Source organism: Metabacillus bambusae (genome assembly GCF_017497975.1).
GTDB classification, from domain to species: domain Bacteria; phylum Bacillota; class Bacilli; order Bacillales; family Bacillaceae; genus Metabacillus; species Metabacillus bambusae.
In genome coordinates, this window is sequence record NZ_JAGDEL010000001.1 from 1 (window position 1) to 57,671 (window position 57,671).

Below are 57,671 nucleotides of genomic sequence, written 5' to 3' on the forward strand. Positions count from 1 at the left end.
TTCCATTTAATTTCCTCTGGATAAGGGATTCTTGTACCCATAAGAAAAACACCTCCGCTAGAATCATATTGATTAAATACGACTCAGGAGGTGTTTTTTCCTTGTCTCACTTTATGGGGTCACTTCAGATGGACCTTGCGCTTTTATTAGTTATTCAAGAATCTTACTCAAAAATCGCTGAAAAGGACACTTGGACAATGTTGTTTCATCATCTCGTAAAAAGTATTGTCTCCACTCGTAATTGTCATTCTTGCCATAGCTGTTTAGATCAGGATGAATATCAATGAAATCATAATTTTTCAACCTTTTTCGTACTTGTGATTTTATCTTTTTTGCATAGGTTTTAGACTTATTAAATTCTTGTAGAACCCATCTTGGAGTGATCGCTAGCATAAGATAGTCAAAATATCTGCTTTGTCTTTTTTGATGTGATGGGGTGGCACAATATATAAAATATTGCTCTCCATTATAGCAAAACTCCCAAATGGGATTATGCGGATCAACTGGGATATGGTTCGGCCATTCCTCTCTGTCCTTTCTACTTATCCCACTTAAATGTTCCCAAAATAGCTGTTCATATTGTTCAACACAATATGTTTCGAGCAAATTTTGTGTTGTTTCATAGAATACAATAAGTGAAGTGAATTTACCAAATTGTTTTGATAGTTGAGTGTATTCACTTAACAGCACTGCAACTTCATCGATTGTTGAAGAAGCCCTTGGATCACCTACAAATCCATAACGTAGTTGGTTTGTAGAGAATCCAATTGTAGCTGGGATACATGGAAATGGCCGTTCCTTATCTTTCATTTTCTCTTCGAATTTTTCTAAAGCTGTTCTTTTCCAGTGTTGAAGTTGGTACCGATATGAGGGATCATCTTTAAATAATCCTTTTATGTTAATCACCTCCTAATGGCACATACAGTATATTCATTCTTGGAATAGGTAGGTGATTATTTACTTTAAAATAGGCACTTAGCCTAAGCGTTATTCTGGAAATTTAAATAGGTGCTTTTGTATATGATAAAAAGAGCGGACAGTTTTTACATGCTCAGTATTTTACTGACAGATCACTAGAAGAAACCGTTTCAAAGACAGGAACGATGAAAGATTAGAAGAGGTGGGGAGTCCCCACCTTTTTTGCTTATATTAAAGTTGGTAAGTTTAAAATTTTAGCATCTAGCTAGATTTCATTTCAAAATCATCTCCATAATATTTTTGCAAGTTAGGAGAGGGATTTTGCAATCTCAGCCACTAATTTTGCAAATTGGAAGAGGGTTTTTGCAACTTGGCCAAATAATCTTGCAAATCTAAAGAGGAATTTTGCAATTTAACCAAATAATTTGCAAATGTAATAGGTTACTAAGTAACCTTTTTGTAAGTATCTTTAAATAATTTCAGTACTTTAAATGCTTGATCACTTCCAGTACAATACAACTAGAATCTATAAAACATTTTAGGAGGCTATTTTAATATGAAATATAGAAACCTAGGGAGAACAGGGTTAAAAGTAAGTGAGATTAGTTTAGGAAGCTGGTTAACCTATGGCAAATCAGTAGAAGATAATGTTGCGGAAAAGACAATACATAAGGCATATGAGCTAGGGATTAATTTCTTTGATTCTGCAAACGTTTACGAGCAGGGTGAAGGTGAGCGTGTACTTGCTGGAGCATTAAAGGAATACCCTCGAGAATCTTATGTTATAACAACAAAAGCTTTTTGGCCAATGGGCGACGGGCCGAATGATCGTGGATTATCTCGTAAACATGTGATGGAGCAAGTGAATGCGAGTTTAAAAAGAATGAATCTAGATTATGTAGACATTTTTTATTGCCACCGCTATGACCCAGAAACACCTGTTGAAGAAACACTGAAAACAATTGATGATTTAATTCGTCAGGGGAAAATTTTGTATGCTGGCGTAAGTGAGTGGAGTGCAGCACAAATTGAAGAAGCAGTTGCAACTGCTGATAAATTCTTGTTGGACCGAATTGTTGTTAACCAGCCTATTTATAACATGTTTAACCGCTATATTGAAAATGAAGTGATTCCTGTAAGTGAAAAATATGGGATCGGGCAGGTAGTATTTTCTCCATTAGCCCAGGGTGTTCTTACTGGAAAATACAAAAATGGTCAAGTGCCAGATAATAGTCGTGCATCAAATCAATCGATTAATAATTTTATTAAAGGGATGCTAAATGAGGATGTCTTTAATAAAGTTGAGCAATTAGAAGCAGTTGCAAAAGAGATGGAAATTACTTTACCGGAATTAGCATTGGCTTGGATTTTAAGACAACCTAACGTATCAAGTGCTTTAATCGGAGCGAGTAAACCAAGTCAAATCGAACAAAATGTTAAAGCAATTGAAGTCGTTCTTCCTTCTGAGATACAAGACAGAATCGAATTGATTTTATCTTAAATAACTCCAAAAAAACAATTAAAATAAATAAAGTAAGGAGTGTTCTCTTTGATTAAAGGGATTGGACATTTGGCATTAACTGTAGAAAACATGGATAAATCACTTGAATTCTACTGTGATATTTTAGGTTTTGAAAGGGCATTCGAAATCCGCGACGATGAGAATCAGCCTTGGATTGAATATATTAAAGTGGCTCCAGGACAATTTATCGAATTATTTTATGGTGGATTAATTAAACAGCAAGAGGAAAGAAACCAAATAGGTTTTAATCATATTTGCTTAGAGGTGAACGATATTAACGAAATAGCCAATCACCTAAAGATGAAAGGGCTTACCCTAGATGTCGAACCAACTAAAGGGAAAGACAATAATTATCAATGTTGGATTAAAGACCCCGACGGAAACAGGATTGAATTTATGCAAATAGAACCTACTTCACCACATATGAACTGTTAATCGCTAATACACAATGGTTCCTAACTTCTTTTTATAAGCCTCGACTCAAAAAGTAAGTATACTATAAAATATGTATACGGTAGCATACAAACAAAGCTTATGACTTACCCAATTGGTAGGTCTTTTTTTATTTCATTTAAGTTAAACAAATGTATGTTTCTTCTCAAATTTATGACATGTAAAACTCAAACAAAAAGACATGTATTAAATTATATGGTACAATATGAAACCCAGCATAAAAAATGCTTTTTAATTTGTTATGTTGTTTCCTAGGCGTAGTTAATCACATAGTTTTAATTATTCCATTATAGTATAATTCGACAATAATGATAAAAATACCGGGTTATGACAGCCAAAAAGATTTTCTAATATAATGAAGTATCGAATCTTAATATTTTTCAAATAAATCACTAATTATTGTAAATTATATAAGTAGAAGTTAATGATTTATTTTTTACATATAACACCATTTACAAATTAGAAGAAAAAGGACGTGCTAATTTATGATAAAAATTGATATCCCTAAAGCAGACATCTCAATCACAGAGAGAATACAATCACGGAATGATAATGAGCCGGTCATAAAATCGATCGAGGGGTTCATTGATCTTCATGAGATTCCAAGAGATAAGGGCGGAATTATCTTGTTTTATAACAAAAACGATGAACTGCTTTTTGTAGGTAAGGCAAGAAAACTAAGGCAGAGAGTCAAAAAGCATCTTGAAGACACAGTATCACCAATTAAAAATCATAGAAATGAAGTATACAAAATTGATGTATGTGTGATCGAAGATCCGATGGAGAGAGACATTTACGAAACCTACATTATTAATAAACTTCAAGCGAAATACAATGTGGATAAAGTGTATTACAAATAGAATTAGAATAGGTGCTAAGAACCAAATGTTTACATAAACATGTTCACGGCACCTTTTTATTCCTTTCAATAAATTTCACCATAAATTCTTCCCCTAGAACTTCTATTTAACCTCTAATCAATGGCTTCAAGCTAAAATAATCCAAAGCTTGATTAACATGATACATATCATATATTTTTTTCTCTAGACAGAATTGAATGACTAAATCAAATGTATCATTATCAGACAAAGAGAAACCTGCAGAACTTAAGAGTTTTTCGGTTTCTTTTTTATTTAGTTCAAGGGCTAGAGCCAGTGCGATTGTGGTTTTTTTCCCAATTTGGTAATCATGCATTGAACGTATTTTCGAAAAGTGTCTACGGTCAATTCCAGCTTTTTTGTAGATATCTGAATCGCTATATCCTTTTGTATCGATAAAGCTAAACAATACTTGGGCAAATGTTGGTTTTCGGTTATTCTTTATAAAATCTTCTATTTCGTTATGTTGTATCTCTTTAGTAATAATTCTCTCTGATTCACAAACATCAAATACTATTATGTTTAGATGTCTTTCAATATACTCCTGTAAATCTATTAAAGTCTTTTCTTCAAGCATATTTTCTCCTCCCATAAATGTCGCTTAATAGGCGACCAAATCAAGGATGAACCCAGCTATTATTATATCATGAACCATTTTGAAAGGATGATAATCATATGAATCGTAGTGGGTCAATGGGAGGGCTTGAAAACGATACAGTTGGTGGATTTAATGCCTTTATTGATAAACAGAGACAATTAGCGGGAGAAACAATTGTTACAGCTGTCCTATTTGATGACAAATATGAGATTTTATGGAATGGCATAACTACTAATAATGTTAGACTAACAGATAAGGATTATTTTGTAAGAGGGGGTACAGCACTGCTTGATGCAGTTGGAAAGACAATTCTTGATGTAGGTTATAGATTATCAAATGCAAATGAAGATGAAAGACCTGGGAAAGTAATATTTGTCATCACAACGGACGGTTTAGAAAATGCTAGCCGTGAATTTACCTATAACAAAATAAAAGATCTTATCAAACACCAACAGGAGAAATATCATTGGGAGTTCATTTTCCTTGGTGCAAACATAGATGCCATAAAAGTGGCGGATAACATTGGTATTGATCTGAATAATACCTTTAAATTTGAAGCCTCAAAAACAGGTGTTGAAATTATGTACCAAATGGCATGTGATGCAGTATTAGAAAAAAGGCAAAATATAAAGAACTAGTTTTGAAAAGAAAAAACTTCATTGTTTAACTATGACTCGAGCTTTCAAAAAATTTTCTTATTATGTATTGACTATTAGTAAATATTTCTATATATTAATTAATAATTTAAAATTAGCCGATGCGATGATAAGGACATGAGTATTTCTTGACGGTTTACAGAGAGGGAAGGCTTGGCTGGGAACTTCCTAATACAAGAGAATTACTTACCACCTTTGAGCAGTATTGATGAACCAATAGTAATTAATACCGTAGCTGCTACGATACAGCAAAACGAGCCATCACTTATTACAAAAGTGGTGGGAAGTTGGGTGGAACCACGAGATCAAACACACTCGTCCCTTTTTTATTAGGGATTTGAGTGTGTTTTTTTATGTTTAATTAAATACTAAAAGCAATGATAAGGACATGAGTATTTCTTAACGGTTTACAGAGAGGGAAGGCTTGGCTGGGAACTTCCTAATACGAAAGAATTGCTTACCACCTTGGAGCAGTATTGGTGAAATACTAGTATTCAATACCGTGCAAGCTACGATACAGCTTAAACGAAGCCATCATTATGGAAAGCAATCTGATGGAAAGTTGGGTGGAACCACGGGTATAGACACACTCGTCCCTTTTTTGAGGGATGGGTGTGTTTTTTTATTTGAAGGTTACTATAAGGAGTGGTTAATCATGAGTCAAAATGAGGTTGTTATTAAGTTTCCAAATGGAAATGAAAAGAAGTATGTTAAAGGTATATCCTTAGAAGAAATCGCACAGTCAATTAGTTCTAGCTTAAAAAAGAAATCTGTGGCTGGATTGGTAAATGGATCTTTGTATGACTTTAGGCGTAGCATCAATGAGAATGCAAATATTGAGTTATATGATCTCAATTCATCAGCTGGTATTGAAATTATGAGACATTCAACTGCACATGTATTAGCTCAAGCCATCAAGCGTCTTTATGGAGATGTTGTGCGATTAGGAATTGGCCCAGTTATTGAAAATGGTTTTTATTATGATCTTGATTTAGAAAATAACCTAACTGTTAATGACCTAGCTAAGATTGAGAATGAGATGAATAAAATCATCTCTGAAAATCTTGAGATTAACCGTGAGGAAATATCACGTGACAAGGCAAAGGAGATCTTTGCAGATGATCCTTTAAAGCTAGAACTGTTAGAGGATATTCCACTAGGAGCGGTTATAACAGTCTATCGACAAGGTGAGTTTGTTGATTTATGCCGAGGGCCACATTTACCAGCAACTCAGTATATTAAAGCATTTAAATTAACTCATGTATCAGGAGCTTATTGGCGTGGAGACAGCAATAATAAAGTTCTTCAGCGTATATATGGTGTAGCTTTTGCTTCAAAAGAAGCTTTAGATGATTATTTTCATTTTGTTGATGAAGCACAAAAAAGAAATCACCGTAAATTAGGAAATGAATTAGAGTTATTTATGTTTTCTGAGGAAGCACCTGGTATGCCATTTTATTTAGCAAATGGGCAGCTAATCCGAAATGAATTAGAGGTGTTTTTAAGGAAGCTGCAATATTCATATGATTATAAAGAAGTCCGTACACCGATTATGATGAACCAACGGCTATGGGAACGCTCTGGCCATTGGGATCATTATAAAGAAAATATGTACTTTTCTGAGGTGGATGATCAGAGTTTTGCATTAAAACCAATGAATTGCCCTGGGCATATGCTTATTTTTAAAGATAAACTTCATTCCTATCGAGATCTTCCAATTCGGATGGCAGAGTTTGGGCAGGTTCATCGCCATGAATTTAGTGGTGCGCTAAATGGCATGCTTAGGGTTCGTACATTTTGCCAGGACGATGCTCATATCTTTGTAACACCTGCTCAAATTGAGGATGAAATTACATCCGTATTAAAATTAATTAATTATGTTTACAGTACATTTGGCTTTAAATATGAAATCGAGCTCTCAACAAGACCAGATGATTACATGGGTGATGAAGCTTTATGGGATAAAGCGGAAGCTGCTTTAATAAATGTTTTAAACAAACTAAACTATGAATTTCATATTAACGAGGGTGATGGAGCTTTTTATGGACCAAAAATTGATATCCATATTAAAGATGCACTCAAACGAAGTCATCAATGTGCGACAGTTCAACTCGATTTTCAAATGCCAGAAAAATTTGATTTAACTTATATCGATGAACAAAATAAAAAAGTGCGCCCAGTTGTTATTCATCGGGCTGTCTTTGGCTCAATCGATCGTTTTCTCGGTATTTTAATTGAACATTTTGCAGGAGCATTCCCAGCTTGGCTTGCACCAGTCCAAGTAAAGGTAATACCTGTATCAAATAAAGTGCATAAAGAGTACGTAGAAAAAATAACACAACAATTAAAACAAGCGGAAATACGTGTTGAATTTGATTTACGTGAAGAGAAGCTTGGGCTTAAAATGAGAGAGGCTCAAATGAAAAAGGTTCCATATATTCTAGTTGTAGGAGATCGTGAACGTGACCTTCAAACTGTTAATGTTAGGCAATATGGGAAAGATGATTCGAGTGAAGTGAAACTAGATGAGTTTATCAATGATCTAAAACAGAAAATTGTCAGTAGATGTCTTAACTAGAAAGTGAAAAGCAGTGTAACTAGTTCTACTTTACTGTAGAACTAGTTACAACCTGAACAATAGCTTTTATTAAATACCATTTGCAATACCAAAATTTATCTGTTAAGATAAAAAAGAATTATTTTTGTTCGGTATGTAAGGAAAGAATAAGTTTTTAAAACTTTCGCCTTTGATATCTAATTGAGCAACTATAGTAATAATTGTGGATTGAATCCACCCAGGAGGAAACAAACATGCAACAAGGTACAGTAAAATGGTTTAACGCAGAAAAAGGTTTCGGTTTCATCGAAATCGAAGGTGGAGAAGATGTATTCGTACATTTCTCAGCTATCCAAGGCGAAGGATTTAAATCTTTAGATGAAGGCCAAAAAGTTACATTTGACACAGAACAAGGTCAACGTGGACTTCAAGCTACTAACGTAAACAAAGCGTAATGATGAAGGACTCTTTATAAGAGTCCTTTTTTGTTTGCTTAAAAATAACGTTAAAAAGAGGCTGACTAATTAATGCCTGATCCATAAATCCGGAAATATGACTGTAAAAAACATATTTCCGGATTTATGGATTGACATTTAACTTTTAGTCAGCCTCAAAAGACAACATGCTACAAGTGTTAAAATGGTTAATTTAAACATAACACATAATTCTTAGAATACCTAAGTAAATTTAAAAATAATGCTTTCTCGACGAATATGGCTGAATTCAGAGTTTTTAGTTTTTAAGGTAAGATATAAAGTGTTATAAAGAATTCCTTCTGATAGAATGAATTTAAAGGCAGGTGTTTGCTAATGGAAATGTGGGAAATTGCTCTTCATAAGTTTATAAATGAGTGGAAAAACAGAAGCAATGTAACAGCAGCACTCGTATGCGGAAGTTATGTGACAGGTAATCCATCTAAACGATCAGACATAGACGTACATATCATTTTATCTGATGATGTTGGCTGGAGGGAAAGAGGAAATAAAATTATTGACCATTTTCTCATCGAATATTTTGCAAACCCAACAAAACAAATTCGCAAGTATTTTCAAGATGATTACCGGGATCGTAGGACAATGTCTATGGTTCAGTTTATTACTGGTAAGGTATTATTTGATAAGTCTGGTGCCATTCAAAAGTTAAAAATAGAAGCGCAAGAATGGATGAACAAGAAATATGAAAACACTAATCAAGTATTATTAGAAGTCAAAAAATATGAAATTTGGGACACTTGGGATAATCTACAAAATTGTTATGAACAACAGAGCCCAGATTTTCACCTCGTATACTATAATTCTCTATCTAATTTATTTGTTCAGTATTGTACTTATCTAGGAGTAGAACTCATTCCTCATTATCAAATCCATTCATATCTAACGGATCCGAAGTATAAGAAAAAATATCTAAAAGAAACTTTCCCCGACACAATATTCAGTACTATGTTTATTGAAGCAATAGAAAAGAATGCAAAAATAGAGATGATAAACAGCTATAAGCAAATCGTTCAATATATTACAAACAAAATGGGTGGCTTTGAAATAGACGGATGGAAAATAAATAGCCCCATAGATATCTAATACTTGGTTAAGAGAGTACAGGAATAGAGTGTAGACGATTCGGTTACAAATTCAAGAGAGGAGAGACGTAATGAAGTTTGTATTAATATTTGGTGCCCAGGCAGTCGGTAAGATGACTGTTGGCCATGAATTAGAAAAAATAACAGACTTGAAGCTATTTCATAATCATATGACGATTGAGTTAGTCCATCCCTTTTTTGACTTTGGGACTAAACCATTCCATCGATTGGTGAATCTGTTTCGGCAGGAAATATTTGAAGAAGTGGCAAAAAGTGATCTATACGGAATAATATTTACATATGTATGGGCATTTGACCAGAAAGCAGATTGGGATTTTGTCAATCATATTTGTTCTATTTTCAAGTCAAGAGGTGGAGAAATTTATTTTATAGAGATTATAGCTGATTTTGAAGAACGTTTAATTCGAAACAAAACACCACATAGGTTAGAACATAAGCCTACGAAAAGAAATATAGAGCATTCAGAACATAATTTGAGAGTTACTATGGACCAACATCGGTTAACTTCTCTTGAAGGAGAAATCACAAGAAATAATTATATTAAAATTGACAATACAAATTTAAGTGCGGAAGAGGTAGCTCGAATCATTAAAGAAAAATTTGAATTGTAACTGAAGAATTACTTATTCCATAACCTGGCGCTTTTCTTAAATAAAAGGCGTCCTTTTTTAATTTGAGCAGATTGTTGAACAAACATTAATTTATTCTCAATGTGAAAAGTTCTTATAAATACATTTTTGATCACACTCAGTTAGTGAACAGGTAAGTGGGAAGACTTGAATAAAGATCACCTCCTAATAATTGTATACTAGTAATGTTTCCGAATAATTAAATAATTGCTACTTATTGCTGACCAAAAATAACAATATTAGCATATGTCGATAAAAGGCTAAATTTAACCTACTGTAAAAGTACTGGTACTAAAGGTTAATTGTTTGAATCACATCCTTTTAATATGATAGATTATATGATTGCAAGCAAGTAGATGAAAAAAAAGACAGCAATTAAAGTTAATTTTCCACTATAAATTCCGCAAGAACAGAAAAGAAGAGTATCATGAATTTAAATATAATTAGGCTAAATATAAAAGTTAGGGGGAGAAAGGATAGCCATTATGCTAGTTTCTACATATATTGAAAAAAACGCTAGCAAACTTTGAAAGCGCTTTAATTAACGAATTATTCATTTACTAATTACAATATGACGGTGTGCTCTAGTTTGAAGAAGGACAAGTTTTAATAAAAAAGGGAGGTTTTCTAATGATGAAATCATTTTCTAAATTTATTTCATTTATGATAATTCTCGTTTTACTGTTAGGACTAGCAGCAGGATGTAGTTCAGAAAAAACAGCTGAAGGTGAAGATGGAGATAAAATCACTTTACGTGTTGCTTGGTGGGGTTCTCAGGATCGACATGATAAAACAAAAAAAGTAATCAAGTTATTTGAGGAAAAAAATCCAAATATAAAGATAACTCCTGAGTTTACAGGCTGGGATGGATATTGGGAGAAAATGGCGACGGCTGCAGCTGGAAAGAATTTAGCTGATGTAATTCAAATGGATTACCGATATTTAATGGAATATGTAGATCGTGGACTTATTGAGGATTTAAATTCTTTTGTGGATTCAGGTGCTCTAAATCTTGATGATGTTGGTGAAGCGTATATTGAAGGGGGATATGTCGACGACAAGCTTTACGCTGTTAATTTAGGAACGAATGCTTTAGCGATGGCATATGACCCTGCAATGTTTAAAAAGGCAGGTGTTGAACCTTTTGAACCTGGTTATACATGGGAAGAGTATGCTGAGGCAGCTAAGATACTAAAGGACCAATTCGGTGAAGGTGTGTATGGAGTCGAAGGAGCTAAAAACTTTCTATGGAATTTTCAATATTTTTTAAGGCAACATGATATTGAATTGTATAACGAGGAAGGAACAGCACTTGGATATGAAGATGATAAGCTATTAGTTGAGTTCCTAAACTATTGGGATGAATTATTAAAGGATGGTGTAGCAGCACCACCAGATGTAACAGCTGCCGTTCAAGGTAGATTGGAAGAAGAGCTAATTGTTCATGAAAAAGCACCTTCATTATGGTTTAACAGTAACCAAATTGTTGCTCTGCAAGGTGCAGCAGGACGTGAATTAAAGCTAACACTTTTACCATCACTTCCTGGTGGGAAAGAAGGACTGTATTTAAAACCATCACAGTTCTTCTCAGTCTCAAAGGAATCAAAACATAAAGAGGCAGCTGCAAAGTTCATTGATTTTATTACAAACGATCTTGAAGCAAATGAGATTCTAGCGGCCGAGCGAGGAGTTCCAATTGCTACGAAAGTTCGTGACCACTTGAAATCTAAAGTCGATGATGCGGCAAGGGAAATGTTTGACTATGTTGAACTTGCAGAACAACATTCAAGCCCAATTTATCCGCCAGAGCCATCAGGAGCAGGTGAATTAGACGCATTATTTACAAGGCTTGCAGAACAATTGAATTTTGGAGAATTTACAACAGAAGAAATGGCAAAAACATTCCGAGCTGAAGCAAACAAAATTTTAGCGAAAAATAAGTAAATTTCCTAATAAAGATTTACACAAAACAAAAGAGTAAACCCCCTCAAATTATTTTTATATGGCTTAGTCTTAAAAATAGACATTATATAGAAATCGTTAGAGGGGTAACCCTATTAGGTCAATCTTATTTACAGTGGAGGTGCCAAATGCAATCAGAAACAAGTGTGTTAACGGACAAAAAGATCACAAAACGAAGTAAAGCACTTCATAAGGGCTGGAAAAAGGAATTAATCGCATATGCTTTTATTTCTCCGTGGTTAATAGGCTTTCTTGGATTTATTATTGGACCAATGATTGCATCTTTATATCTATCTTTTACAGATTATGACATGTTATCAAGCCCATCATGGATTGGGTTACAAAATTATATCACCATGTTTACAGATGATTCCCGATTCTGGACGTCTTTAAAGGTAACATTTACATTTGTATTTATATCTGTCCCTTTAAAGCTAGCTTTTGCATTATTTGTGGCTATGCTTTTTGTAAAAGCTCGACGTGGTGTTGGTTTATATCGATCGGTGTACTACATACCATCTATTGTTGGTGGAAGCGTTGCGGTAGCTGTCATGTGGAAGCAGCTGTTTGGTAGAGAAGGTGCTATTAATGGAATCCTAAGCTATTTTGGGATTGAAGGACAAAACTGGATTGCAAGTCCCGATTATGCATTATCAACGCTCATCATTTTAGTTGTATGGCAGTTCGGTTCCCCAATGTTAATATTCTTAGCAGGCTTAAAACAAATACCAACTGAATTATATGAAGCAGCAGCAGTTGATGGTGCTTCAAAGTTTAGTCAGTTTTTTAAGATTACGATTCCAATGTTAACACCAGTTATCTTTTTTAATTTAGTCATGCAGATGATAAGTGGATTTATGACATTTACACAAAGTTTTCTCATTACAGCAGGTGGTCCACTTGATCGTACATTATTTTATGCCGTTTATTTATATGAAAAAGGATTTACTCATTTTCAGATGGGATATGCATCCGCAATGGCATGGATTTTATTGATTATTGTAGCCGTTTTCACCGCACTTATTTTTAAATCCTCATCTGCATGGGTGTATTACGAATCAGAGGGAGGGAAATAAAATGAAGAAAACAAAAAGTGACATTTTTTTTCACGTTTTTGTAATTGGATTTGGGTTACTGATGATTTATCCGATATTTTGGACATTAGCAAGTTCGCTTAAGCCTGAATCTGATATCTTTAAAAACGCTGCCTCCTTGTTTCCCTCGGAATTCAAATGGGACAACTATGCACTAGGCTGGGCGGGATTTGGTGATATTACATTTGGAACATTCTTTTTAAATTCAAGTATTGTCACAGTATTAGTTGTTATCGGTACCCTGATTTCATCAACATTAGTCGCTTTTGGATTTGCTCGTCTCCAATTTAAATTTAAACGTGTATTATTTGTTTGCCTACTTGCAACAATCATGCTTCCACATCAAGTTACCCTCATTCCACAATATATTATGTTTCACAAAATAGGCTGGGTAAATACATTTTATCCGTTAGTTGTTCCTGCATTCATAGGAGGAGTGCCATTTTTTATCTTTTTAATGGTTCAATTTATAAGAGGGATTCCTCGAGAATTAGATGAAGCAGCCATTATTGATGGTTGTAGCACATTCGGTATTTTCTGGAATATTATTCTTCCATTAACAAAGCCTGCACTAGCGACTGTTGCGATTTTCTCATTCTACTGGACATGGGATGATTTTATGACACCATTAATTTATTTAAATGATACTAAGCTATTCACAGTTTCTCTTGGACTAAGATTGTTTTCTGATCCGTCAGCTGTAACAGCATGGGGGCCTTTGTTTGCCATGTCGATTGCTTCATTGATACCAACATTTCTTATTTTTCTCTTCTTTCAAAAGCATCTTGTTGAAGGTGTTGCCACAACAGGGATTAAATAGAGGAAAATAGAATTGCTGTCGCTTCTTAAAAGCCCTGGTATGTTACACATCAGGGCTTTGCTCAAGAAGGCTCAGCACCAAACATATCATATCGATAGGGGTGGAATCGTGAACATCTGTAAATATTCGATTTATCGGAAGAATTGTGATCCAGAATTGGATTGGGACATGCATGATTTCCACACACATAATGAGTTTGAAATTTATCTTTTTCATAGTGGTAATTGTCATTATTTAATAAAAAACAAGGTTTATCATTTACAACCAAATGATTTAATATTATTAAACGGTTTAACCCTTCACAGAGCAAACCCACTTCCGACAGAAATGTATGAAAGAAGTGTTGTTCATTTTTCATCAGAGGTAATGGAGCCAATTATCACGACCTTGAAATTTCCAGAGTTATTAAAGCCATTTTCAACGTTCAATAATTGCTTATTCCGTGATATTGACCAGAAATTATTGAATCAAATAGAGCAATCAATTCAAGCAATATCTGAACTTTCGCAAGGTGAAGGGATTAAAGCCGATAAATGTGAGGACTCCACACTTAATTGTCGTTTTTATATAGCCAAAATGCAGACCTTAGTGATTCAGCTTTTGTTTCAAATTTATGAGCTAAGTCAAACACATCAAAATAAACACATACATGTGGAAACTGAAAAAGAATTGCATGTTAGAAGAATTACGGCATGGATTGATAAGCATTACCAAGAAGACATTACATTAGATCATATTTCTAAAAGTCTTAATGTTAGTAAGTATTATATGTCACATATCTTTAAGGAAGTAACTGGTGGAACGATCATGAAATTTTTAATGAGCTGTCGTCTTAATCACTCGAAAAGATTGCTAGAAACAGAGCCTAATTTATCTGTATTAGATGTAGCATTAGAATCCGGCTTTAAGCATGGCTCCCATTTTAGCAGGTATTTTCTTGAAAAAGTAGGATTTACGCCATTAGAGTATCGAAAAAAATATTGTAATATAAGGGATTTTTCTACTTTATCTTTTAATGACCAAACGAATTACATCAAAAAATAATCCGACATTCACTATACAGACATTCAAATGAATGTCTGCTTTGGTATGAATTTAAAATCGTTTCATAGGTCTAAAAGAACAAAAGCGCAAGCCCCTTGAACAGCCTCGGGCAAATAAGACGCTCAAGAAATGATGCAAAATCTAACGAGTCTTTCTAGTGATTTAAAATCAATAAATAAATAGATCACAAGAAACCCCTTATCTTTAGATGTGACAAGGGGTTTCTTTCTTGTAGTATTTTATAATTACCTACCAGGGATTATTGTCGAGCCTCCTAGGTTATCACCCGCAACATGCTGAAAGCTAAGGACAAAAATCTTTTTGTGCCCATCCTTTGCCCATCTGCCCTGGCTCCTAATTCGTGAATTCCAAACATTTTAGATAGGATCCGAGTGTAAGGAAAAATTGAGACAACAAATTGAATGAGCAATAATCATTTATATGAAAAAGTAATCTTTATATCAGACATGTGTTTGTAAGCGTTTCCGAAGAACTTAATAGTATGTTTCTTACAGCATGATTGTATACGTAATGCTAGAGAATAACTTACCTTGGTGTTGTAGGAAGAAGCCCGGGAAAATAACAGGAGGGCTTTAAGATGAAGGAAGGGGGTAAATTCCAAACTCGTCACTTTTAAATAAAAATAGATGACGTGCTAACGAATTAAATCAGAGGTAAAAAGTCGAACGGGATGAATAAGGGAGGAAATGAATGAAAAAATTTATGTGTGTATTTTTATGCTTAATACTACTATTTCCAACTTTTCAGAGTGGAGTCAGCTTCGCAGCAACAGTTGATCAACCAGCTGTAAATTCTATTATTAATGATGATTTCGAGAATGAAACAGTTGGAAATTTACCAGCTGGGTATATTCATAGTGCCTCTCAAGAGGGAGTTACTGAAGAAACAAGCGCCGTATTTGTTGACGATGTACCCGTTGATTCTATAGGAAACACTTCCGCTAAAGGGTTACGAGTATTTGATAATGATAGTGGTTCGTCTAAACGAGCTAGAACAATTGTTACAAAAGCATTCGATCAACAGGCTGGGAGTTTTGTAATTGAATTAACTATGATGGAACCAAAAGCAGTAGGGAATTCATATCCCTTACGAATAGAAGATAAAGAAAATGGAAAATCAGGCATAATTCTTGAGGTTTCAGGTGGAAACCTTGGTTATAAGGGGAGTGATGGAGCTTTTAAACAGCTCTCTTATGAGGGTGAGAATAATATTCCATTAGAATCAAATGTATGGTATCACTTAAAACTATTAGTCGATATAGTTAATGATTCAGCAGACATCTATATAAATGGCAAATATACAGGTAACATTCCATTTTACCAAGCGGTTGATCGTTTAGATGCAATTGAAGCGCAAACGGCTGGATCATCTGTTGGGGATTTGTATTGGGACAATCTACAAGTATATGTTGAACCTACTGATTCACCAAAGGGCTTATCAGCAATATTCGGTGATCAAGTTGCAGAACTAAATTGGATCCCTGCCAAAGGTGCTTCTTCGTATAATATCAAGAGAAGTACGAATGATGGCGGACCTTACGAGGTTATTGCTACAGACATAACAGAGACACGCTTTGTCGATAGTGGACTAGTAAATAATAAAACCTATTATTATGTTGTCTCTGCTGTAAATTCAGTCGGAGAAAGTAAACTTTCAAACCAAGTTAGTGTTACACCAACTGAAATACCAAATCCACCTTCACCTCCAACTGATCTAACGGTTCTCCCTAGAGATAGTCAGATTGATTTGAGCTGGAAAACATCTGGTCGAACAAAGTCGATTTTATTTGTGGGTACAGGAATTTCAGCAGATGAAAAAACGATCGATCATCTAGAATCACTTGGATACACTGTCACTTTTAAAAAGGATAACGAAGTAAAAACAGAAGATGCACCTATTTATGATTTAGTATTTATTGGAGAATCCTCAGGCTCAAGCTACATTGGGGAAAAATTTATGAGTTCCCCTGTACCAGTAATATATGCAGAACCTTATGTCTTAGATGATGTCAATCTGAGTGCTTCTACTTCTGGAGCATTTGGAAGCTTTGATAACCAAACCTCGATTAATATTAATCTTAGTAACCATCCACTTGCTGCTGGTTTGAGTGGCATGATCGATGTTTACACTCAATCTGGTAAAGTCAATTTTGGTGCACCTTCTGATGAAGCGATCGTGATTGCAACTGCAGCAGATGATGACAGCAAAGCAACGATTTTCGCCTATGAAAAGGGCTCGAAAAATATGAAGGGTGTTCCAGTACCAGCACGTCAAGTAGCTACATTTTTATTTGCGGGCCAGGAAGGTTATATGACAGAAAACGGTTGGAAGTTGATTGATGAGTCAGTTAAATGGGCACTTGGCATTGATGAAAATAATGCCGGTCCAAAAGAAACGTATACTATTAAACGAAGTACAGATAAAGAAGGACCATATCAGACAATTGTTGACAATATTGAGGGAACTAATTTTCGTGATACAGGTTTAGAAAATGGGACGAATTATTATTATGTTGTAACGGCAGAAAATATTGGAGGAGAGAGCACGAATTCTAAAGAAGTAAGTGCGTCACCTGTGGCTCCACTTCAAGCTCCAACCGGATTGTCAGCAAGTAATGGCAATGGAGAGATAACAATCAATTGGGCATCAGTTAAAGGGGCAACATCCTACCAAATCTTACGCAGTAAGGAAAAGGGAATGTCCTATGAAGTGATCAAAAGTGGGGTAACGGAAACGAACTATACTGATACTGAAATATCAAATGGGGATAGGTATTACTATGTTGTAGCTGCCAAAAACGAAACAGCTACTAGTACAAATTCCAATCCTATAAGCGCAGTTGGTATGCCAGAGAATGGAGTACCAGCCATTCCAAGTGGTATTGAAGCAACTGCAGGTGATACCCAGGTTATATTAACATGGTCTTCTATAAATGGGGCTGACACATATAACATTAAGCGTGGTTCGTTTGATAGCAAAGAATATGAAGTAGTTGCAACTAATGTTCATCTTACTAGTTTTCAAGATGTCAACGTTAAAAATGGTGAAACCTATGACTATGTCATATCAGCTGTAAATGAGAAGGGAGAAAGCTTCGAATCCTCTCCTATTGCCGTTACTCCTGCGAAGGTAACAATTGTAGCCAAAGAGGGTGGAGATTTTAAAACTGTTCAAGAAGCCATTGATGCTGCACCTGATAACACTTCTAAACGGCATGTGATTTACCTGAAGGATGGAGAGTATCGTGAAAAAATTACGATACCTAAAAGTAAAACAAACCTTAGTTTAGTAGGTGAAAGTAAAGAAGGTACTGTTCTTGTTTATAGTGATAATGCAAACACACTAGGTCCTGATGGCAATCCATTAGGCACCTCAAAAAGTTCAAGTATATTTATTTATTCAAATGATTTTATTGCTAAAAACTTAACCATCCAGAATGATTCTGGACAAGGTACAGGTCAGGCGGTTGCAGCGTATGTTCAGGGTGATCGCGCATACTTTGAAAACGTTAAATTTTTAGGTTTTCAAGATACATTGTATACACATCTTTCAAGACAATATTATCAAGGCTGCTATATTGAAGGTGATGTCGATTTCATCTTTGGTCCAGCAACAGCGGTTTTTGAGGATTGCCAAATCCATAGTAAACGTGATGGTGGAATGTTAACAGCGGCTAGCACCCCTCAGGACAGTAAATATGGATATGTCTTTTTGAATTCTACTATTACTGCTGACGAAGGTGTAGAAGGAGTTCGTTTCGGAAGACCTTGGCGCCCATATTCATCTGTTACTTTTATCAATTCAGAGATCGATGCATCTATTGCATCTGATGGTTGGGATAATTGGGGAGATGAAGGAAATGAAAAAACAGCGAGGTATTCAGAATATAATAGCAAAGGCGTAGGGGCAAATCCAAAAGAACGTGATCCTTGGACAAAGCAATTAACACCAGAGGAAGCTAATCAATATACTGTTCAAAATATATTGAAAGGAACGGATGGATGGGACCCTACTCGAATAGGTGTTATTCCATTATCAGATATAGCACCACCAATTATTACGATCGATCAGAAGGATGGTTTTGTCAACAAAGCTGAATTTACAATTACAGGAAAAGTTGACAAAGAAGCAATCGTTACAGTGGATGAGAAGGAAATTTCACTACAAGAAGACTTCAAATTTAACACAACTGTTCACTTAAATGAGGGATTGAACTTAATCACTGTTCAAGCTCGAGATAAAGATGGAAATCGTAGTATTCCATCTGTCCTAAGAGTTGTTTATGATCATGTCAAACCTGTTATTACAGTAGATGAGCTCAAGCTTGAGAAAAATGGAAATCACTACAATACGATTTACAATCCGTTTCCACTATCAGGTAAGTTAAGTGAAGCTGGTACTATACTTGTTAATAAGAAGGCAATACAAGCCTCTTCGGATTATACATTTAACTCAAATGTAGATCTTGAACCTGGATTAAATACCGTAACTCTGACTGCTATTGATCTTGCGGGAAATGAATCCGAACCTGTCGTTTTCAAAATTGTTCCGAAAGGAAATGCTGTACCAGACGGACCAATAAACATTATAAAAAGTGAAGTAACAAGCCCGAATACCGTTGAAGTAACATTTAATAGTAAACTGAAAAACTTTAATTCTAGTGATATTGAACTGCAAACTGCAACCAATGATTGGGGAGATCTTGATCCCAATCTTAAACCAAATATGACAGTGGAAAGTATTTCTACAAGAGTAAATAAAGACAAACAAACGGTAGCGGTTATTAAAACCAAGGAAATATTTAACACGGATGGTACACTCACGAAGCAACTAGATGAAGATCCATACGATATACCTTACCTCAATGCTGCCTATTATACCGGAAATAAAGAAATAGATCGTAAACAGGCTGATGCTCTATTATCCTGGCAGATGGATCATGGTGGATGGTATAAAAACATGGAGGATAAATACAATCGACATTGGGATGGTCAAGAACCTAAATCCGAAATGTATACTCCTGAACATGGTGAATTGGGTGTCATTGATAATAATGCTACTACAAATGAGATACTCTTCTTGGCTTTAATGTATAAGGAAACAGGTGATATTCGATATAAAGACTCTGTTTTAAAAGGTATCCATTATTTACTTGAGGCTCAATATGATACCGGTGGATGGCCGCAAGTATATCCTGCAAGAGGTAACTACTCGGACTATGTTACGTATAACGATAATGCGATGGTTCGTGTTATGAATGTATTAACAATGGTCTCGCAAAAGAAGTATCCATTTAATTCAGATATTGTAAATAAGGAGCTTTTAGAACAGATCAACCTTTCATTAAACCTTGGGGTGGATTATATTTTAAAATCCCAAATCAAGGTGAATGGTGAATTAACAGCATGGTGTGCACAACATGATCCAGTTACGTACGAACCAAAAGAAGCACGTTCCTATGAGCATCCATCTCTTTCAGGTTCCGAATCAGTTGGGATTGTCCAGTATTTGATGGCACTGCCAAACCCTTCAATAGAAATTCAGTCTGCAATCAATGGTGCTTTAAATTGGTTTGAAGAAGCAAAAGTTGAAGAGATGAAATATGTTTCAGGGGATCCGGCAGGGCAGTATTTTTATCCTGATACAGCAAGCAACACTTGGTATCGATTTTATGAGATCGGCACCAATCGTCCAATCTTTTCAGGTAGAGATGGTTTAATCAAACACAATATTCTAGAAATTGAACAAGAAAGAAGAGACGGTTATCGCTGGGCAGGAGAATGGCCACAAAAATTACTTGATGTTACAAATACAACAGGTTATTACGAAAACCGAGTATATGTAAAAGTCGTTGGTGATAGTTCGCAAAATGCGGCGGGTGAATCTTTGAAAATAGGAAGTTTGTATAAAGTCGAAGATGGTTTTTCAGCACAGGAATGATAAAGTTTTTGCATTCTGACCTTCATTTACAAATTGACAAATAGATTGTTGATAAAAAAGCAGAGCTGCCGCCTGGCAGTCTGCTTTAAAAAAAACGAATCAATTGATCATTATTATTTTCGTGTTTGATCCAGTCTTTCAATACCTAGTTGTTCTCTAGGGATTTGAAAAATGATTATATGTCCTCAAACCAATTGAATTATTTGTAATGTTCAATAATAAAAGGTCGTGTTGAGGATTAAATGACAAACATTTAACCTTTAGAGGTTTTTACAATTCAAAAAAATGATAGCTGATAAATAAATATTAGGTCATAAAAGGAGGATGAATAGTGAAAAGGTTTACTCTCATGGTAACAACGGTAGTATTATTTTTTGGGTTGTTAGAAATTTCTTTTATTCCTCAAGAAGGTCAAGCGGAAGCTAACAAGATTCTAGCATTTCCAGGAGCTGAAGGCGGGGGAATGTATACAAGTGGTGGACGTGGCTACGACGTATATGAAGTGACAACCTTAGAGGATTATGGTGAGGGTGATCCTCCTATTAAAGGAACGTTAAGAGATGCAGTTAGTCAAGGAAATCGAACTGTCGTCTTTCGAGTATCTGGTACAATTTATCTTAAGCAAAGCTTGAAGATTAAACAAAAAAACTTAACAATCGCTGGACAAACAGCTCCAGGTGATGGAATTGCTGTTGCAGGTTTTGGGACCGATATCTCTGGTTCTGAAAATATTATTGTCCGTTATATGAGATTTAGACCTGGCAGCACAAATATTGATTCAGAGCCTGATGCGTTTGGTGGACGTGATGTCAAGGATGCGATAGTAGATCATATCTCAACAAGCTGGTCTGTTGATGAAACACTGTCTTTTTATAGAAATGAAAATACAACATTACAGTGGAGCATAATTAGTGAGAGTTTGTATATATCAGGTCATGTGAAAGGAAGACATGGTTATGGTGGAATATGGGGCGGTGAGAATGCCACTTTTGCCAATAACTTAATTGCTAGCCATACAAGTCGCCTTCCTGCACTGGGGAATTCAGGAAATAAACTACATCCGATTTCTAGTACAGATATGGTCAACAATGTCATTTACAATTGGGGATTTAACTCTACCTATGGTGGGAATGATCAGGAAAATAATGTGATCAATAATTATTATAAGCCAGGTCCAGCTACACATGAAAAAGTACTGAAGCGTGTGGTTAGTCCTGGACAAAACGGCCGATCTAGCTGGTTTTATGTAAACGGTAATTATATGTATGGAAATAAAGCTGTAACAGAAGATAATACGTTAGGAATAGAAGAAATAAAAGATGGTACCGTTTTTTCTGACACTCCTTTTGATGTGTTAGGCCACGATACATTAAATATAAAGCCTGCTGAAAAAGCTTATGAAGAGGTACTTAAAAAATCAGGTGCAACATATCCGCGTAGGGATGCTATTGATGCGCGTATTGTTAATGATGTTAAAAATGGTACCGGTAGATTAATTAATAATGAATGGGAAGTAGGCGGTTATCCTGAATTAAAATCGGCAAAGGCACCAGTTGATACAGACCATGATGGGATACCGAATACATGGGAAGAAGCCAATGGATTAAATCCTGAAGATCGTGCTGATGGGAAGGAAATTACAGCATCAGGTTATTCGAATTTAGAATTATATTTAAACTCACTTGTTCTTATAGATATGCAAGCTGAGAATCCAGAGATAGACCTTCTATCACCTAAAATGAACGGTATTTATAAAGCAGGTTCTACCGTGAGAATGAAAGTTAAGCTAAAGGATAAACGAACTATTTCCAAAGTAGAATATTATCGTAATGATGAGAAGATTGGAGAGTCTTCTGATGGTACATTCGATTTTGAGTGGAAAAATGCCCCTGATGGTACATGGTATATAACAGCAAAAGCAATTGACAAAAACGGAAATGCTACACAGACAACCTCTATGCCAATTCATGTTAATACAGTAAATCAATCTGGAAATTGGACCGCGAAAGATATCGGAAAAGTTCTAATAAAAGGAATCACAACTAAGACGAATGAAGGACTTATAGTCAAAGGCTCGGGAAGCATTGATCAAAGAGCTGACTCCTTTCATTTTGCCTTTAAGGAAGTAACCGGAGACGCAGAACTGGTTGCAAGAATAGATTCGCTAACAAAAGTTGACAACAATGCTATTTTGGGCTTAATGATACGTGATAGTCTTGAAAAAGATGCAGCTACAGCGATCATTAGTACTTCGGTGGTGAAAGCTGATAAACAGGATACACCTTATTCAGTCCATTTTTCTACGCGAACTAATAACGGTGAGCCAATTCTTGCACCAGGTGAAAACGATCGACCTGAGGAAATTGGCGTACCATCCCTTAATGGGACAACACTTCCATACTGGTTAAAAATTGTAAGAAATGGTGATCTATTAATAGGGTATGCTTCAGAAGATGGAGAAAATTGGACAGAAGTTGGTCGAAAAGAAATCAAAATGGGTGAAGGTGTTTATATAGGATTTGCGGTAGATGGTGCTAAAAATACGAGTGAAATTGCAAACTATAATACAGCCACTTTTTCTAACATTTCGCTTATAGGAGATATAAGTCAAATAGGTAAGTAGGTTGTGTTGGTACCAAACATTTTAACTGGGTAACTAGAAGAAAGACTGAACTCTGAATAAATACAGGGTTCAGTCTTTTGCCATAGGATACAAAGCTTTAAGAATTTTTATTTTTATTAGGAATTCTGTTATTTTGACTTCCGTTTCCTCTGAAAAATTCCTTCACTTCAACATCTTGTCCGTTTTCAATTGCTCTTTTTTCAGCTCTTGAACGAATTTGTCGGCCATCACTTTGGTTGCCCATTTCATCATTCTCCTTTTTTAATGATCATAAATAGCATTGGTTATTTTCATAAAAATATTTATTGTATATTTAGAAATGAATGTAAGATTTTTATTAATAAATCAACAAAGCAACGGATCATTTTGCTAATTCATATCTTCCTCAAGTATTTATCCCCACTAGTTTCTTGTTAAAAAATGAATATTGCGCAATTTTTTAAAAAGTATTTGATTACCGAAAGGAAATCATAAGATTACGTCAAATTCAATAATGGTGTGCTTATTATGATTACACCCTTGAGGATCACCATGAAAAAAGAAAAGAGGAAAAGTGAAATGAACCTAAATTATATACAAGAAGTAGCATCTAAAGTAAAAGAGAACATCCAAAAAGTTGTAATCGGGAAAGAGGAGCAGATCGATCAGCTTCTTGTTGCCTTAATCTCTTCTGGACATGTTCTTTTGGAGGATGTCCCTGGAACAGGAAAGACTTTATTAGCAAAAACTATGGCTAAATCCTTAGATTGTTCATTTAAACGAATACAATTCACACCGGATTTACTTCCTACCGATGTGACAGGGATTAATTTTTACAATCAAAAGAAGGGAGAATTTGAATTTCGATCAGGATCGATTTTTTCGAATATTGTCCTAGCAGACGAAATAAATCGGGCAACACCAAGAACACAATCTAGTTTACTAGAGTGTATGGAGGAAAGACAGGCAACAATTGACGGTGAAACACATGTATTAGATCGTCCATTTATGGTGATTGCTACTCAAAATCCTGTTGAAAACCAAGGAACCTTTCCATTACCTGAAGCACAACTCGATCGTTTTTTAATAAAGGTAAACTTAGGCTATCCATCCAAGGAGGAAGGAATAAATATTTTAAAGCGTTTTAAAGAAAATAATCCGCTTGAAGAGATAAACCCTGTCATAAATAAGGAAGAAATTGTTGCAGCTCAAGACTTATATTCTAAAATTTATGTCAGTGAAGATATTCTCCAATACATCATGAATATAGTAGAAAAAACTAGAAATCATCAAGCAATAGAGTTAGGAATTAGTCCACGGGGAAGCCAAGCATTGTTAAAGGCTGTCCAAGTTTATGCGATTCTCAAAGGCCGTGATTATGTGAGTCCTGATGATGTAAAGGCATTGGTAAAACCTGTTTTAGGGCACCGTCTACTGCTAAAATCTATGATGAGAGCAAAGAATAGCCAAGTTAATTCAATCTTAGATGAAGTGTTGGAAGCGGTACCAGTACCTGCAGAGAAAGAACTTATGAAAGGCATTCAATCATAGATGAGTATCGCCTGGTTTATCTTAATTACTTGCTTACTTAGTATGATTCAGAGCTTCATTTTTCATAAATGGGGCTTAGTAGGTTTACAATACAATCGTTTTTTTAATAAGAAGACAGTGTTCGCTGGAGAAGAAATAGAAATGATCGATGAAATCTCAAATAATAAACTACTTCCATTACCATGGTTACGACTAGAATCAAAAATTGATCAAAATTTACAATTTGCAAGAAAACAAGACAACTCTACTGAAGAACTAAGTGAAGAATTTCATCGGACTTTATTTAGCCTGTTGCCCTATCAAAAAATAACTAGAAGGCATAAAGTCTACTGTAATAAACGGGGATATTATGAGCTTAAAACAGTATCTTTGACACTTGGAGATGTACTTGGCTTCGGGGAGACCTTTGATCATTTCAACGCAAAAGCCACCGTAACTGTGTATCCTGAAATCATACCAATCGAAGACATACCTTTACCTTCTCATAGTTGGCTTGGCAATATTATGGTGAGAAGGTGGATTATTGATGATCCCTTTGTTAACGCTGGTGTACGAGAATATTCTTATGGTGACTCAATGAATTCAGTAAATTGGAAAGCAACAGCTCGGACAGGCAGCTTACAGGTTAGTAAAAGGGATTACACCTCTGACCACCACCTAATGATTTATCTAAACTTTGATGAAACAGAGGATATTTGGATGCCAATTCAAAACGCACTATTAATTGAAAAGGGTATATCATATGCTGCTTCTATTGCACAAGAATCGATATCTAAAGGAATAAACACAGGATTTGGGTGTAACTCCTACTTAGTTGAACCATTTGGGGAAATAATAGAAAATAATGTAAAGGAATCTGTTCGAATTGAGCCGAAGAATGGGAAACATCAGCTAACACAGTTATACGATACAATGGCCAAGCTAAGCATGGATAGGAGCATGAGCTTTAAGCGTTTTTTACTGGAAGACATGAACAACCGTCTAAATACAGATATTCTTATTATTACTACACTATTAACGGCAAATATCCAGGAAAATATCCGACTGCTTGAAGTTCAAGGAAACAAAATTGAAATCCTAATGCTTACTGACCAGCTTAATGATTATAAAAACATGCAGGGAGAGGGTGGATATTATGCCCAATAGAGTTCGTGCAATTTTAGAGAAATGGGTATTAGGCATGTGTGAATTCATCCTCTTTTTCCCACTCGTTCTTTTACTTAGCATATATATCGTTCCCAGACCTCTGCTTTGGATTGCTCATTTGCCACTTCTATTTATTTTTGGTTACTTATTAAGGGTCTCTGTCCAAGATAAAAAACGAATAATCTATCTTGTATTTACCCTTCTCACAAGTGCATGTTCTGCCCTTCTCTTTTATGATAATGTGTTATCTTATTTGGTTGTTTTTATGAGTAATTGCGTCATTTTTTACCGTAGTATCCTATTTGCAGAACAGGAAGCAGAGAAATTATTCTCTTTTTCTAAACTATGGATGTTTGGGTTTCCTATATACTTTATTGCATACTTTTTATATCGATTTATAGATCCCTTATCTCCATATCTCAATATCATCACATGGGCTGGCATTCTGCTGGTCGTAATCACATTATTCGCTTCTAATAGTAATTCATTAAAATCTTCAACCTTATCAAAACAAAAAAAGCCGTTTGTGACAAGCTCAATTAAGCAAAAAAATCAAGCTTATATTTTAATTTTTATTAGTATAATTGCTATCATAACCAACTTTAAGGATATCCAAATCTTTTTCTATAAAGCGACTGTAGCTGTCATATCTATGATTCTTTCTTTCCTATCTATCTTTGAAAATGATGAGCCCATTGATGGAACACCTCCACCTAATGAAGCTGCCACACCGGTTTTAGAGGGAGGAGAGCCATCTACAATTGCTATCATTTTGGATAAGATTATCCAGTTTGCTTTTTATTCATTAGCACTAATTGTAAGTGTCGTTCTCATCATTATCGTTGGGAAGAAATTTGGTTATTTGCTTAGAGTTGGGTTTAAAAGGTGTTTGAAATTTATAAGCCAAATCTTCCATTTAGATCATCGCGAGAAAGAGGAAGGAATCCAATATTTTGACGAAAAGGAAAGTCTTATTAATTTAAAAAAATGGGGTAATGGTAAGAAAAATCAAGCAAAAGAATTGATTTTCCATTTATTAAGTCGTAAACCAAAGTGGGAAGACTTATCCGACCGCGAAAAAGTACGCTATGTTTATCGGCAGTTGGTAGAAAATAAAGTTAAGGACGGTTTTATTTTTAAAGAGTCCCATACACCATTCGAGATTATAAGTGAGATAAATAAAAAAAGAAATCAAAATGAGCTAATAACCTTATTAGAATCTTATGGTAAAGCAAGATACGGGAAACAGGACTTAAGTTTGCGCGAATTAGAGGAAGTTTCATTACTTTTGAAATCGACTAAGAAAGATTAAGTTAATTGGCTTTAACTTTAATTAACTATTTAGATTGAGTGTTTAAATTAATAATCTTTATGGGAATGAAGCCTGACTTGCATGTGTTATGCATCAAGTTAGGCTTTTATCATTTTGAAAATATGAATATATTTTAAGGTCATCGTCTTAACTAGTAAGGGCTAGGAGATATCCAAACAAGGTAATATATGGTGATAGTCTAAAAGAGACCACGGTAATTGAGGATTCTAGTATAATATGATCAGACACATATGTAAGAGCTAATGGATAGTACACGAAACGAATCATGCTTTGGATAACTGGTTAAATGAATACCTATATATTATTTACAACCATCCAAAACTATTAAAACTTTCTTATATCAAGGAGGGTAAAGCTTTTCACAGCTAAGGACATGACAAAACGAATAAAAAGTTTCATCCTCACATTTATTGCAGTGATTCTTTTATGTTGTATGATCATAATTGTTGCTGTTGAACAATGGAGTCATACAGAAGCTGGAAAAGTACCAGCGAAAACGGCGGTGTTGTTACATGCTGTGGATAAAAACCTTGTTACATCTGGCATGAAGCCGCCTAAATTTTTAACTACTTCTGGAACCTCAAGTTATAATCGAGAGACAAAGTACATCCCCATGTCGGATGGTGCTAAAATACCCATCCGTATTTATGAACCAAAGATAGCTGGGCCACATCCAATTATCATCTATTATCACGGAGGTGCATTTTTAGAAGGGTATGGTGATATCAATACCCATGATAATATTGTTCGAGCCCTTGCTAATAAAACGGGTAGTGTTGTCATTTCTGTTGGTTATCGTGTAGCACCAGAACATCCATTTCCGACAGCCACAGAGGATAGTTATGAAGCATTGCTTTGGGCTGTAGAAAATGCCAAGACATTTAATGGAAATACAAACAAGATTGCTGTTGTAGGAGACAGTGCAGGTGGTAATATAGCCACTGTAGTTGCGATGATGGCACGTGATCGTAAAGGACCTGCTATAACATCTCAAGCACTCTTTTATCCACTTACAACATTTAAAGATGTTGCGTTTAATTCTAGAGAAATGTACGACAGTGGTTATTACTTAATCTCAAGAAACGTTATGTTAAAAGCACGAAAGTATTATACGCCAAATAAGGAAATGTGGTCTAACCCGTATACATCCCCTTTACAAGCTGACAACCTTTCCAACCTTCCTCCTGCTCTTATTATTACAGCGGAGTTTGATCCATTACGTGATGAAGGAGAAGCATATGGTAAAAGATTGGCAGAGTACGGTGTACCAGTTAAAGCTATCCGCTATAATGGTGTTATGCATGGCTTTGTCTCTTTTTATGAGGTAATGAATCGCGGAAATCATGCGTTACAAGAAGCAACCATTTATTTGAATCAAGCGTTCAACGAAGAAATTCCATACAACCCATATGACTTACAAATATATGAACACCAAAAGACTTTAGAAGCCATTCAGGAGCGAGGCGAGGCATACGCAATAGGTGGCTATTTACTTGGGAAGCAAACATTAGCCAAGCTCGAATCCTGGTAAAAAAACGTAACTATTTATAATGACAAATAAGAGATGACTTTATCCCGCTACTTTAGTCATCTCTTATTTGTTTGATAGATAAAGATTTGCACGATCAATTAATTAAAGGTAATTTCCCAGATTGGGAATGGTTAAATGTAATGAAGGAAAGGAAGAGTTCTTAAGGATTGTTATAAAATAGGAATGATTATCGCTTTTTCTTCGTATCTTTTATATTTGGTTGGTTTTGTTTCACTTTTTCAAACAAGACGTTAACATGAACTTTGTTTTCTTCAATCGTCCTAACGCTTAAAACTTTCCCTTTGCGACCTTTAATTTTTATATTTTCATCAACAGTAGGAATCGTATTAACTAACTGAACTAAATGCAATGTATTATCTTCAAAAAAATGAATGACATACACCTTTAGATCACTCCATTCAATTAAATTTATCTTTAAAATGAAGATAAGATACAATGTTGGTAAGATATTCTTCATCTCTTTATAAAATATTGGGTAATACATAGATTTAGACCGCAGTCATAAAAACATTTAGATTTACCCTCGGTAGAAGGAGATAATAGATAAATAAAATCCCTTTTTTATATTATTTATAGTATGATTTATTAAGAACTAGTTATTGAACGTTTTGCTTATAGTGTAAAATAAGAATATGCAAATCGCTACAATAAAATACCTTATGGAGGTTTTCACCTTATTATGTCAAAGCACTATGAAGATTCGAATTTAAAAATATTCTCCTTAAACTCTGACCCAGCTCTATCAAAAAAAATCGGCGAAATTCTAGGTGTTGATTTAGGGAAGTGTTCTGTTACTCGTTTCAGTGATGGAGAAATTCAAATTAATATTGAAGAAAGTATTCGTGGTTGTGAGGTATATATTATTCAATCAATTAGCTCCCCTGTAAATGAACATCTAATGGAGCTTTTAATAATGGTAGATGCTTTAAAGCGTGCTTCAGCAAAAACAATCAACCTTGTCATTCCCTACTATGGCTATGCTAGACAAGATCGTAAAGCAAGAGCGAGGGAGCCAATTACAGCAAAACTTATCGCAAATCTTCTTGAAACAGCTGGTTCAACGCGTGTTATTGCACTTGACCTGCATGCACCACAAATTCAAGGATTCTTTGATATACCTATTGACCATCTTATGGGTGTTCCGATTTTGGGAGAGTATTTCCTAAATAAGCAATTAGATGATATTGTCATCGTATCTCCAGATCACGGCGGTGTTACCCGTGCTCGTAAATTAGCAGATAGGCTAAAAGCTCCTATTGCAATTATAGACAAAAGACGTCCTAGACCTAATGTTGTTGAAGTAATGAATATAGTAGGGAATATAGAAGGAAAAACAGCGATTCTAATTGATGATATCATTGACACAGCAGGAACAATTACATTAGCAGCAAATGCTCTTGTAGAAAATGGTGCAAAAGAAGTTTATGCGTGCTGTACACATCCAGTTTTATCAGGACCAGCAATTGAGCGGATTCAGAACTCTAAAATTAAAGAACTAATTGTAACAGACTCAATAACCCTTCCTGAAGAGAAGCGTATTGATAAGTTAGTTGAGCTTTCAGTTGCTCCCTTAATTAGTGAAGCGATTAAACGTATCCATGAAAAACAATCTGTGGATGAACTAGTTCAATAATTTTTATTTCTGATATATTTTTATCACCACCGAATAAAAATGATTGCTTTTCTAAATGCATTATCGTTTTCATATGTAAACAAAAAACTTCGAGGATTATGTGTTGTTAATCCTTGAAGTTTTTTGTTTTGACTTGAAATTTTAATACTTTATTTAGATTTTATTTCTAAAACATTTTGATTTTGAAAGAACATGTTTTAGTGGTTCCTTCAATAAAGAAATATATTAGCTAAAGGAGTATTTCAAATTATTATATAATTGAATAATACGAAGTGGATGGTAATGATAATCTTCAATTGGATGGTTAATCAATTTAGGTTAAGGACTATACTAAACTATAGTCTTTATTTATTTACTAAGTATTATCTTTATATAAAGGGGATATAATTATGACAATTGCAATTATATTAATTGTTATTCTGGCTATTGCAGCATTAATAGGTACCATACTTGCAGCAAAAGAAAATGATAAAGATTATAATAAAAAAGCAAAAGGAAATGTAACAAGATTGACTTCTATTTATGCTATTGTAATCTTTTTATCTATAATAGCTGTTGGTGTTTATATTACTCTTAGATAATTTATGAGATAAAATAAAACCTTACACTTTATGCTAAACAAGGTGTAAGGTTTTACATATTTATTTCTATATTGTTATCATTTAAAGGTTTGCAATTATACTATTATAGATAAAATGACAAGGGTGGAAACAATGGATTGGAAACCTGACAGAACAGATAAAAAACCTATATATAAACAAATAGCTGAATATATCGAACATCAGATTTCCTCTGGTCAATTTCCTGCTGATAGTGTTCTACCTTCTGAACGAACATTAGCAAAAGAGTTGAATGTAAATCGTAGCACAATTGTGTCTGCATATGAGGAATTACAGTCTCTTGGCATAGTAGAGAGAAAAAAAGGCAGCGGTACGAGGGTAAGTACTGATATTTGGGGAATTTCTCAAAAACGTATCCCAAACTGGGGTCGCTATGTGGAAGATGGCTCGTTTTTACCAAACCTTCCACTTGTACAGAGAATCCGATTAGAAATTCAAAAAAATGATTTAGTAAATTTAGCAAGTGGAGAATTATCACCTGAGTTAATGCCCCATAATCATTTTAAAAACATATTGTCCACTCAATCTTTCAGCGGAAGTCTCGGTTATGATCACCCACAAGGAAATGAAGACCTTAGAAATACAATAGTATCTCATGTTAAAGAACACAAAAACATTGCTACGGATCCTTCTTCCGTTCTTATTACTTCTGGTGCACAACAAGCACTTCACTTAATTGTAGAGTGCTTGCTTAAACCAGGGGATGCAGTTGCAATAGAGGATCCATCATATGCTTATTCTTTACCTTTATTTCAATCTGCTGGATTAAGAACTTTTCTTTTACCAGTTGATAAAAACGGTGCTAATCCTGAAGATTTGAAGTCATTGCATAAAAAGCATCGCATTCGGATGGTCTTTTTGAATCCAGATTATCAAAATCCAACAGGGACTATTCTCAGCCTTTCAAGACGCAAGAAATTTTTGGAGATATCTACTGAATACGGTATTCCGATCATTGAGGACGATCCATACAGTTTGACGTCCTACAATAGCGAAGTCAATCCGACTCTTAAATCGCTTGATGAAAATGGAAATGTCCTATATATTAGTTCATTATCTAAAATTGTTGCTTCCGGATTAAGAATTGGCTGGATTATTGGCCCTCCACAGGTGATTCAACGTCTTGCAGATGCAAAACAGCAAGTAGACTTTGGACATAGTGTATTTCCTCAGTGGATTGCAAATGAATTTTTGGGATCAGAATATTTCAACTCCCATATAAATATGATCCGAAAGCAACTTAAACTTCGTAGAGACGAGCTTATTTTAAGTCTAAAGGAAATTATGGGGGAAGAGGTGGATTTCCTAACACCAGAAGGAGGCATCCACTTATGGTGTAAAGTAGATCCAGCGTTAAATGAGCATAAATTACTTGAAGAATCGATTAAAAATGGAGTTGCATTTGTCCCTGGAAGTATCTTAGGATCTAATAAAGGCTATATACGATTTACATATGGACGAGGACAGTTAGATTTGATGCGTAAAGGAATCGTAAGATTTGCTGAATCACTAAATCATTTTAAACAGGATATTAAGGAATGATTGTAAATAGAGAAGCTCTAATTGGTGGAGAGGAGGAATAAAAGATGGGAAAAGGATTAACAGGAAAGAGAATTGCTATTGGCGGTAGCCGCAAGATAGAAGAAATTAGTTTATTAATTCAGAAACAGGGAGGCACCCCTGTCGTTCGTCCCCTACAAGGAACCGTCCTCTTAGCGGAGGAGGAACTTAATCCAGACTTACAAAAGTTTGTGTGCGAAGGTGCTGATTGGGTAATTTTCACAACCGGTATTGGAACAGAAACGCTATTAAATTTAGCCAAAAATTTAAATGTTGAACAAGAATTTTTAACTATTATCCAACATGCTAATGTAGCTACAAGAGGTTATAAAACCTTTTCTACATTTAAGAAACTTGGAATAATACCTTTAGCATCTGATGAAGACGGTACAAATCGCAGCTTAATACGATCTCTCGATAACTTTGATTTTTCAAATAAAAAGGTAATGGTGCAGCTGCATGGTGAAGATGCTCCTACATTAATCAAGTTTCTTGAGGACAGAGGGGCATCTGTATTAAAGATTCTTCCTTACAAGCACATTCCTCCCGAAAATGAGATATTGGAGAAACTTTGTATAGAGTTGTTAAATAATGAATTAGATGCTGTCTGCTTTACAACTGCTATACAAGTTCGTTCACTATTTGATTTTGTAAGAAAAAAAGGTTACCTAAAAGATATATTAGAAGTTTTTAAAAAGGATACTATTGCTGTTGCTGTTGGAAAAGTAACAGCTGAGGCTTTAATCGAACAAAATGTAGATAGGTACCTTTCCCCTAAGCATGAGAGAATGGGAGCAATGATTATAGAATTGTCACAATTCTATGAAAAAACACTTGAAGTTTTATAACTTTAAGTGTTCAATATTCATCAATTATTTCATGTGAATAAATGAATTATTCCAAGTGCAAACAAGTTATATGTTTTAACACAAAATAAGAGTTTAAAGTCTATATCAACTTTAAACTCTTATTTTGTGTTTTAATTTACTGACTCACAGACTGTAGACAAATTCAAATGAATTATTGAGTTTATCTATGATCTTTTTTAAGGAACACATTTATAGTAGGGATGAACACGATGTCAAAAAGAAAGTAACAGAACATTATGTACTTAATCACTATTTTATTTCAATAAAACGTCACATTTTTACCATGCATATCCCATTATCATATTAACCGGATACCATCAGGGTTTTGATGGTATTTAGAATTACTTTGGATAATGGATGGTTAAAAAAGAATAAAAGTGGATGGTTAATAATTATATAAATCTATTTATTATAAAAAGGAATTCTTAAAGAGCAAGGTATACAGTTTAATACATATAGGTAGACTTCAAGATTATCAAGTTTCATCTAGATACAAAAATAAACAATCAATGCATTGATAATATGCGTTATGGAATAAAATTAAAATAGAATGTAACGGAGATGAAAAATTATGACATGGTCTTTTGTACTTTTGTTGATTATTGCGGCTTTTCTTAAAATATTAGTGACGTGTCTCCCAACCGGTGTTGTGGAATTGCTTATCAGTAAGTTTGAATTGCATTTAAAACTTAGTGACGAGACTGCCACCGTAACCATCGATGGAAAACACTTGGAAGGTGAAGACAAAATTCAAGTTATTAATGATTTTAACGAAGCGTTATATTTAGAGCGATATTATGCACCACTAGAAAACAGTGTAACTCCAGTGGTCATTGACACTAAGAGAGGCAAAAACAATGTTAGGTTATTTGTGTACATTTACACTGATCGTGTTGATGTAGTCAAAAAATACAAGAAGAAAATAGTCGCGTATCGTCTACGATCCGATAGCCTTCAAAAACATTCTATGTTAGCAACAGGGGATTTAGTATAAAAAGAACTTATTTCCCTACTTCCCGAATCATGGGTAGTAATTTGGGAGTATAGAATAAATTTTATAAATTAACTTGGTCATATATTTACGTGAATGAACGTTTTGCTATTGTAACTGAATAGAAAAGGAAAAATAGGCTGTGAATCCTTATTGGATTTGCAGTTTTTTTATCGATTTTAATCTATCGACTGAAAGAAAGGAGTTCCATTTTTATCATATTAAAAAATATTAATGAATTACTTAAGTGATTTTATAGTGCGATAGTAAAGTCAAAAGAGAATGTGATGTATTTAAATATAAAACAATCTATCACGTTCATTTGTAAATTTGAAATTTTTTTGCTTTTAAAATCTTTAACAAGCCAAAACCATATTAACATTTACTGAACTGGATGGCTAAAATACCTTTCATTTGGATGGTCTATTTTCTTTGTAATTCCTTATGATAGAGAAATGGTAGAAGTAAATTGTATAAAAAGTACTAGTTTTTATGTCTTAAAGAATTTATTTGTAGAAACTATTAAATGAGGGAGATAAAAAAATGTTAGATAACCAAAAGATCAAACCGCGTAAAGCATTACAGCTGATTCAACCATACTCCCCTGGTAAATCTATAAGGGAAGTACAAAAGGAATTAGGTATAAATAAGGTGATTAAGCTAGCTTCAAACGAAAATCCACTCGGGCCATCACCTATGGCTATTGAAGCTATTTCCAAAGGTATCCTTGATATTAATCGGTACCCGGATGCTAATGCTTCAGCTGTAAAGGAGATGTTATCAAAACAAACATGTTGAAACACAACAACTTATTATGACAAATGGTGCTGACGAACTGATAACCCTTATTTCAGAATCATATTTAGAAGCTAATGATGAAATAATTGTCCCTTCTCCTTCCTTTAGCGAATATGATTTTGGTGCACGCTTAATGGGTGCCAAAGTTATACAGGTACCTCTTGGAGAAAACTATGAATTTAACATCGACGCTATTTTATCTAGGATCTCTGAACAGACCAAACTCATTTATATATGTTCACCGAATAATCCTACTGGGACATATTTATCAAAAGCGAAGCTAAATTCTTTACTTGAATCCATACCAAAACATGTTCTTGTTGTTTTCGATGGTGCCTATTCCCATTTTGCAACAGCGGAAGACTATTCTAATGGTATAGAATTTGTTCAACAAGATTACCCAATCATTGTACTGCAAACTTTTTCAAAGATTTATGGATTAGCAGGAGTCCGTATTGGCTTTGGGGTAGCTTCTCAAGAAATTGTAAAAGATATTTTGAAAGTGAAAGAACCATTTAATGTAAACTCATTAGCTCAAGTGGCCGCTGTTGCAGCTTTGTCAGATCAAAAACATCTTAAGGCTTCCCAAGAGATAAACGAAAACGGACGTAAACAATTGTATGAAACGTTTGATGAGCTAGGATTACATTTTATAGAAAGTATGAGTAATTTCGTCTTAGTGCAATTTGGACCTTATGCAGAGCATGTATATAAACAACTTATGGCAAATGGAATTATCGTAAGATCAGGAGCTACGTGGGGACTAAATGAATATTTAAGAATTTCAATAGGGACATTCGAGGAAAATAAAAAATTACTAGAAACCATTCAATCAATCTTAAATGAACAGTAACTTTCATTGTTTTGTTTTCATTATTCCTTAAGCAATAGAAAGAACGAGAAATAGTCATTATTATATCATTCTGAATTGGATTTAATTAAATTCTTACCTTACACGATAATATTGATTAAAACTGAGATGTCCCAGCTTTAAACAAAACAAAGAGACCCAACAAAAAGGGAATTTCACTTAACAACTAAGAAAAAGAGGTGTATATGTCGTGTATTCTCAATCAAATACTCCATTATTTACAGCTTTGATGGAACACGCAAAGAAGGATCCAATACAATTTCACATACCAGGGCATAAAAAGGGAAAGGGGATGGACCCAGATTTTAGAGAATTTATCGGAGAAAATGCCTTATCGATTGATTTGATCAATATTGGGCCTTTAGATGATCTTCATCAGCCACAAGGTATCATTAAACATGCACAAGATTTGGCAGCAAAGGCATTTGGAGCTGATCATACATTCTTTTCGGTACAAGGCACTAGTGGCGCAATTATGACAATGGTTATGTCTGTTTGTGAACCAGGAGACAAGATTATTGTGCCGCGCAATGTGCATAAATCAATCATGAGCGGTATTGTATTCTCAGGGGCAACTCCAATTTTTATTCATCCAGAGGTGGATCCTGTTTTAGGAATTTCACATGGAGTAACTCCAGAAGCAATAGAAACGGCATTAGGACAAAACCCAGATGCGAAAGCCATTCTTGTTATAAACCCTACTTATTTTGGGGTCTCAGGAGATTTAAAAAGGATTGTAAAAATTGCTCACTCTTTTGACATTCCAGTACTAGTAGATGAAGCCCATGGAGCACATATTCACTTTCATAATGAGCTTCCTCTTTCTGCGATGCAGGCAGGGGCAGATATGTCTGCAACAAGCGTGCATAAGCTAGGTGGTTCATTAACTCAAAGTTCGATTTTAAATGTTCGTGGAAATCTTGTTTCACCTGCTCGTGTCCAATCGATTCTAAGTATGTTGACTACAACGTCAACATCATACCTATTGTTAGCATCCTTGGACTCAGCAAGGAAGTCATTAGCTATAGAGGGGATGGCATTACTAGAGGAAACGATTCAAATGGCTGAGAAGACACGAAATTCCATTAATAAAATTGATTGCCTTTCTTGTGTTGGCAGGGAGATCCTAAGAACAGGATCTGCCTTTGCTATGGACCCTACTAAGCTTTTAGTCTCAGTAAAAAAACTTGGAATTACAGGTTATGATGCTGAAAAATGGTTACGTGAAAGATTTAATATAGAAGTAGAGCTATCTGATCTTTACAATATCCTTTGTATTGTTACTTCAGGAGATACTGAGGAAGATTTGAAGGTTCTTGTAAAGGCACTAAACGAACTCTCAAATGAATTTATCGATCAGAGTGTTGTTAAGCGAGACGTCTCTGTTATTTTACCTGAAATACCACCCTTGGCTTTAACACCACGTGAGGCATTTTATGCAGATACTGAACTCGTTCCATTTGAAGAGTCTAAAGGACGAATAATTTCAGAATTCCTCATGGTTTATCCTCCAGGGATTCCAATCTTTATACCTGGAGAGATTATTACTGAAGAGAATTTGCTGTATACAAAAAAGAATATTGAAGCTGGGCTTCCAGTTCAAGGTGCCGAGGATCAAGAACTGAAATTCTTAAGGGTTATAAAGAAACATAAGGCGATTAGATGAAAAGACAGGATATCTAATGGATAAATAGTAAGAAGTACAAGGAGCCCTTTTCTAGAGTCTTACAATATTGAGGGTTCCTTTATTTCTATCATTTATATTAATTAATTCAATCGGTCATTTTAGAATGGGGAATATAGATGAAACTGGAAGATTTTTCTCTGAATACTAAAAAAATAACAAGGATAATTGATGAGGATGATTTCTGCAGTGGAAGAACATTGAAGTCATATCTATCTTCTAGGGTTGAACAAATTAAACCCTCTGGAATTCGCCGTTTTTTTGATATGGCGAATCGTGTTGAAGGTGTTATCTCACTAGGGGTAGGTGAGCCTGATTTTGTCACCCACTGGTCTATATGTGAGGCTGTTATTAGGTCTTTAGAAAAGAGCTATACATCTTATACTGAGATTGCGGGTTTAATGGAACTTCGTAAAGAAATAGCGTATTACATGAATAGTCGTTTTCAAGTTTCATACTCTCCGGAATCGGAAATCATTGGCACAATTGGGGGAAGTCAGGCACTTGATCTTTCATTGCGTACGATTTTAAATCCAGGTGATGAAGTGCTGGTTATTGAACCAAGCTACCTTGCATATGCACCTTTAGTAACATTGGCAGGAGGAATACCTGTGCCAGTAAAAACAACCATCGAAACAAATTTTAAACCAAAGCCAGAGCATATTAAACAATCCATTAACTCAAATACAAAAGCGCTGATTCTTTGTACACCTAATAACCCGACAGGAAGCTTTCTAAATAAAGATGAGTTAGAAGAAATAGCAGAGATTCTAATTGAACATGATTTACTAGTTATAACAGATGAAATTTATGCAGAACTAACATATGATGAAACATTTTGTTCTATTGCATCTATTGACGGATTAAGAGAAAGGACCATTATTATATCAGGTTTTTCTAAAGGATTTGCTATGACAGGATGGAGACTAGGATTCATATGTGCACCAGAGGGTTTCAGTCAAGAAATGTTAAAAATCCATCAAAACACTATGCTATGCGCACCTTCAATAACACAGTATGGTGCCATTGAAGCACTAAAAAATGGCCAACAATATGTTCAGGAAATGAGAAAAAATTATCAAAAACGTCGAAATTATGTTGTAAATACCTTAAATGAAATGGGCTTAGATTGTCACATACCAGGAGGCGCTTTTTATGTCTTTCCATCTATACGTAGTACAGGACTTTCGTCAGAGAAGTTTGCAGAAAATCTCTTAATGAAGGAGAAAGTCGCAGTTGTACCAGGTAATGTATTCGGTGAAGGTGGAGAAGGCCATATTCGTTGTTCATACGCTTCTTCAATCGAAGCTTTACGTGAAGCTATGAAAAGAATAAAGAGATTTGTAGAAAGTTCATGCCTTGATTAATGTTATTTTAGCTGATTAGGAGTAAGTTAAACGATATTTTACAAACATAATAGGCTTTTTAAGAGGAGTGATTAAATTGAGTAAACAACGTTCTAATGTACGAGTAGCTGTTGTCCAAGCTGCTTCTGTCATTATGGATAAAGAAGCTAGTACAGAGAAAGCAATTTCATTAACACTTGAAGCAGGAGAAAAAGGAGCAAATATTGTTGTATTTCCTGAAGCTTTTATCCCAGCTTACCCGAGAGGTCTCAGTTTTGGAGCAAAGGTAGGAAGCCGTTCCTCAGAAGGCAGAAGAGACTGGCTTCGTTATTGGGAAAATTCAGTTCCGGTTCCGAGTAAAACAACTGAAAAGTTAGGGGAAGCAGCACGGAAGGCTGGTGTCTATCTTATTATTGGCGTAATTGAAAGAGATAACGAGCTCAGTAGTGGTACCTTATATTGTTCTGTATTATTCTTTAGTCCAGAAGGTACATTACTCGGAAAGCATCGTAAATTAAAGCCGACTGGTTCAGAAAGATTAATTTGGGGCGAAGGAGATGGCAGCACACTACCTGTTTTCGATACACCATATGGCAAAATAGGAGCATTGATTTGCTGGGAAAATTATATGCCATTAGCCAGAGCAGCTATGTATGCCAAAGGGGTTCAAATTTATATTGCTCCAACAGCAGATTCCAGAGAATTGTGGCAATCAACAATTCGTCATATAGCAGCCGAAGGGAGATGCTTTGTTTTATCATGCAATCAATATGTTAATAAGGATATGTATCCAACTGATTTAGCCTGTTATGATGACCTAGTATCTTCTCAAGAAGAAATGTGTCCAGGAGGAAGTGCGATTGTTGGTCCACTAGGAGAATATATAAAAGAACCCGTATTTGGTAAAGTAGAAATACTAATAGCAAATCTTGATTTAAGAGATATTGCTTTTAGTCAATTTGACTTTGATGTGGTTGGTCATTATTCAAGACCTGATGTCTTTCAACTTTTGGTAAATGAGGAGAAAAAGGAAAACGTAAAGTGGGTAAAGTAAAAACATTAATAAAAGCTAACAACCATTTTAACTGTAGGTTTACTTTTGCTGTGCTTGTTGGGGAAGTTGTAAAAATTAGTGAGAAGATTAAAGTGATTAAAAATCTAGCGATAGTAAATTAGTTGGAGATTCTTTATTATGTAGTTAATATCATTATAGACGACCTTAACTGCAGTTTTGCAATTTATAAGATAGGTGTTGTTTCAGAATATCAAGAGAATCAATTATGTGAAATTTAGGAGATAAGATTGCTGAAGAGATGTAAAGCGACATAAAAGACTCCCATTTTAAATCCCTATAAATCAACGTTTTATACGTTTTTGGGGGATTTTTATTCGCTGATTTGCGACACAAAAATCCCCCAAAATGTAAGATTTATAATAACCATATTAATGTATCACTGTTTATCAAAAAAATATCTTAAGGATATAGTGAAAACAGCAGAACAACATTTCTTTATCTTTTAATATGAAATTGTCTTTTGTGCATCCACTTCCTGGCTCTTTTGACGATGATATACAGCGTTAATTTCCCCACCTAAAACAAATATAAGACCTGTTAGGAAAAGCCAAAGCAATAAAACTATTACTCCCCCTAAACTACCATAAGTGGTAGAATAATTTCCAAAATTACTGACGTAAAATGAGAAGCCTAACGAACCAGCCAGCCATAGAATTGCCGCAAAAACAGCTCCTGGAATCACATGCTTCCATGGAAACCTCTTATTTGGTGCAACAAGATATAATGTCATCAAAAAGCCAATGATGACAATACCAGCAATTCCCCATCGTAATAGGTCAATAGTGATCTCAAATCGATCAGAAACTTGAATAAAAGATTGAAGCATATCAATAATAACTTGTCCAAATATTGGAAGGATAAGCGCAACCACAATGGATAAAATCAATCCAATCGTCAGGAAAATTGAAATCAATCTTACTTTTATAAATGATCTCGTTTCCTCTTCGTCGTAAGCAATATTCATCGCCTTTATAAAAGCATCCATACCGCTTGATGCAGACCAAAGCGATCCGATAATACCAAAAGTCAAGAGACCGCCACTTTTATTACTAATAATATTAAGAATATTATCCTTTATCAACTGAGCTGATTCTGAGGGCAGAACATGATCAACAAAACCTAAAGCACTTTTTGCTTCAATATTCAAGTATGGAACTATCGAGACTAATAAAATCAGCATAGGGATAAGTGAGAGAAAATAATAATAGGCTTGCTGGGCTGCTAGTCCTGTTACTCTATCCTCCTTAAATTCTTTCATAATTTTCTTGCCGTAAAGAAGAATTGTATCCTTCAAAACATTCACCTCATTCATTTCTGATTGTATGTTTTCTTGTTCCCTTCTTCGCGGCTGGTTAATCTTAAGTTTTAAAATTTTAAAAGAAACATAAAAAATAACCGCTAAGAAGCACAGAGAAGACTTTATTACTGCTTATGATTCTATGATTGATGAAGGTGTTTATTTGGAAGAGCAACAATCAGGGATGATGCCAAAGAAATTTTAGAAAAAAGGAAAATAGAAAATTATCGATTTTACGAATAGGTTAGAAGAAGGGATTGAAATGTATATAAAAAGAATCGAAATGAAAAAAATAGAAGAAAAAACAAACATAACAAACACCACAATAGAAAAGAGAAATATTGAATGTAATAGGTAGTAAACATCTAAATAATAATACTACTACTAAAATAAGCTGAGGCGACTTTTTTTTCATATTTAGCGTCGCAGGAGGGAGCGATATCAATTAAATTGAAAATAGGGGTAAACTTTATTGTTATAATTTGTTCTAAAATTAGTGTTCATTCTTGGGTTTTTGTTTAATTTAACTTTAGTTGAAGAATTCTCTTTATTTTTTCCTGAAAAGGTAGAATTACAAAAAAGTATGTATCACTGTTTTGAAAAGAAAAAAGCATGACGTGAAAAATTATGAAAATTTAAGATAAATAAATCTTTAAATAATGATTTTAGATTATTACGTAAAATATAAATTTGACGTAATAATCTAAAAAATTTAAAATAGAAATATAGAATAACTGAATTCGAGGTGGAATTTTATCGCTAGTGAGTCCCAGCAACAACAATATAAAAAACTACAATCTATTCTCAAGGAATTGCCATGGTATGTTGCAGAGTATATAGATCATAAAAGAAGAAAACTTTCTGCAGCTTCGTTACTTAATTATTGTCATGACTATAAAATCTTTTTTAACTGGATGATTTCAGAGCAACTATTTTCAGGTGCAGTTAAGGATATTCCATTAGAACGATTAGAAAAATTGACTGTGCAACAAGTGGAAGGATTTTTGTATGCTCTTCAATACGAATTAAATAACAAAGAAATCACCGTTAATCGTAAGCTATCAGCCTTAAAATCACTGTTTAATTATCTACAAAACATCGCAGAAACTAGAGATTTAAAGCCTTATCTTCAGCGAAATGTCATGGCAAAAATTGAATTTAATGAACTAAATGAAAGTATGGAAACGACTGCTAACAAAATGGAAGGTAAGATTTTGCTTGGTGATGAATATGAAAAATTTCGTCGGTTTGTAGCACATGATTACGGAGAAATCTTCAAGGATAATAAAAAATTACTTAACTTTTATAAATTAAATCAGGAACGTGATACCGCGATCGTATCTTTAATTTTAGGGTCAGGACTTCGACTTTCAGAAGTCGTAAACCTTGATATCGATGATATTGATTTCAGCAAATATTCTGCACGCGTAATAAGAAAAGGAAATAAAGAACAATATGTATTCTTTAGTAAAATTGCCATGGATGACCTTCAACAATACCTTAATATTAGAGAAAGTCGGTATGGTGTTGAGAAAAATAACAAATCTTTATTTGTTGCAGCCCCCATGGGACCAAAAGGAAAATCAAGACGACTTACCGGACGTTCAATTGAAAAACTTATCGAAAAATATGCGATTGCTTTCGGTAAACCGGCCTTATCAGTACATAAATTAAGACATTCTTTTGCAACAAGATATCATTCAGAGATTAATGATGTACCTAAACTTAGAAGACAATTAGGACATTCATCGATCCAAACGACGATGATCTATACGCATATTAGAAATGATGATTTAAGGAGTGCAGTTGACAGAATGGATTTACCTAAAGATCATAATGAGTAATTATGGTCTTTAATGACCATTTTTAAAATCTTAGTTTACATAATATATATTCTAGGAAGTTAATGGTTTGAATTAAATTACATCTCATAACCTAAGTTTACTCAAGTTATTGAGACGTAATTTATCTTTTAACAAGAATATCTATTTTTTAATATTTTTTATCAATTAATACATAGATTCAATTTAATGTTTATGTTTACGATGATATTTTTTCTAGATTATCTTTTCTTAAATTACAAAGGATCTTCAAATTTTAAGTGCTACATCTCTAATTAGCTCAATACTAACAAATCATCCCCCTCAGGAAATATTAATGAATTATTTCCTGAGGGGTAAATTCAGCAAGGTATTGTCCTTCCTTACATAGTTTAATTAATTGTATTACTTCACCCTTTTCCTAGTTATGGTTTATTTTAAGAGTTTCGATTACTTCCTCTGTTGCTTGTGCAATAAGCTTGTCATTATAATCAGCGTCCTTTTTATCGCGACTAGAAAGTATTGCAAGAACAATAGGATCTCCCTTCGGTGGCCAAATGATAGCAATGTCATTTCGCGTTCCATATGATCCTGCTCCGGTTTTATCTGCAACTTCCCAACCTTTCGGTACTCCTGCTCGAATTAATGTATCTCCAGTAGTGTTTCTCTTAAGCCAATCTGTTAAAATCGTACGTTTCTCCGTTGGTAGTGCGTCTCCGATTATGAAAGCTTGGAGGCTGGTAGCAAGCGCTCTTGCTGTGCTAGTATCATGAATTTCTCCTGGATTAACTTCGTTTAACTCTGGCTCAAAACGTTCAGGTTTGGTAACATTATCACCAATCTCCCTGAGTGATTTTTTAAACCCACTAGGTCCGCCAATTTGCTTAAGTATGAGGTTCCCTGCAGTATTGTCACTATATCGAAGAGAAGCATCGCTAAGCTCTTTAAGAGTCATTCCTGTATCAATATGCTTTTCTGTGATCGGATTATAATTTACAAGGTCTTCACTTGTATAGGTAATTTTTTGGTTAAGGTCTGCTATTGACTTTTGTTGTAACAGTACACCTACAGCTAAAGCTTTATGAGTAGATGCATATGCAAAACGTTCTTCTGATCGATAAGTTACGGTTTGGTTTGTGCCAGTGTCCAGTGCAAAGACGCCAAGTCTAGCATCAAATTTATCCTCAAGTTTCGCAAAATCATCTGTCATTGCAGTTTCTTGTTTTTTTTGTTGAGGTTGAGTAGAATCGTTGTTATCACCTGAACAACCTACAAGCGTTACACAAGAGAGAAATAGTACTGGTACAACTTTTTTAAACTTAATATTAATTGTGTTCCATGATTTCATTAAAATCTAACCTCTTTCCAAAATTTTAATTATCACCAAATGTTAGTTAAATATATGTAAAATTGGGTTGAATTCCCTAATCAATTTATTCCTTTATTTTACTTCTTCTTGCTTTTCAATTTCAGTAGTTGTTACATATTTCTTTTGTAAGTCCACATAGGCTTCAATTATTCGATTCGCAATCTTTTTATTTATTGGATCACTATCATTACTAAGCCATGGAACAACAACACTAAACGCTACCTCTGGATTTTCTGAAGGATAATAACCAACGAAGTTTAAATTATGCGTTTCTTTTCCCCAGTACTCACGTTTTATTCCATAATAGACTGTTTCTGAAGTTCCTGTTTTACCAGCAACATCATGTGAAAATTTGCCTTTAGCAGTTCCAGAAGTAACGACAAGCTTAAATCCTTGTTGAACCCGCTCTAAATCCTCTGCTGTGTTATTAACCTTATTTAAAACGTTTGCTTCCTTGTCAACAACAATTGGCCCAAGCTCTGAACCTTCAACAGGTGCATGTATACTTGTTACAATTCGAGGCTGAATCCGTGATCCACCATTTGCTATCACAGAAACATATTGTGCCAATTGAAGTGGTGTATACGTGTCAAATTGACCAATCGAAATATCCAAAAGCTTCCCTGCCTCATCGGGTGTATTTTGCAAACCAGATGACTCTTGTGGTAAATCAATCCCAGTTGGAACCCCTAAACCAAATTGCGCAAAATAATTTCTTAGCTTCTGGAAATCCTCTGATGTTGCATTCAATGGCCCATCTTTAACATAAGTGATATCAGCAATTTTCATCGCAACATAAAACATATACACGTTTGATGATAGCTTTAATGCACTTAAATCAGTCATTAGTCCTAAAGGATAAGCACTATATGACTTCTTTTCAGGTGTGCCCTTTAAATATATCGGTGCATCATAATACGTTTGACCATGTGGCATTCCATCCTGATAACCAGCAAGAACCGTTGCACCTTTTATAGTTGATCCTGCTTCATACTGTGTAGTAAAAGCACCGTACGTATAATCAAGTACTTTACTACGGTTATGTGGATCAAGTTGCTTGCCAACCATCGCTAAAACATCGCCCTGATAGGGATCCATCATCACGACAAATGCGCGATCCATTAAAAAGTGGCCTCCACTAGCTTTACGTAATTCTTCCTCTACGATCTCTTCGACTTTCATTTGAAGCTCCATATCAAATGAAAGCTTTAAGTCATAACCTCTTTGTCCTTCATCTATAATTTTTTCAGAAACAATCTTTCCGCTGTTATCTGAAATATATTCCACTTTTGCTTTACTTGGATTTAAGTAATCTTCATACTTGTACTCTAGATAACTTTTTCCTACACGTTCGTTTCGAGCATATCCTCTTACCGTATAAAAATCCTCTCGTGATTCAAGAATTCCTTGTTCAGGTGAGGTTAGCCCACCAAAGATTGTCTTTAAATAATCACCATATGAATATGAACGGTCCCAATCAGTGATAACGTCAATCCCTGGTAATTCTTCTAAATGTTCAGCAACAGTAGCTACTTCCGTATCAGTTAAATTTGTTGATTTTACAATCTGGGGTTCATATTGGTAACCTGAAGAAAAACGCGTGTAAATAAAAACAAGCTCTTGCTGCTTAGTACTTGCTTTTATTGCTTTTATCTCCTCAATTGGAACACGCTCAACTTGTAGTCTGTAAGCTTTAGTTGGCTCTAATTCTAACTCTTTTTCAGAAAGCAGTTTCTTGGTCTCTTCAGAGTTTAATGCTAACCAATAATCTTTAATATCACGATCCTTTAGCTCTTCCTTTAAAAACTCGGCATCATAACTGATATACTCTGCAAGCTTTTTTGCTGTATTTATCTTATCTGCTGCTGCTTTTGTAGTCTTGTCAACTGTATATGTGATTGCTGGAACACTTTTGTTATCCACCACTACTCGGTTATAACGGTCATACATTTTCCCTCTTGGGGCTGGAAGGCTTGCATAATCAGATTCAGTTCTTAAAACTTCTTTTGAAAACTCTTCCCCTTGTACAATTTGAACGATTCCTAAACGGACAACAAGTGCAACGAATAGTAAAAAGACAAGAAAAAAGAAAACATTAATCCGAACATATCTTAACTTTCTAAGTTTCCGGTATTCAGATGCATTTCAGTTTTGTTCTTTCAAAGCTGCCTCCTCCTTTTTCATAATTTTTATATTTCAAGCTCTCAACCATTGAATTTTCGACTTTCCTTAATTAACCGTAACTGGTGATCTGATGTAGTCGTCTTTCCAGCTATAGTTTTGTTTTATAGAGTATAGAATGCGAATCCTTAAACTTACACTTGTAAGATTTAAAGTCAAAACTTTGCAAAAAAGCATGAATATCATATGTTTATTAGCATGAGTTCATGTACCATATGACACATTTTCACCTTTCTATGAGCTTATCAATTTCTAAAAGTATTTGTATATCTTGTCACAACGTCTTCAACGGTTATGTATTCTTTTAATACTTCGATTAAAAATGCCCCTAAAAAACAACCTGATAACTCGCTCAATCCCATGGAATTCTACTTCATAATTATTTAATGGTTTTATTTTTCTTAAATGAGTTTTCCCCCTTCACATTCCAATTCCCCTATAAATAGCAGTCTACTGCTATTCCGGGAATAACATGAAAAACAGCCTTCTGTTTACCATTTATTAAATAACAAAACTTACAAATGTAATTTTTATGAATTATTACACATGTAAGTTTTTAAGTCAACCCTTTTAAACCTAGTAAAATGATTACTCATATCTATAAGTGATAACAATGATAACCAAAATACTACATTTGTAAGTTCTTTTAAATTTTGCTATCAACTTTCTTCAGACTACAGATCGCCCCTCATTTCCTTGTCTTAAACTACCGCTACTACTGTCTTCACTATTTTAGGACTTTCACCTTATCGACTATAGCCAAGTCAAAGGTTTTTGCTTTATTATTTCATTCATTGACTTCTTAAAATACGAACAATATAATTAAATTATTACAAATGTAAGTTTAGGATGGTTTATATGAAAAAAATACCCCAAATCTCAGAAGCAGAATTAGAAGTTATGAAAATAATCTGGAAACATCCTTCTATCAATACCAATGAGGTTATTGAAAAGTTATCTAGAACTAGCGAATGGAGCCCTAAAACAATTCAAACGATGTTGTTACGGCTAATAAAAAAAGGTGCTTTGAATCATTCTAAAGATGGCCGTGTATTCGTTTATACACCAAATGTAGCTGAAAGTGATTATCTAGAAATTGAGAGCAATAGTTTTTTAAATCGTTTTTATAATGGCACTCTTAACTCAATGGTATTAAACTTTTTGGAAAATGATAAGCTATCAGATAATGAAATTGACGAATTGTATCAAATTTTAGAAGACCGAAAGAACAGAAAGTAGGAAATCACATGGGCAGTTCCTTCTTTACTCTCTTTTTTATCAGTAATATCATATTGGCTGTGATTTTTTGCATCGTCGTACTCATAAAAATAATATTAAAGGTTCAAATTACTGTAAACACCAATTATCATATCAGTGTGATTTCTCTTTTAACATTACTTGTTCCATTTATCCCCCTTCATTTTCTTAACACAAATTCTTTTTTTGACTGGATGATAAACTTTGGAACAAGCCATGCAAAATTATCTGATATCCAATCTTCAAGAACAACGCAAGAAACTGTTCAAAGTGCAAATTTGCTACAAGATTTTTCTATGTCAATTGACCATTCGTCCTTCAAAATGATAGATTCTATCTTTTTCATAGTGTGGATAGTAGGAATGATTATTATGCTCTTTGCTACTTTATATAGCAATCTAAGAATTAGCCAAATAAAAAAGAGCTTACAAGTAGTTGGAAATATAGAGCTATCAACACTTTTTAATTCATGTAAAGAGGAATTACATATTCATAAAAAGATTGTTTTAGGTTATTCCTCCTTAATAAAATCACCTATTACCTTTGGACTTTTCCAACCATATATTATCATTCCAAAGATATTTCAATGCTTTCTACTGACGAAATGAAATGTGTTTTGCTTCATGAGTTGTACCATTGTAAACGGAGAGATATGCTAGTAAACTATATCATGTGTATGTCGAGAACAGTTTATTGGTTTAATCCACTCGTATGGTATTTTTTAAGAGAAATGAAAACAGAAATGGAGATTTCTTGCGATTATGCAGTTTTAAAAACGCTGGATAAGGAATCACATCTCAAATATGGTGAGGTAATATTAAGATTTGCTTCTCTATCCCAACGAACATCATCTTTGTTAGCTGCTTCGGAAATCAGCAGCTCCTACAAACATATAAAAAGGCGTATTGTAAAAATCGCAAATTTCCAAATAGAACCTCCTCTGCTAAAGATAAAAAGTGCTTTAGTATTCATCATTGTTCTGGCAATCATTTTGATTAGTATCCCATCGCTATCGGTATTGGCTGTGAACAAAGAAATACATTCCTTTTCTAATACTAATTTAGTGAACAAAGATTACAGTAGTATTTTTGATGAATTTTCAGGGAGTTTTGTACTTTATGATTCCAAAATAAAAAAGTACACTATACATAATACAGAAGAAAGTACTACACGATTCGCACCTGCTTCCACTTATAAGATATTCAGTGCATTGTTTGCGTTAGAATCTGGGATTATTACAAGATACAATTCTCAAATGCCTTGGGATGAAACTCTACATCCGTATGAAGAATGGAATCAAGACCAAGATTTATTCTCTGCTATGGGAAACTCCGTCACATGGTATTTTCAAAATCTTGACCAACAAATGGGCAAAAAGAAATTGCAAAATTACTATGAACAGATCAATTACGGAAATGGCGATTTATCAGGCAATATAACTAATTATTGGATAGATGAATCTCTAAAAATTTCTCCTGTTGAACAGGTAGATTTGTTGAAAAAGTTTTATGATAATGAATTCGCTTTTGAACAAGCCAATATTCAAACTGTGAAAGACTCCTTATTTATAGAAGAATCAAATGGTAAACTTTTATCTGGAAAAACGGGAACCATAGATGTAAATGGAGAATTCATTGAAGGTTGGTTTGTAGGATATGTAGAAACTATCGATAATACTTTTTTCTTTGCTGTTCATATTCAAGGTGATAAGCAAGCAGGTGGAAGCTCTGCTGCTAAGATAGCACTTTCCATTTTGGAGAAGGAAGGTATTTATTAATTAGTTTCCATAAGATGGAAATTATTTTACATCTAGTTTTTTATTCTATAGATAAATGGGTTAATACCTTCTCTTATCTTAATCATTAAAAGCTGAACCGTAGATTTGATACTCTGCGGTTTTTTTCAATACAGAAGTGATTCCATTGCTTCATTATTGCCATTGTCGTCAAGTAAAAAAGCCTTGGATTTAAACCCAAAGTTTTTTTACTTTTCGTAAGGTATATAATGAAAAATAATTTTGTTAGTTTTAGCAAAAATGAAAAACATCTGTTTAAAGATGGTTAAGTTGTTTCTTTTCAATAAAGTCCACGGCGATCTTTACAACAACCCCTATCACGAACAAAACTACTAATGAGTAAAAGTAAGTCCAATTGTGTAATTTATAGAGACCAATATAAACAAAGATTGGCTGTACAATAAAAGAGATTAAACTTGCAACAATAAAATTTGCAATAAAAAAGAACTTCCACCTACTAAAGAATTGATACATTAACGCTATAATACTAGGAATAATAATAAATTCTACTGTAGCGATTGGTGCAAGAAAGCGAACTAACTGATGAGGATGACTCCATAATAGGAAGTATTCTCCGATATCATCAAAAATAGTATTGATTACATAACTAATTATAAATGCCAATGTGATCAGTAAAATTCTTTGTCGATCTATTAAGAAAAGAAATAATATGAGAAAGATTACATTCATGATTAGTATAACCCACCAATGAAAATGGAATAAATCCTGGTGAATCCAATAGTCCATTTCCATTTGATGTAATGTACTGGTCATTCTTTCTATTTCTTTATCCATATAGTACCTCCTTTGTTATGTAATAGTATCTCCTGAATCAATAGTATTAATGCGCTCGACTTTTATCTGTAATCGTTTGAATAGAATAAACTATTTTTTCATTTATTCTCGTAATTATTCAGCGCAAATGATGATATTTTTATCACAGGATGTACTAACATAACTTCAACTAACAAAAAAGACATAGAAGAAAAGGTAGCAACAGATGAAGTGAATTACACAGATCAAAAAAATTGGGCGTTTGAATCCGGCGATACACAATCACCAATCGACATTAACACAACTAAGACACAGGCAATGAAAGACAGTGGAGTAATTGAACTTAACTATAATAATGCTGTACTTGATGAAGTGGACAATGGTCACAGTATCCAAGTAGACGCTACTGGAACAGCAAAAATCAATGGACGTAACTTTGATTTAACACAATTCCATTTTCATGCACCTAGTGAGCATAAACTTGATGGTAAGCAATATCCAATTGAAGCACATTTTGTAAATAAAGCACAAAACGGTCGAATAGCTGTTATTAGTGTGTTCTTCAATGAAGGTGCAGAAAACCAAGGATTTAAAAAAGTGATTGATAGCATTAAAAAAGGTGATAAAAACACTGATGTTGGTGAAATCAGTATTGCCGCTATGCTTCCTACTAACAAAAGTTATTATCACTACCTTGGTTCATTGACTACTCCCCCTCTTTCAGAAAATGTGGAATGGTATGTCATGAAAAATCCAGTAGAAATCTCGAAAACACAAATCGACGCTTTCCAAAGTTATTACAATAGTAACAATCGTGATATTCAACCATTAAACGAACGTATTATATTAAAACACGAAGAATAAATAAAATTGAAACACCCCCTTACTGCTTCATAAAAGTAAGGGGGCTTTGTTTTAAAATCATACTTAAAATAATAAAAATATCACAATTTTAGTTCATTAAGAAGTGCATTACCCCTACTTGAATAATGCACTCCGTTTGTAGTATAAGACTTATTAAACAATCTTTTCTGGATTTCTAACCTTAAGAAGTAATATAAAACCGCAATTCACACAAAAGCAAGCATCAACTGGGGAACTTTTAACTACTGTTCTTTTCTTAAACAAAGCTCCATAACCCTTAAATTTACCAGTTTACACTTTTGTTGACCCACATTCTGAACAAACTCTTTCTATTTTCAAATAATCCCCTCCTACCTTTTATAATCATTTATATATTTGTGTTTGATATGCTCTGTATGAACGAAAAATCGATACGAGTAATGTAAGCAAAAGAATAGAGAAAAAACTAACAAGCATCAGGTTACCTGGAAGAAAAACGCAAAACAACATTAGTGTACCCCCAATAAATATCGGTAAAGAAAATGGGCGTATAACAATATTCCACACTTGGTTGGTTGATTTAGAAATTTGAGAGGAATCTTCATTTATTTCAAGTAGAAATCTTGGAAGAGTGTTAGCGGTTGTAATCAATACTAATCCAACACTTATAGGAACTAATAAGAGTAGGTTCATTTCTGTCCCTGTTGTTATCAGGAGTATTGCACAATGAAATATAAATAAAATGATTGAAAGTGATAGAAAAATGGCTTCGAACCCATTTTTATAACGAGAATAAGAACCTTGTTTTTTAATCAGTTTTGGAAGAATGAAAATATTACTGTTAACTATAAGCATTGTGAATGGAATAATAAATAATACTACTTCCCTTGTTCCATATATAGCTTCATCGACAGTTATATTCGTAAAAGACAAATAAAGACTTACGCCAAAAGATAAAACGGTTAAAAATATTATACAAATTACCTTTAACATTAATTTCCCTCCTTATTATTAAAATTAAACTGAACAATCCACTTCATAATATCTTGGAAAACGGTTGAATTTAAAGAATAATAAACATATTGACCTCTTTTAATGGCATAAACTAAATCAGCATTTTTTAACACCGTCAAATGTTGCGATATTCCAGGTTTGCTCATTTCAAAATGTTTAGCAATATCTCCAGCAGTCAAATCTCCATTTCGTAAAAGGTCTAACATTTTTCTTCTATTTTCATCAGACAATGCCTTAAACAACTCATTTATGGACAATCAATACTTCCCTCCCTTATAAGTAGTTAAGTAATTACTTAACTACTTAAATTATATTTAAGTTGGATGAAATTGTCAAGTTAATCTACCAATCTAATTTAATATTCCTTCGACTTTACAAAAAGAAAAAATAGCTCTCACTAACATTTATCTTCAACTCTTGCAACGTTTGTTTAAGTACAATTCTTCCCAAACTGAAAATAAACCCCATTTCAAATGTATCTGAATATAATTTCTCAATCTTTCTTTAGTTGCAAAGTATAAGGAAATGAAAAAGCATCCCCAAAAAAAGTGGAGTAACTTCAATACAAAAGTATTCTTTTAGAGCTCTTGAATTGTTGGACAAAATAATCATTTCATTAATCGCTACATCTAGTTAAAGGAAATGGTCGATAAGTCAGAAAGAAATGGGGAAGGGAAATTCTATTCCAAGCAGTTTTAACAAAAAAAGAATCAAATTACTGAATTTTGACATATTATTTTAGCTTATTAATATAACTAATTGAGTATTGGTAAATAACTTATAGTTTCTAACAAAAAATCATTCCATTTTTATTTTCCCAAACAATCGCACCCGATCAGTTCAATAAGCAGATTGTCTTCTATTGCGTATAATCCTTGTAGAGTTCACTCATATTTTTTGTTCATTTTCTGCTCTTCTCTAAATTTATTTAAACATTTTTTACATATACAATGTTTTCTTTTACTTTCCAAAGGAACCAATTCAAAGATTTCATTTGGAAATTTTTCTAGGTTACACCAGCAGTTACCGTTTTCTCCAGCACCTATCATACACCCGTTTTCTTCTTCACATATAGGACAATATTTATTAGCCAATGCAACCACTCCTTAATCCTTCACAATTTCACTCAAAAAAAAAATAAAAACCTTTAATATTTTCATCCCTGTTCTTCCAATAACTTCCACGTTATTCAATATAAAAAGTAGCTACCACAACAACTACAGTATTAAACTCAAACACACTTTATCTTAAAGAATTTAAGAGTATGGAACACTTCAAACAAGAATTAGAAAATTTGCGTTATGTAATCCAATCAATTCTTATTAATTGCTTATTTTAGTTGGATTTTTGAGTGTTATTATAAAAAATACCCACCAAAAAATTATTAAGGAGAATCCTAATAAACATAAAATGGCAAACATATCAGCTTGTAAAGTTTGTGAGATTAAATGTTCGAATTCATTTCCCCTTGTTCTTCCAATACTAAAAGGTAAAAATAGTAAAGGCGTAAGAATAGTTATAAATACCGTAAAAACGGACAACCCTACATTTTTCTTTTTCCATATTGAAATGCTACTACCAAAAAGTGTAACGATTAAAAATAAATAATATATAAACCAAAACCAACCTGGAAGTGTTTCTCCACTCATTTGCATTCCCCTTTCAATACTTGTACTACCAAATTTATTCTAAACACTCAATAATCCTACTATATATCTCTCTAATAATACCAAATATAGTAAAACTCGTTAATAGGAGTATTTATAATAAAAAAAAGAGCACAATTCTTGTTATGGAATTGAGCCTCTTTGGTAAAGATCAAATACTGTTGAAACTTTTTCGTACTTATTCAAAATATCCCCTTTTACAAAAAGAATTAGGGGTTACCTTAACAACTCCTAATTCTTTTTATCAGATCTACTGTAGCTCTATCAGTAGGTCGTCGAGGCGGTCAAATTGCGAGGACATTCCTTGAATCACACCCATGTCTATTACCTGCTGAAGAGCATCGATTGAAGCAAATTGAGAACTCGTAATAAGTTTCGTCTTTCCTTCGTGTTCAACAAAATTCATCGTAATCAGCATCTCTGGCATTCCATCGACAGTATTGCCTTCCTGATCTGAAAACACATCTGTATAGACAATCTTCTCAGGCGGAATAATTTCTTGATAGACAGCTTTACCCCAAGATTCTTGTCCAAAAAACTCACCTTGCTTCTCATCTGTGCAACGCATACAATAATGCCAAACGCCGTTAGGCTTAAACTCAAATTTTCTATTTTCTGTTTGCCATCCCATTGGTCCCCACCAACTTGCCAAGCGCTCAGGCTCAGAAAATGCTTTAAATACTATATCTCGTGGCGCGTTAAAGATTCGCTCTATGAAAAGAACTCGCCCTTCTACGTTAGTTGACATATTGTGTGTTACTTTGTTTTCAGACATTTCAATTCCTCCTTATTTTTGTGTAATAAGTCGTCACTTCTTGAAAAGTAGTAATCTTTTTGTCACAAATCAGTCTTTCCTTGCATTTCACACAAATAATTATCCAAGCGATCGAATCTGTCATGCCAGACACTCTGGAAAGACTCAAGCCAATAATCTAGGTCTTGGAATGGCTGCTTACACAGCTTGTAGATTCGCCGATTAGCAATTGCATGCACCTCGACTAGTCCAGATTCATTGAGTACGCGGAGATGTTTGGAAGTTTGTGGCTGTTGAAGTCCTAGTTGTTTAGCAATTTCCCCTACAGTGAGAGGGCTATCACGCAAAAGCTCAACAATTTGTAGTCGGTTGGGCTCGGCAAGCGCATTCAAAGTTGTTGTGATTTTCACACCCATATTACCTTCTCCTTCCAATACGAATATAACTCATATTGAATATTCTTGTAAAGGAATATTCAATATTTATACTTATCTTCTCCTTCGTACAATAATCCTTACTCCATTTGATATTGAACACCACTCTACCTCTCCCTGCTGGCCAATTAGGCAAGGCTTTAAATGCAGAGTTTTTGGCAACCCAAGCTATTTAGACTTTTTACTTAATTATAGGTGAAGGATAACTTTTATAAAGTAACGATCTATTTAAGTATATTTAATGCATTTAATACCATAATAAAAAATAGTATTTTATTATAATCATTCACGGAGGCACTATTTTATGAAAAATTGGAAGATGTTTGTCTTACTTTTTGCTCCATGGTTTACCTTTTCATTATTTGGAAGTGAGGCATTCCGAAGATTTTTACCTACTGCTACTTTTAGTTCATTGTTAATATCTTTAATAAGTGAATTGTCCAAAAGCCGTAAATGGTGGATAGTAAAAAAACCAATTTTCCCAAGTTTATCTACTGATATAACATTTGTGTTTGGGCTTTTTTTCACAATAAATTTATGGATATTTAAATTAACTTATAAAAAAATTTGGCTTTATATAATTACTAATGTTTTTGCCGATTATTTATTTGCTTATCCTTTAACAACCCTTGCTGAAAAATTTAAAATTTATAAAATGGTTAGGATGAAAAGGAGCCATCTCTTTTATCTAAGTTTATTTGTAGCACTTCTTAATTATTTATATCAATTCATTGTTGTAGAGCCTTTAAGGAATAATACAAATAAAAAAAACTTCTCAGGATAGTCGGTTATCAGTGAAAGACACCATAGTCTAATTTGGAACTAGATAAGTACAGTTAAATAGGTATTTAAGAGATTAACAGAAAAAAGGAGAGCGGTACTCAGACTGTTACCTTCTCTCCTTTTGTATCATGAAAACTACAAAGAAACTGACTTATCCATTTGTTAAGCACTGACTACCTTTTTCTCTAAACGAAGTATCAGCAATTTTTTCAACCTGTGGCTTACCATTCAAGTAACTGACAACAGAAACACTGCAATTTTCATGCACTGCAAATTCGCTGCTTTTCGTTATTTGTACGATGTAATTGCCTATTGTTACTCCATGAGAAAAGATGAGAATATTTCCTCCCTCGGAGGCATGCATTTTGACAATTTCTTCAATTGCACTTTCGGTTCTTCTAAACAGTTGTGCATAAGTCTCGCCTTCTGGAGCACAAGCATCTAAATCTAAGCTGAATAAAGTTTCAAGTACATTGCCATATAAAGCTGGGATTTCCTCTTCTACTAACGATTCCAAAACACCAAAATTCATTTCTTTGAGTCGCTTATCAATAGTTAACGGAATATCTCGTTCTCCAATAGTATATTTGGCAGTATCTAAAACTCTCTGACTGTCACTAGAGTAAGCAGCTGTAAAGTGGATATCTGATAAGCCTTTTCCAACTGATTTTGCTTGTGAAATACCTTTTTCAGTAAGCGGAGAATCACAAAAACCTTGCATCCGCTTTTCAACATTATATTGAGTTTCCCCATGTCTCACAAAATAAAGGGTGACATTTTTCTCAGTAATCATAGTTAAACACGTCCTTTGTTGTCAGGTAAAATCTTATTTAGCATTTTATCCTATTTATCCGTTAAATCAACTATTACGTTTACTTGCTTTCCTTTTCTATGACAAAACCTTATGATGAACAGCCTTACTCACTACTATAACAGAGTAAGGCTGTTTTTTGATGAGATTAAACTTCGTGCTCAACATACACAAGCTTATTGAAGAATGAAATGACCATTATTAAAAATTCTAATTGGTGCTTTCCTAACTTGACTGAAGAACTACAGTTGCCCTCAGGAAATAATAATGAAAACTTCCTGAGGGGAATTTATTCTTAATCCTTAAACTGTGCCTTCTCATTAAAAAACGTCCTATATCCAAAATATGTAAAAATCATTACTGTTAGTGCAACACTTCCAGTAATACCAAGTAAAACAGCGATCTGATATTCAATTGCAATTAATGGGCTAATCCCTGCTAATATTTGTCCTGTCATCATACCAGGTAAAAAAACAATCCCCATACCAACTAAATTATTTATGGTTGGTAAAATGGCTGAATCGAATGCAGAATTCACAACTGCTTTTGTTG

48 protein-coding genes, 1 pseudogene and 2 other annotated features (1 of these 51 running past the window's edge) are annotated in these 57,671 nt (G+C 34.2%); of the genes and pseudogenes, 33 read left to right on the plus strand and 16 right to left on the minus strand.

The window, feature by feature from the left end; genetic code table 11:
• Nucleotides 1-150: 150 nt before the first annotated feature.
• Nucleotides 151-906 carry a YqcI/YcgG family protein gene (locus I7822_RS00005; protein ID WP_307847622.1) on the minus strand — a complete coding sequence of 252 codons (756 nt, stop codon included), beginning with the start codon at nt 904-906 and terminating at the stop codon, nt 151-153.
• A 568-nt stretch (nt 907-1,474) separates the two neighbouring features.
• Between I7822_RS00005 and I7822_RS00010 the strand changes: the two genes are divergently transcribed.
• The 3 genes from I7822_RS00010 (at nt 1,475) to I7822_RS00020 (ending at nt 3,753) form a co-directional block, all read left to right on the plus strand.
• A complete protein-coding gene (locus I7822_RS00010; RefSeq protein WP_207974767.1) occupies nt 1,475-2,419 on the plus strand; it encodes an aldo/keto reductase family protein in 945 nt (314 codons plus the stop codon).
• A gap of 48 nt (nt 2,420-2,467) precedes the next feature.
• Nucleotides 2,468-2,875 (plus strand): VOC family protein, encoded by a 408-nt coding sequence (locus I7822_RS00015; RefSeq protein WP_207974768.1) that lies wholly within the window; start codon nt 2,468-2,470, stop codon nt 2,873-2,875.
• A 503-nt stretch (nt 2,876-3,378) separates the two neighbouring features.
• Nucleotides 3,379-3,753 carry a nucleotide excision repair endonuclease gene (locus I7822_RS00020; RefSeq protein ID WP_207974769.1) on the plus strand — a complete coding sequence of 125 codons (375 nt, stop codon included), beginning with the start codon at nt 3,379-3,381 and terminating at the stop codon, nt 3,751-3,753.
• Between the two features lie 106 nt (nt 3,754-3,859).
• Here I7822_RS00020 and I7822_RS00025 read toward each other — a convergent pair whose 3' ends face one another.
• On the minus strand, nt 3,860-4,348 hold the full coding sequence (locus tag I7822_RS00025) for a hypothetical protein (protein WP_207974770.1): 489 nt from the start codon (nt 4,346-4,348) through the stop codon (nt 3,860-3,862).
• Nucleotides 4,349-4,446: 98 nt separating this feature from the next.
• On the opposite strand from I7822_RS00025, the gene I7822_RS00030 reads away from it, so the two are divergent.
• The 11 genes from I7822_RS00030 to I7822_RS00080 all read left to right on the plus strand — a co-directional run bounded on the left by I7822_RS00030 (nt 4,447) and on the right by I7822_RS00080 (nt 23,312).
• Nucleotides 4,447-5,007 (plus strand): vWA domain-containing protein, encoded by a 561-nt coding sequence (locus I7822_RS00030; protein WP_207974771.1) that lies wholly within the window; start codon nt 4,447-4,449, stop codon nt 5,005-5,007.
• 115 nt (nt 5,008-5,122) lie between these two features.
• Nucleotides 5,123-5,351, plus strand: a binding site (T-box leader).
• 42 nt (nt 5,352-5,393) lie between these two features.
• Nucleotides 5,394-5,626, plus strand: a binding site (T-box leader).
• A gap of 54 nt (nt 5,627-5,680) precedes the next feature.
• The gene (gene thrS / locus I7822_RS00035; RefSeq protein ID WP_207974772.1) at nt 5,681-7,603 is read left to right on the plus strand and encodes a threonine--tRNA ligase; all 1,923 of its coding nucleotides are present in this window, start codon (nt 5,681-5,683) and stop codon (nt 7,601-7,603) included.
• A gap of 233 nt (nt 7,604-7,836) precedes the next feature.
• Nucleotides 7,837-8,037, plus strand: coding sequence for a cold-shock protein (locus I7822_RS00040; RefSeq protein ID WP_064094055.1), 201 nt, complete (start codon nt 7,837-7,839; stop codon nt 8,035-8,037).
• Nucleotides 8,038-8,391: 354 nt separating this feature from the next.
• Complete coding sequence (locus I7822_RS00045; protein ID WP_207974773.1) at nt 8,392-9,159, plus strand: nucleotidyltransferase domain-containing protein; 768 nt, start codon at nt 8,392-8,394, stop codon at nt 9,157-9,159.
• 70 nt (nt 9,160-9,229) lie between these two features.
• Entirely contained in the window at nt 9,230-9,790 is a 561-nt protein-coding gene (locus I7822_RS00050) for a DEAD/DEAH box helicase family protein (RefSeq protein WP_207974774.1), read from the plus strand.
• Between the two features lie 648 nt (nt 9,791-10,438).
• Nucleotides 10,439-11,752, plus strand: coding sequence for an ABC transporter substrate-binding protein (locus tag I7822_RS00055; RefSeq protein WP_207974775.1), 1,314 nt, complete (start codon nt 10,439-10,441; stop codon nt 11,750-11,752).
• A gap of 146 nt (nt 11,753-11,898) precedes the next feature.
• Entirely contained in the window at nt 11,899-12,846 is a 948-nt protein-coding gene (locus I7822_RS00060) for a carbohydrate ABC transporter permease (protein WP_207974776.1), read from the plus strand.
• Between the two features lies 1 nt (nt 12,847).
• A complete protein-coding gene (locus tag I7822_RS00065) occupies nt 12,848-13,684 on the plus strand; it encodes a carbohydrate ABC transporter permease (RefSeq protein ID WP_207974777.1) in 837 nt (278 codons plus the stop codon).
• A gap of 108 nt (nt 13,685-13,792) precedes the next feature.
• Complete coding sequence (locus I7822_RS00070; protein WP_207974778.1) at nt 13,793-14,728, plus strand: AraC family transcriptional regulator; 936 nt, start codon at nt 13,793-13,795, stop codon at nt 14,726-14,728.
• 711 nt (nt 14,729-15,439) lie between these two features.
• Complete coding sequence (pelA, locus tag I7822_RS00075; RefSeq protein WP_207974779.1) at nt 15,440-20,689, plus strand: pectate lyase; 5,250 nt, start codon at nt 15,440-15,442, stop codon at nt 20,687-20,689.
• Nucleotides 20,690-21,020: 331 nt separating this feature from the next.
• A complete protein-coding gene (locus tag I7822_RS00080; RefSeq protein WP_307847627.1) occupies nt 21,021-23,312 on the plus strand; it encodes an Ig-like domain-containing protein in 2,292 nt (763 codons plus the stop codon).
• 97 nt (nt 23,313-23,409) lie between these two features.
• Here the strand turns inward: I7822_RS00080 and I7822_RS00085 are convergent, their stop codons facing one another.
• The gene (locus I7822_RS00085; RefSeq protein WP_207974780.1) at nt 23,410-23,556 is read right to left on the minus strand and encodes a hypothetical protein; all 147 of its coding nucleotides are present in this window, start codon (nt 23,554-23,556) and stop codon (nt 23,410-23,412) included.
• Between the two features lie 314 nt (nt 23,557-23,870).
• Between I7822_RS00085 and I7822_RS00090 the strand changes: the two genes are divergently transcribed.
• The 4 genes from I7822_RS00090 (at nt 23,871) to I7822_RS00105 (ending at nt 28,852) form a co-directional block, all read left to right on the plus strand.
• Nucleotides 23,871-24,842, plus strand: a complete 972-nt coding sequence (locus I7822_RS00090; RefSeq protein WP_207974781.1) for an AAA family ATPase — start codon at nt 23,871-23,873, stop codon at nt 24,840-24,842.
• A gap of 141 nt (nt 24,843-24,983) precedes the next feature.
• Nucleotides 24,984-25,988, plus strand: coding sequence for a DUF58 domain-containing protein (locus I7822_RS00095; protein ID WP_243459176.1), 1,005 nt, complete (start codon nt 24,984-24,986; stop codon nt 25,986-25,988).
• The gene (locus tag I7822_RS00100) at nt 25,978-27,300 is read left to right on the plus strand and encodes a DUF4199 domain-containing protein (protein ID WP_207974783.1); all 1,323 of its coding nucleotides are present in this window, start codon (nt 25,978-25,980) and stop codon (nt 27,298-27,300) included. Before I7822_RS00095 ends, I7822_RS00100 begins: the two co-directional genes overlap by 11 nt.
• A gap of 394 nt (nt 27,301-27,694) precedes the next feature.
• The gene (locus tag I7822_RS00105; protein ID WP_207974784.1) at nt 27,695-28,852 is read left to right on the plus strand and encodes an alpha/beta hydrolase; all 1,158 of its coding nucleotides are present in this window, start codon (nt 27,695-27,697) and stop codon (nt 28,850-28,852) included.
• Between the two features lie 187 nt (nt 28,853-29,039).
• Here the strand turns inward: I7822_RS00105 and I7822_RS00110 are convergent, their stop codons facing one another.
• Nucleotides 29,040-29,357, minus strand: a complete 318-nt coding sequence (locus tag I7822_RS00110) for a hypothetical protein (RefSeq protein WP_243459177.1) — start codon at nt 29,355-29,357, stop codon at nt 29,040-29,042.
• A gap of 195 nt (nt 29,358-29,552) precedes the next feature.
• On the opposite strand from I7822_RS00110, the gene I7822_RS00115 reads away from it, so the two are divergent.
• The 10 genes from I7822_RS00115 to I7822_RS00155 all read left to right on the plus strand — a co-directional run bounded on the left by I7822_RS00115 (nt 29,553) and on the right by I7822_RS00155 (nt 40,299).
• Complete coding sequence (locus I7822_RS00115; protein WP_207974785.1) at nt 29,553-30,506, plus strand: ribose-phosphate diphosphokinase; 954 nt, start codon at nt 29,553-29,555, stop codon at nt 30,504-30,506.
• Nucleotides 30,507-30,895: 389 nt separating this feature from the next.
• A complete protein-coding gene (locus I7822_RS00120; RefSeq protein WP_207974786.1) occupies nt 30,896-31,087 on the plus strand; it encodes a hypothetical protein in 192 nt (63 codons plus the stop codon).
• A 132-nt stretch (nt 31,088-31,219) separates the two neighbouring features.
• Nucleotides 31,220-32,668 (plus strand): MocR-like pyridoxine biosynthesis transcription factor PdxR, encoded by a 1,449-nt coding sequence (pdxR, locus tag I7822_RS00125; protein ID WP_207974787.1) that lies wholly within the window; start codon nt 31,220-31,222, stop codon nt 32,666-32,668.
• Between the two features lie 44 nt (nt 32,669-32,712).
• Nucleotides 32,713-33,534: a uroporphyrinogen-III synthase gene (locus I7822_RS00130; protein WP_207974788.1), complete on the plus strand. Its 822-nt coding sequence runs from the start codon at nt 32,713-32,715 to the stop codon at nt 33,532-33,534.
• A gap of 592 nt (nt 33,535-34,126) precedes the next feature.
• Entirely contained in the window at nt 34,127-34,549 is a 423-nt protein-coding gene (locus tag I7822_RS00135) for a YfmQ family protein (protein ID WP_207974789.1), read from the plus strand.
• A gap of 540 nt (nt 34,550-35,089) precedes the next feature.
• Nucleotides 35,090-35,344 (plus strand): hypothetical protein, encoded by a 255-nt coding sequence (locus I7822_RS30380; protein WP_307847631.1) that lies wholly within the window; start codon nt 35,090-35,092, stop codon nt 35,342-35,344.
• A 16-nt stretch (nt 35,345-35,360) separates the two neighbouring features.
• Entirely contained in the window at nt 35,361-36,197 is an 837-nt protein-coding gene (locus tag I7822_RS00140; RefSeq protein ID WP_307847632.1) for a pyridoxal phosphate-dependent aminotransferase, read from the plus strand.
• A gap of 208 nt (nt 36,198-36,405) precedes the next feature.
• The gene (locus I7822_RS00145) at nt 36,406-37,881 is read left to right on the plus strand and encodes an aminotransferase class I/II-fold pyridoxal phosphate-dependent enzyme (protein ID WP_207974790.1); all 1,476 of its coding nucleotides are present in this window, start codon (nt 36,406-36,408) and stop codon (nt 37,879-37,881) included.
• A 218-nt stretch (nt 37,882-38,099) separates the two neighbouring features.
• Nucleotides 38,100-39,266, plus strand: coding sequence for an aminotransferase (locus I7822_RS00150; protein ID WP_243459207.1), 1,167 nt, complete (start codon nt 38,100-38,102; stop codon nt 39,264-39,266).
• Nucleotides 39,267-39,342: 76 nt separating this feature from the next.
• On the plus strand, nt 39,343-40,299 hold the full coding sequence (locus I7822_RS00155; RefSeq protein ID WP_207974792.1) for a carbon-nitrogen hydrolase family protein: 957 nt from the start codon (nt 39,343-39,345) through the stop codon (nt 40,297-40,299).
• 463 nt (nt 40,300-40,762) lie between these two features.
• Here the strand turns inward: I7822_RS00155 and I7822_RS00160 are convergent, their stop codons facing one another.
• Nucleotides 40,763-41,614, minus strand: a complete 852-nt coding sequence (locus I7822_RS00160; RefSeq protein ID WP_279381896.1) for a YihY/virulence factor BrkB family protein — start codon at nt 41,612-41,614, stop codon at nt 40,763-40,765.
• A gap of 758 nt (nt 41,615-42,372) precedes the next feature.
• Between I7822_RS00160 and xerS the strand changes: the two genes are divergently transcribed.
• Entirely contained in the window at nt 42,373-43,461 is a 1,089-nt protein-coding gene (gene xerS, locus I7822_RS00165) for a tyrosine recombinase XerS (protein ID WP_207975210.1), read from the plus strand.
• A gap of 397 nt (nt 43,462-43,858) precedes the next feature.
• On the opposite strand, the gene bla is transcribed toward xerS, so the two are convergent.
• Entirely contained in the window at nt 43,859-44,785 is a 927-nt protein-coding gene (bla, locus tag I7822_RS00170; protein ID WP_207974794.1) for a class A beta-lactamase, read from the minus strand.
• A gap of 93 nt (nt 44,786-44,878) precedes the next feature.
• Nucleotides 44,879-46,906 carry a peptidoglycan D,D-transpeptidase FtsI family protein gene (locus tag I7822_RS00175; protein WP_207975211.1) on the minus strand — a complete coding sequence of 676 codons (2,028 nt, stop codon included), beginning with the start codon at nt 46,904-46,906 and terminating at the stop codon, nt 44,879-44,881.
• Nucleotides 46,907-47,845: 939 nt separating this feature from the next.
• Between I7822_RS00175 and I7822_RS00180 the strand changes: the two genes are divergently transcribed.
• Complete coding sequence (locus I7822_RS00180; protein WP_207974795.1) at nt 47,846-48,226, plus strand: BlaI/MecI/CopY family transcriptional regulator; 381 nt, start codon at nt 47,846-47,848, stop codon at nt 48,224-48,226.
• Nucleotides 48,227-48,234: 8 nt separating this feature from the next.
• Nucleotides 48,235-50,021, plus strand: a pseudogene (locus tag I7822_RS00185) (BlaR1 family beta-lactam sensor/signal transducer).
• Between the two features lie 273 nt (nt 50,022-50,294).
• On the opposite strand, the gene I7822_RS00190 reads toward I7822_RS00185, so the two are convergent.
• Complete coding sequence (locus tag I7822_RS00190) at nt 50,295-50,834, minus strand: CBO0543 family protein (RefSeq protein ID WP_207974796.1); 540 nt, start codon at nt 50,832-50,834, stop codon at nt 50,295-50,297.
• A 210-nt stretch (nt 50,835-51,044) separates the two neighbouring features.
• On the opposite strand from I7822_RS00190, the gene I7822_RS00195 reads away from it, so the two are divergent.
• On the plus strand, nt 51,045-51,677 hold the full coding sequence (locus I7822_RS00195) for a carbonic anhydrase (RefSeq protein ID WP_307847637.1): 633 nt from the start codon (nt 51,045-51,047) through the stop codon (nt 51,675-51,677).
• A gap of 363 nt (nt 51,678-52,040) precedes the next feature.
• Here the strand turns inward: I7822_RS00195 and I7822_RS00205 are convergent, their stop codons facing one another.
• From I7822_RS00205 to I7822_RS00230, 6 genes are all read right to left on the minus strand, one after another.
• Nucleotides 52,041-52,649, minus strand: coding sequence for an SdpI family protein (locus tag I7822_RS00205; protein ID WP_207974797.1), 609 nt, complete (start codon nt 52,647-52,649; stop codon nt 52,041-52,043).
• A complete protein-coding gene (locus I7822_RS00210) occupies nt 52,649-52,927 on the minus strand; it encodes an autorepressor SdpR family transcription factor (RefSeq protein WP_279381897.1) in 279 nt (92 codons plus the stop codon). Before I7822_RS00210 ends, I7822_RS00205 begins: the two co-directional genes overlap by 1 nt.
• Before the next feature lie 627 nt (nt 52,928-53,554).
• Entirely contained in the window at nt 53,555-53,764 is a 210-nt protein-coding gene (locus I7822_RS00215) for a cysteine-rich CWC family protein (protein ID WP_207974798.1), read from the minus strand.
• 228 nt (nt 53,765-53,992) lie between these two features.
• Nucleotides 53,993-54,319: a hypothetical protein gene (locus tag I7822_RS00220; RefSeq protein ID WP_207974799.1), complete on the minus strand. Its 327-nt coding sequence runs from the start codon at nt 54,317-54,319 to the stop codon at nt 53,993-53,995.
• 268 nt (nt 54,320-54,587) lie between these two features.
• Nucleotides 54,588-55,112: an SRPBCC family protein gene (locus tag I7822_RS00225; RefSeq protein ID WP_207974800.1), complete on the minus strand. Its 525-nt coding sequence runs from the start codon at nt 55,110-55,112 to the stop codon at nt 54,588-54,590.
• 62 nt (nt 55,113-55,174) lie between these two features.
• Complete coding sequence (locus I7822_RS00230; RefSeq protein WP_207974801.1) at nt 55,175-55,507, minus strand: ArsR/SmtB family transcription factor; 333 nt, start codon at nt 55,505-55,507, stop codon at nt 55,175-55,177.
• 322 nt (nt 55,508-55,829) lie between these two features.
• Between I7822_RS00230 and I7822_RS00235 the strand changes: the two genes are divergently transcribed.
• Nucleotides 55,830-56,309, plus strand: coding sequence for a hypothetical protein (locus I7822_RS00235; protein WP_207974802.1), 480 nt, complete (start codon nt 55,830-55,832; stop codon nt 56,307-56,309).
• Between the two features lie 150 nt (nt 56,310-56,459).
• Here I7822_RS00235 and I7822_RS00240 read toward each other — a convergent pair whose 3' ends face one another.
• Both I7822_RS00240 and I7822_RS00245 read right to left on the minus strand, forming a co-directional pair.
• Nucleotides 56,460-57,101, minus strand: a complete 642-nt coding sequence (locus I7822_RS00240; protein WP_207974803.1) for a histidine phosphatase family protein — start codon at nt 57,099-57,101, stop codon at nt 56,460-56,462.
• A 313-nt stretch (nt 57,102-57,414) separates the two neighbouring features.
• Nucleotides 57,415-57,671: the end of an ABC transporter permease gene (locus I7822_RS00245; protein ID WP_207974804.1), read on the minus strand. 526 nt of this gene lie beyond the right edge of the window; only the last 257 of its 783 coding nucleotides appear in the window; its start codon lies beyond the right edge, outside the window; its stop codon occupies nt 57,415-57,417.

What these genes read in the sequence shown, in the direction of transcription:
- I7822_RS00010 (WP_207974767.1), top strand. Translation starts at nt 1,475, where the DNA reads ATGAAATATAGAAACCTAGGGAGAACAGGGTTAAAAGTAAGTGAGATT.
- I7822_RS00020 (WP_207974769.1), top strand. Translation starts at nt 3,379, where the DNA reads ATGATAAAAATTGATATCCCTAAAGCAGACATCTCAATCACAGAGAGA.
- I7822_RS00025 (WP_207974770.1), bottom strand. Translation starts at nt 4,348, where the DNA reads ATGCTTGAAGAAAAGACTTTAATAGATTTACAGGAGTATATTGAAAGA.
- I7822_RS00030 (WP_207974771.1), top strand. Translation starts at nt 4,447, where the DNA reads ATGAATCGTAGTGGGTCAATGGGAGGGCTTGAAAACGATACAGTTGGT.
- thrS (WP_207974772.1), top strand. Translation starts at nt 5,681, where the DNA reads ATGAGTCAAAATGAGGTTGTTATTAAGTTTCCAAATGGAAATGAAAAG.
- I7822_RS00040 (WP_064094055.1), top strand. Translation starts at nt 7,837, where the DNA reads ATGCAACAAGGTACAGTAAAATGGTTTAACGCAGAAAAAGGTTTCGGT.
- I7822_RS00045 (WP_207974773.1), top strand. Translation starts at nt 8,392, where the DNA reads ATGGAAATGTGGGAAATTGCTCTTCATAAGTTTATAAATGAGTGGAAA.
- I7822_RS00050 (WP_207974774.1), top strand. Translation starts at nt 9,230, where the DNA reads ATGAAGTTTGTATTAATATTTGGTGCCCAGGCAGTCGGTAAGATGACT.
- I7822_RS00055 (WP_207974775.1), top strand. Translation starts at nt 10,439, where the DNA reads ATGATGAAATCATTTTCTAAATTTATTTCATTTATGATAATTCTCGTT.
- I7822_RS00060 (WP_207974776.1), top strand. Translation starts at nt 11,899, where the DNA reads ATGCAATCAGAAACAAGTGTGTTAACGGACAAAAAGATCACAAAACGA.
- I7822_RS00065 (WP_207974777.1), top strand. Translation starts at nt 12,848, where the DNA reads ATGAAGAAAACAAAAAGTGACATTTTTTTTCACGTTTTTGTAATTGGA.
- pelA (WP_207974779.1), top strand. Translation starts at nt 15,440, where the DNA reads ATGAAAAAATTTATGTGTGTATTTTTATGCTTAATACTACTATTTCCA.
- I7822_RS00085 (WP_207974780.1), bottom strand. Translation starts at nt 23,556, where the DNA reads ATGGGCAACCAAAGTGATGGCCGACAAATTCGTTCAAGAGCTGAAAAA.
- I7822_RS00090 (WP_207974781.1), top strand. Translation starts at nt 23,871, where the DNA reads ATGAACCTAAATTATATACAAGAAGTAGCATCTAAAGTAAAAGAGAAC.
- I7822_RS00095 (WP_243459176.1), top strand. Translation starts at nt 24,984, where the DNA reads ATGATCGATGAAATCTCAAATAATAAACTACTTCCATTACCATGGTTA.
- I7822_RS00100 (WP_207974783.1), top strand. Translation starts at nt 25,978, where the DNA reads ATGCCCAATAGAGTTCGTGCAATTTTAGAGAAATGGGTATTAGGCATG.
- I7822_RS00105 (WP_207974784.1), top strand. Translation starts at nt 27,695, where the DNA reads ATGACAAAACGAATAAAAAGTTTCATCCTCACATTTATTGCAGTGATT.
- I7822_RS00110 (WP_243459177.1), bottom strand. Translation starts at nt 29,357, where the DNA reads ATGTATTACCCAATATTTTATAAAGAGATGAAGAATATCTTACCAACA.
- I7822_RS00115 (WP_207974785.1), top strand. Translation starts at nt 29,553, where the DNA reads ATGTCAAAGCACTATGAAGATTCGAATTTAAAAATATTCTCCTTAAAC.
- I7822_RS00120 (WP_207974786.1), top strand. Translation starts at nt 30,896, where the DNA reads ATGACAATTGCAATTATATTAATTGTTATTCTGGCTATTGCAGCATTA.
- pdxR (WP_207974787.1), top strand. Translation starts at nt 31,220, where the DNA reads ATGGATTGGAAACCTGACAGAACAGATAAAAAACCTATATATAAACAA.
- I7822_RS00130 (WP_207974788.1), top strand. Translation starts at nt 32,713, where the DNA reads ATGGGAAAAGGATTAACAGGAAAGAGAATTGCTATTGGCGGTAGCCGC.
- I7822_RS00135 (WP_207974789.1), top strand. Translation starts at nt 34,127, where the DNA reads ATGACATGGTCTTTTGTACTTTTGTTGATTATTGCGGCTTTTCTTAAA.
- I7822_RS30380 (WP_307847631.1), top strand. Translation starts at nt 35,090, where the DNA reads ATGTTAGATAACCAAAAGATCAAACCGCGTAAAGCATTACAGCTGATT.
- I7822_RS00140 (WP_307847632.1), top strand. Translation starts at nt 35,361, where the DNA reads ATGACAAATGGTGCTGACGAACTGATAACCCTTATTTCAGAATCATAT.
- bla (WP_207974794.1), bottom strand. Translation starts at nt 44,785, where the DNA reads ATGAAATCATGGAACACAATTAATATTAAGTTTAAAAAAGTTGTACCA.
- I7822_RS00180 (WP_207974795.1), top strand. Translation starts at nt 47,846, where the DNA reads ATGAAAAAAATACCCCAAATCTCAGAAGCAGAATTAGAAGTTATGAAA.
- I7822_RS00190 (WP_207974796.1), bottom strand. Translation starts at nt 50,834, where the DNA reads ATGGATAAAGAAATAGAAAGAATGACCAGTACATTACATCAAATGGAA.
- I7822_RS00205 (WP_207974797.1), bottom strand. Translation starts at nt 52,649, where the DNA reads ATGTTAAAGGTAATTTGTATAATATTTTTAACCGTTTTATCTTTTGGC.
- I7822_RS00220 (WP_207974799.1), bottom strand. Translation starts at nt 54,319, where the DNA reads ATGAGTGGAGAAACACTTCCAGGTTGGTTTTGGTTTATATATTATTTA.
- I7822_RS00225 (WP_207974800.1), bottom strand. Translation starts at nt 55,112, where the DNA reads ATGTCTGAAAACAAAGTAACACACAATATGTCAACTAACGTAGAAGGG.
- I7822_RS00230 (WP_207974801.1), bottom strand. Translation starts at nt 55,507, where the DNA reads ATGGGTGTGAAAATCACAACAACTTTGAATGCGCTTGCCGAGCCCAAC.
- I7822_RS00235 (WP_207974802.1), top strand. Translation starts at nt 55,830, where the DNA reads ATGAAAAATTGGAAGATGTTTGTCTTACTTTTTGCTCCATGGTTTACC.
- I7822_RS00240 (WP_207974803.1), bottom strand. Translation starts at nt 57,101, where the DNA reads ATGATTACTGAGAAAAATGTCACCCTTTATTTTGTGAGACATGGGGAA.